General features: G+C 38.6%; 55 protein-coding genes, 2 tRNA genes, 1 riboswitch and 1 other annotated feature (1 of these 59 only partly in view). Of the genes, 34 read left to right on the top strand and 23 right to left on the bottom strand.

Annotated features, from left to right (window positions below; all coding sequences use genetic code 11):
• Positions 1 to 36 precede the first annotated feature (36 nt).
• The gene (locus OC457_RS09560) at positions 37 to 432 is read right to left on the bottom strand and encodes an H-NS family histone-like protein (protein ID WP_080173060.1); all 396 of its coding nucleotides are present in this window, start codon (positions 430 to 432) and stop codon (positions 37 to 39) included.
• 381 nt (positions 433 to 813) lie between these two features.
• Positions 814 to 984: riboswitch (Lysine riboswitch) on the top strand.
• Positions 985 to 1,093: 109 nt separating this feature from the next.
• Here OC457_RS09560 and OC457_RS09555 point away from each other — a divergent pair.
• Together OC457_RS09555 and OC457_RS09550 are read left to right on the top strand one after the other, a co-directional pair.
• Positions 1,094 to 2,689, top strand: coding sequence for a Na+/H+ antiporter NhaC family protein (locus OC457_RS09555; protein ID WP_080173061.1), 1,596 nt, complete (start codon positions 1,094 to 1,096; stop codon positions 2,687 to 2,689).
• A 173-nt stretch (positions 2,690 to 2,862) separates the two neighbouring features.
• Positions 2,863 to 3,441: a thymidine kinase gene (locus tag OC457_RS09550; RefSeq protein WP_080173062.1), complete on the top strand. Its 579-nt coding sequence runs from the start codon at positions 2,863 to 2,865 to the stop codon at positions 3,439 to 3,441.
• 103 nt (positions 3,442 to 3,544) lie between these two features.
• Here OC457_RS09550 and hisIE read toward each other — a convergent pair whose 3' ends face one another.
• The 9 genes from hisIE to OC457_RS09505 form a co-directional block, all read right to left on the bottom strand.
• On the bottom strand, positions 3,545 to 4,168 hold the full coding sequence (gene hisIE / locus OC457_RS09545; protein ID WP_080173063.1) for a bifunctional phosphoribosyl-AMP cyclohydrolase/phosphoribosyl-ATP diphosphatase HisIE: 624 nt from the start codon (positions 4,166 to 4,168) through the stop codon (positions 3,545 to 3,547).
• Positions 4,165 to 4,938 carry an imidazole glycerol phosphate synthase subunit HisF gene (gene hisF / locus OC457_RS09540; RefSeq protein WP_080173064.1) on the bottom strand — a complete coding sequence of 258 codons (774 nt, stop codon included), beginning with the start codon at positions 4,936 to 4,938 and terminating at the stop codon, positions 4,165 to 4,167. Before hisF ends, hisIE begins: the two co-directional genes overlap by 4 nt.
• A 10-nt stretch (positions 4,939 to 4,948) precedes the next feature.
• On the bottom strand, positions 4,949 to 5,683 hold the full coding sequence (gene hisA / locus OC457_RS09535) for a 1-(5-phosphoribosyl)-5-[(5-phosphoribosylamino)methylideneamino]imidazole-4-carboxamide isomerase (protein ID WP_080173065.1): 735 nt from the start codon (positions 5,681 to 5,683) through the stop codon (positions 4,949 to 4,951).
• Positions 5,684 to 5,703: 20 nt separating this feature from the next.
• Entirely contained in the window at positions 5,704 to 6,360 is a 657-nt protein-coding gene (gene hisH / locus OC457_RS09530) for an imidazole glycerol phosphate synthase subunit HisH (RefSeq protein ID WP_080173066.1), read from the bottom strand.
• Complete coding sequence (hisB, locus tag OC457_RS09525) at positions 6,360 to 7,430, bottom strand: bifunctional histidinol-phosphatase/imidazoleglycerol-phosphate dehydratase HisB (protein WP_080173067.1); 1,071 nt, start codon at positions 7,428 to 7,430, stop codon at positions 6,360 to 6,362. Before hisB ends, hisH begins: the two co-directional genes overlap by 1 nt.
• Positions 7,431 to 7,448: 18 nt before the next feature.
• Positions 7,449 to 8,492 (bottom strand): histidinol-phosphate transaminase, encoded by a 1,044-nt coding sequence (gene hisC / locus OC457_RS09520; protein WP_080173326.1) that lies wholly within the window; start codon positions 8,490 to 8,492, stop codon positions 7,449 to 7,451.
• A gap of 8 nt (positions 8,493 to 8,500) precedes the next feature.
• Complete coding sequence (hisD, locus tag OC457_RS09515) at positions 8,501 to 9,802, bottom strand: histidinol dehydrogenase (RefSeq protein WP_080173068.1); 1,302 nt, start codon at positions 9,800 to 9,802, stop codon at positions 8,501 to 8,503.
• A gap of 3 nt (positions 9,803 to 9,805) precedes the next feature.
• A complete protein-coding gene (hisG, locus tag OC457_RS09510; protein ID WP_080173069.1) occupies positions 9,806 to 10,702 on the bottom strand; it encodes an ATP phosphoribosyltransferase in 897 nt (298 codons plus the stop codon).
• A 59-nt stretch (positions 10,703 to 10,761) separates the two neighbouring features.
• Positions 10,762 to 10,898 (bottom strand) — a sequence feature (His leader region).
• 353 nt (positions 10,899 to 11,251) lie between these two features.
• Positions 11,252 to 11,776, bottom strand: a complete 525-nt coding sequence (locus OC457_RS09505) for a YchJ family metal-binding protein (protein ID WP_080173070.1) — start codon at positions 11,774 to 11,776, stop codon at positions 11,252 to 11,254.
• Between the two features lie 219 nt (positions 11,777 to 11,995).
• On the opposite strand from OC457_RS09505, the gene OC457_RS09500 reads away from it, so the two are divergent.
• A complete protein-coding gene (locus tag OC457_RS09500) occupies positions 11,996 to 12,892 on the top strand; it encodes a sulfite exporter TauE/SafE family protein (protein WP_080173071.1) in 897 nt (298 codons plus the stop codon).
• Positions 12,893 to 12,972: 80 nt separating this feature from the next.
• Here OC457_RS09500 and lpxH read toward each other — a convergent pair whose 3' ends face one another.
• Together lpxH and OC457_RS09490 are read right to left on the bottom strand one after the other, a co-directional pair.
• Complete coding sequence (gene lpxH / locus OC457_RS09495) at positions 12,973 to 13,713, bottom strand: UDP-2,3-diacylglucosamine diphosphatase (RefSeq protein ID WP_080173072.1); 741 nt, start codon at positions 13,711 to 13,713, stop codon at positions 12,973 to 12,975.
• Between the two features lie 44 nt (positions 13,714 to 13,757).
• On the bottom strand, positions 13,758 to 14,252 hold the full coding sequence (locus tag OC457_RS09490) for a peptidylprolyl isomerase (RefSeq protein ID WP_080173073.1): 495 nt from the start codon (positions 14,250 to 14,252) through the stop codon (positions 13,758 to 13,760).
• Between the two features lie 191 nt (positions 14,253 to 14,443).
• Between OC457_RS09490 and cysS the strand changes: the two genes are divergently transcribed.
• Positions 14,444 to 15,826, top strand: coding sequence for a cysteine--tRNA ligase (gene cysS, locus OC457_RS09485; protein ID WP_080173074.1), 1,383 nt, complete (start codon positions 14,444 to 14,446; stop codon positions 15,824 to 15,826).
• Between the two features lie 65 nt (positions 15,827 to 15,891).
• Here the strand turns inward: cysS and OC457_RS09480 are convergent, their stop codons facing one another.
• Positions 15,892 to 16,716: an ion transporter gene (locus OC457_RS09480; RefSeq protein ID WP_080173327.1), complete on the bottom strand. Its 825-nt coding sequence runs from the start codon at positions 16,714 to 16,716 to the stop codon at positions 15,892 to 15,894.
• Positions 16,717 to 16,897: 181 nt separating this feature from the next.
• The gene (locus tag OC457_RS09475) at positions 16,898 to 17,536 is read right to left on the bottom strand and encodes a YchE family NAAT transporter (protein ID WP_080173075.1); all 639 of its coding nucleotides are present in this window, start codon (positions 17,534 to 17,536) and stop codon (positions 16,898 to 16,900) included.
• Between the two features lie 716 nt (positions 17,537 to 18,252).
• On the opposite strand from OC457_RS09475, the gene adhE reads away from it, so the two are divergent.
• Positions 18,253 to 20,937: a bifunctional acetaldehyde-CoA/alcohol dehydrogenase gene (gene adhE, locus OC457_RS09470; protein ID WP_080173076.1), complete on the top strand. Its 2,685-nt coding sequence runs from the start codon at positions 18,253 to 18,255 to the stop codon at positions 20,935 to 20,937.
• 211 nt (positions 20,938 to 21,148) lie between these two features.
• Here the strand turns inward: adhE and OC457_RS09465 are convergent, their stop codons facing one another.
• From OC457_RS09465 to OC457_RS09430, 8 genes are all read right to left on the bottom strand, one after another.
• A complete protein-coding gene (locus OC457_RS09465) occupies positions 21,149 to 21,838 on the bottom strand; it encodes an SDR family oxidoreductase (protein WP_080173077.1) in 690 nt (229 codons plus the stop codon).
• A gap of 222 nt (positions 21,839 to 22,060) precedes the next feature.
• Complete coding sequence (locus OC457_RS09460) at positions 22,061 to 22,570, bottom strand: VC2046/SO_2500 family protein (RefSeq protein ID WP_080173078.1); 510 nt, start codon at positions 22,568 to 22,570, stop codon at positions 22,061 to 22,063.
• A 135-nt stretch (positions 22,571 to 22,705) separates the two neighbouring features.
• Positions 22,706 to 23,680, bottom strand: a complete 975-nt coding sequence (locus OC457_RS09455) for an alpha-L-glutamate ligase-like protein (protein ID WP_080173079.1) — start codon at positions 23,678 to 23,680, stop codon at positions 22,706 to 22,708.
• Positions 23,681 to 23,683: 3 nt separating this feature from the next.
• On the bottom strand, positions 23,684 to 25,198 hold the full coding sequence (locus OC457_RS09450) for an inactive transglutaminase family protein (RefSeq protein ID WP_080173080.1): 1,515 nt from the start codon (positions 25,196 to 25,198) through the stop codon (positions 23,684 to 23,686).
• A 15-nt stretch (positions 25,199 to 25,213) separates the two neighbouring features.
• Positions 25,214 to 26,020, bottom strand: a complete 807-nt coding sequence (locus OC457_RS09445; protein WP_080173081.1) for an ATP-dependent zinc protease family protein — start codon at positions 26,018 to 26,020, stop codon at positions 25,214 to 25,216.
• An 88-nt stretch (positions 26,021 to 26,108) separates the two neighbouring features.
• The gene (gene cmoB / locus OC457_RS09440) at positions 26,109 to 27,083 is read right to left on the bottom strand and encodes a tRNA 5-methoxyuridine(34)/uridine 5-oxyacetic acid(34) synthase CmoB (RefSeq protein WP_080173082.1); all 975 of its coding nucleotides are present in this window, start codon (positions 27,081 to 27,083) and stop codon (positions 26,109 to 26,111) included.
• Between the two features lie 16 nt (positions 27,084 to 27,099).
• Entirely contained in the window at positions 27,100 to 27,828 is a 729-nt protein-coding gene (cmoA, locus tag OC457_RS09435) for a carboxy-S-adenosyl-L-methionine synthase CmoA (RefSeq protein WP_080173083.1), read from the bottom strand.
• Between the two features lie 172 nt (positions 27,829 to 28,000).
• Complete coding sequence (locus OC457_RS09430) at positions 28,001 to 28,888, bottom strand: DUF72 domain-containing protein (RefSeq protein ID WP_080173084.1); 888 nt, start codon at positions 28,886 to 28,888, stop codon at positions 28,001 to 28,003.
• A gap of 324 nt (positions 28,889 to 29,212) precedes the next feature.
• On the opposite strand from OC457_RS09430, the gene aspS reads away from it, so the two are divergent.
• From aspS to nadA, 19 genes are all read left to right on the top strand, one after another.
• The gene (gene aspS / locus OC457_RS09425) at positions 29,213 to 30,994 is read left to right on the top strand and encodes an aspartate--tRNA ligase (RefSeq protein WP_080173085.1); all 1,782 of its coding nucleotides are present in this window, start codon (positions 29,213 to 29,215) and stop codon (positions 30,992 to 30,994) included.
• A gap of 198 nt (positions 30,995 to 31,192) precedes the next feature.
• Positions 31,193 to 31,714 carry a crossover junction endodeoxyribonuclease RuvC gene (gene ruvC, locus OC457_RS09420; RefSeq protein ID WP_080173086.1) on the top strand — a complete coding sequence of 174 codons (522 nt, stop codon included), beginning with the start codon at positions 31,193 to 31,195 and terminating at the stop codon, positions 31,712 to 31,714.
• A 147-nt stretch (positions 31,715 to 31,861) separates the two neighbouring features.
• On the top strand, positions 31,862 to 32,485 hold the full coding sequence (gene ruvA / locus OC457_RS09415) for a Holliday junction branch migration protein RuvA (protein WP_080173087.1): 624 nt from the start codon (positions 31,862 to 31,864) through the stop codon (positions 32,483 to 32,485).
• Positions 32,486 to 32,512: 27 nt separating this feature from the next.
• Positions 32,513 to 33,529 carry a Holliday junction branch migration DNA helicase RuvB gene (ruvB, locus tag OC457_RS09410; RefSeq protein ID WP_080173088.1) on the top strand — a complete coding sequence of 339 codons (1,017 nt, stop codon included), beginning with the start codon at positions 32,513 to 32,515 and terminating at the stop codon, positions 33,527 to 33,529.
• Positions 33,530 to 34,472: 943 nt separating this feature from the next.
• Positions 34,473 to 36,059, top strand: a complete 1,587-nt coding sequence (cydA, locus tag OC457_RS09405; protein ID WP_080173089.1) for a cytochrome ubiquinol oxidase subunit I — start codon at positions 34,473 to 34,475, stop codon at positions 36,057 to 36,059.
• Positions 36,060 to 36,077: 18 nt separating this feature from the next.
• On the top strand, positions 36,078 to 37,214 hold the full coding sequence (cydB, locus tag OC457_RS09400; protein WP_080173090.1) for a cytochrome d ubiquinol oxidase subunit II: 1,137 nt from the start codon (positions 36,078 to 36,080) through the stop codon (positions 37,212 to 37,214).
• Positions 37,215 to 37,228: 14 nt separating this feature from the next.
• Positions 37,229 to 37,336: a cytochrome bd-I oxidase subunit CydX gene (gene cydX, locus OC457_RS09395; RefSeq protein WP_036795409.1), complete on the top strand. Its 108-nt coding sequence runs from the start codon at positions 37,229 to 37,231 to the stop codon at positions 37,334 to 37,336.
• Positions 37,329 to 37,631, top strand: a complete 303-nt coding sequence (locus OC457_RS09390) for a cyd operon YbgE family protein (protein WP_235866888.1) — start codon at positions 37,329 to 37,331, stop codon at positions 37,629 to 37,631. The genes cydX and OC457_RS09390 overlap by 8 nt, the downstream gene beginning before the upstream one ends.
• 270 nt (positions 37,632 to 37,901) lie before the next feature.
• Entirely contained in the window at positions 37,902 to 38,306 is a 405-nt protein-coding gene (gene ybgC / locus OC457_RS09385; protein ID WP_080173092.1) for a tol-pal system-associated acyl-CoA thioesterase, read from the top strand.
• The gene (tolQ, locus tag OC457_RS09380; RefSeq protein ID WP_080173093.1) at positions 38,307 to 38,993 is read left to right on the top strand and encodes a protein TolQ; all 687 of its coding nucleotides are present in this window, start codon (positions 38,307 to 38,309) and stop codon (positions 38,991 to 38,993) included.
• A gap of 6 nt (positions 38,994 to 38,999) precedes the next feature.
• Positions 39,000 to 39,452, top strand: a complete 453-nt coding sequence (tolR, locus tag OC457_RS09375) for a protein TolR (RefSeq protein ID WP_080173094.1) — start codon at positions 39,000 to 39,002, stop codon at positions 39,450 to 39,452.
• A gap of 3 nt (positions 39,453 to 39,455) precedes the next feature.
• Positions 39,456 to 40,472 (top strand): cell envelope integrity protein TolA, encoded by a 1,017-nt coding sequence (gene tolA, locus OC457_RS09370; protein WP_080173095.1) that lies wholly within the window; start codon positions 39,456 to 39,458, stop codon positions 40,470 to 40,472.
• Positions 40,473 to 40,548: 76 nt separating this feature from the next.
• Positions 40,549 to 41,871, top strand: coding sequence for a Tol-Pal system beta propeller repeat protein TolB (tolB, locus tag OC457_RS09365; protein WP_080173096.1), 1,323 nt, complete (start codon positions 40,549 to 40,551; stop codon positions 41,869 to 41,871).
• A gap of 65 nt (positions 41,872 to 41,936) precedes the next feature.
• Positions 41,937 to 42,491 (top strand): peptidoglycan-associated lipoprotein Pal, encoded by a 555-nt coding sequence (pal, locus tag OC457_RS09360; protein WP_080173097.1) that lies wholly within the window; start codon positions 41,937 to 41,939, stop codon positions 42,489 to 42,491.
• A 21-nt stretch (positions 42,492 to 42,512) separates the two neighbouring features.
• Entirely contained in the window at positions 42,513 to 43,241 is a 729-nt protein-coding gene (gene ybgF / locus OC457_RS09355; protein WP_080173098.1) for a tol-pal system protein YbgF, read from the top strand.
• Positions 43,242 to 43,473: 232 nt separating this feature from the next.
• Positions 43,474 to 43,800 carry a hypothetical protein gene (locus OC457_RS09350; RefSeq protein WP_080173099.1) on the top strand — a complete coding sequence of 109 codons (327 nt, stop codon included), beginning with the start codon at positions 43,474 to 43,476 and terminating at the stop codon, positions 43,798 to 43,800.
• An 18-nt stretch (positions 43,801 to 43,818) separates the two neighbouring features.
• Positions 43,819 to 44,139, top strand: coding sequence for a hypothetical protein (locus tag OC457_RS09345; RefSeq protein ID WP_080173100.1), 321 nt, complete (start codon positions 43,819 to 43,821; stop codon positions 44,137 to 44,139).
• 19 nt (positions 44,140 to 44,158) lie between these two features.
• Positions 44,159 to 44,524 carry a hypothetical protein gene (locus OC457_RS09340; RefSeq protein WP_080173101.1) on the top strand — a complete coding sequence of 122 codons (366 nt, stop codon included), beginning with the start codon at positions 44,159 to 44,161 and terminating at the stop codon, positions 44,522 to 44,524.
• Between the two features lie 362 nt (positions 44,525 to 44,886).
• Positions 44,887 to 45,948, top strand: a complete 1,062-nt coding sequence (gene nadA, locus OC457_RS09335) for a quinolinate synthase NadA (protein ID WP_080173102.1) — start codon at positions 44,887 to 44,889, stop codon at positions 45,946 to 45,948.
• Positions 45,949 to 46,054: 106 nt separating this feature from the next.
• Here nadA and OC457_RS09330 read toward each other — a convergent pair whose 3' ends face one another.
• Positions 46,055 to 46,630 (bottom strand): UPF0149 family protein, encoded by a 576-nt coding sequence (locus OC457_RS09330; protein ID WP_080173103.1) that lies wholly within the window; start codon positions 46,628 to 46,630, stop codon positions 46,055 to 46,057.
• A gap of 301 nt (positions 46,631 to 46,931) precedes the next feature.
• On the opposite strand from OC457_RS09330, the gene OC457_RS09325 reads away from it, so the two are divergent.
• The 10 genes from OC457_RS09325 to yiaY all read left to right on the top strand — a co-directional run.
• Positions 46,932 to 48,584, top strand: a complete 1,653-nt coding sequence (locus tag OC457_RS09325) for a LytS/YhcK type 5TM receptor domain-containing protein (protein WP_235866889.1) — start codon at positions 46,932 to 46,934, stop codon at positions 48,582 to 48,584.
• 7 nt (positions 48,585 to 48,591) lie between these two features.
• A complete protein-coding gene (locus OC457_RS09320) occupies positions 48,592 to 49,320 on the top strand; it encodes a LytR/AlgR family response regulator transcription factor (protein ID WP_080173329.1) in 729 nt (242 codons plus the stop codon).
• A 190-nt stretch (positions 49,321 to 49,510) separates the two neighbouring features.
• Positions 49,511 to 50,710 carry an L-lactate MFS transporter gene (locus tag OC457_RS09315; RefSeq protein WP_080173104.1) on the top strand — a complete coding sequence of 400 codons (1,200 nt, stop codon included), beginning with the start codon at positions 49,511 to 49,513 and terminating at the stop codon, positions 50,708 to 50,710.
• Positions 50,711 to 50,932: 222 nt separating this feature from the next.
• On the top strand, positions 50,933 to 52,021 hold the full coding sequence (locus OC457_RS09310) for a glycerol dehydrogenase (RefSeq protein ID WP_080173105.1): 1,089 nt from the start codon (positions 50,933 to 50,935) through the stop codon (positions 52,019 to 52,021).
• Positions 52,022 to 52,201: 180 nt separating this feature from the next.
• Complete coding sequence (locus OC457_RS09305; RefSeq protein ID WP_080173106.1) at positions 52,202 to 53,005, top strand: MIP/aquaporin family protein; 804 nt, start codon at positions 52,202 to 52,204, stop codon at positions 53,003 to 53,005.
• Between the two features lie 269 nt (positions 53,006 to 53,274).
• A complete protein-coding gene (locus OC457_RS09300; RefSeq protein ID WP_080173107.1) occupies positions 53,275 to 53,730 on the top strand; it encodes an L-alanine exporter AlaE in 456 nt (151 codons plus the stop codon).
• A 214-nt stretch (positions 53,731 to 53,944) separates the two neighbouring features.
• Positions 53,945 to 54,032, top strand: a tRNA-Ser gene (locus tag OC457_RS09295).
• Positions 54,033 to 54,059: 27 nt separating this feature from the next.
• A tRNA-Ser gene (locus tag OC457_RS09290) sits at positions 54,060 to 54,150 on the top strand.
• A gap of 575 nt (positions 54,151 to 54,725) precedes the next feature.
• Positions 54,726 to 56,000, top strand: a complete 1,275-nt coding sequence (locus OC457_RS09285) for a DEAD/DEAH box helicase (protein WP_080173108.1) — start codon at positions 54,726 to 54,728, stop codon at positions 55,998 to 56,000.
• 624 nt (positions 56,001 to 56,624) lie between these two features.
• Positions 56,625 to 57,671, top strand: partial view of an L-threonine dehydrogenase gene (yiaY, locus tag OC457_RS09280; protein WP_080173109.1) — the 5' portion only. 102 nt of this gene lie beyond the right edge of the window; the window shows 1,047 of its 1,149 coding nt (coding positions 1-1,047); its start codon is at positions 56,625 to 56,627; its stop codon lies off the right edge, out of view.

The following is a 57,671-nucleotide window of genomic DNA, read 5'->3' as shown; positions in this document are numbered from 1 at the left end:
CTAAGTCATTTAGGCTTTTTTATTTAATCTAATGAATTAGATTTCAAATTCTTCAAGAGCTTGACCATCATCTAATGCTTTCTTTAGTGCACTAGGTGTACGGCCTTGGCCTGTCCATGTTTTTTCATCGCCATTTTCATCGATGAATTTATATTTAGCTGGACGAGTTGCACGCTTTGCTTTTGGTGCTTTTGCTAAACTTGCTAATAATTCTTCAGGGTCAATACCATCAGCTAATAGCATTTCACGATATTGAGCTAGTTTTTCATTACGTTCATTTTCTTTTGCTTGTTCTTCAGCTTCAACATTAGAACGTTCAGTAACAACTGTTGTTAGTTTATCTAACGCTTCTTCAAGTTGCTCTAGTGTATATTCACGCGAAAGTGCGCGTAGGCTTCGAAGATTTAAAAGCGCTTTCATTGCATCAGACATTTTATATTTCCTGTTATTTTTAATTAACTGTAAATAATAATAGCAGCATTAAAACATTTTTTGCAATAGTAATACTTTTATACATTATGTGTAAAACAATTTAATCATTTCTTTATTTAAAAAATAGTTTTATTTGAACAATAAGACTATTTATAAAATAATTTATCATTAAATGTATAAATACAAGCTAAATCATTTTAGATATTGTTACTGTATTTTATATGTTGAATGATAATAACATTTAAAATGTTATACCCTTTCATAATTATGGTTTATGCATTTGTTTTTGGTTTTTTGTGTTAGTAATTTGTGCGCTTTCGTTGCTTAATTGTTTCTTATTTGTTCTGTTTGGGTGGAATAATTTATTCTTTCCTTTATGATAGGGCTTGCGGTGCATTATTCATCAATAATTAATATGAAAGTGATATTAGTGATAATGAAGTAATATCGAAGTAAGAAATTGATATTAAATCAGTCTTACTGAGGTTACATTGAATAATGTGTAAAACTGCCATAGTCGATAAGATATAACTATGGATCGCTACGGTGGAGACAGGGAAGGCTAACCTTCTTTCTATATACTCAAAATAATATGCCACAATGGTAATATCAAGCAGTAGATCTCCTAACTGTCATTAGCTGGTTGCTATAGAGATTATAAATTTTGATAGATTACTCTCACTCTTTAATATCCATTTTCCCGCCATTAGTTGCGCTTGGCTTGGCGATTTTAACACGTAGAGTTTTATTGTCTTTAGGTACAGGTGTTGTGCTTGGGGCATTATTTCTTAATGATTTTTCTTTTACTAATACAGCATCCTATCTTGTTCTATCAATCAAAGGGTTATTCATTGCTGATGATGGTATAAATACTTGGAATATGAGTATTGTACTGTTTTTAATACTGCTCGGAATGACTACAGCGTTATTAACTTTGTCGGGGGGAACTCGTGCTTTCGCTGAATGGGCTCAGACAAAAATTAAAACCAAACGTGGGGCAAAATTTTTAGCTGCTTTTTTAGGGGTATTCATTTTTGTCGACGACTATTTTAATAGCCTTGCTGTTGGCTCTATTGCTCGACCAGTGACTGACCGTTTTCAAGTATCACGCTCAAAACTTGCTTATATTCTTGATTCAACAGCAGCGCCTATGTGTGTTTTAATGCCGGCATCAAGTTGGGGAGCGTATATTATTACTCTTATCGGCGGCATATTAGTGACTCATGGTGTTACTGAATATACGCCATTAAGTGCCTTTATGACGTTAGCACCCATGAATTTTTATGCCATTTTTGCATTAGCAATGGTGTTTGTTGTGGCATGGTTCCAGTGGGATATTGGACCAATGAGAAAACATGAAATTGCAGCTAATCATGGCCGTGGTACTGATGTCGGTGGTGATGTTGATGATCAGGCAAAAGACTTAACAGAAGAACTTGATATCAAAGAGAGCTTGCAAGGGCGTGTTGGTGATTTAATGTGGCCAATTATTATTCTTATTATTGCAACATTCTTTTTCATGGTGTTTACGGGTTATCAAGTTCTTATCGCTGAGGGTAAGCCGTTTTCATTATTAGGTGCTTTTGAAAATACCAATGTCGGTCAAGCATTATGCCTTGGTGGTGGCTTTGGTTTAATTGCCGCTATTATTCCTGTATTTCGTCAACGCATTGCAGCTAAAGAGATCAGCAGTACACTTTGGATTGGTGCAAAATCAATGTTTGGTGCGATTTTAATTTTATTATTTGCATGGAGTATTGGGAGCGTTATTGGTGATATGAAAACGGGGCAATATTTATCGACGCTTGTTCAGGGTAATATTAATCCAGCATTATTACCAATGATCCTGTTTTTATTATCAGGCATTATGGCATTCTCAACGGGAACTTCATGGGGAACATTTGGAATTATGTTACCTATCGCGGGTGATCTTGCTGGCGCAACCGAAATTAGTCTCATGTTACCTATGCTTGCAAGTGTGCTTGCGGGATCAGTATTTGGTGATCATTGTTCTCCAATTTCTGATACCACTATATTGTCATCGACAGGTGCTCGTTGTCATCATATAGATCATGTAGCGACCCAATTACCTTATGCATTATCTGTGGCCGTTATTTCTGCGATTGGATTCTTAACATTAGGGATTACAGATTCATTAGCATTAGCATTTTTAGTGGCAACCGTTGCATTTATATTAATGTGTTTCTTTTTATCATGGTTGTCGAGTCGACCACTAAAAGGGGCAGCATTGGGATAATATTAAACGTCATTAAAATAACCCAATGGACGTAAATTAAACCAGTTAATGAAGATTAGCTGGTTTTTTTATAGCAACAATAACAGTTGTTGACCTAGGTGCTTTTCATTAGTGCTAATTTTATGTAGCATCTGCGCGATTTTTAAATGTAATTCGTATGACTAGGAAAGCTAATGGCCCAAATGTATTTCTATTACTCAGCAATGAATGCTGGGAAATCGACCACATTATTACAATCATCATTTAACTACCGTGAGCGAGGCATGACGCCAATTATATTTACGGCGGCGATTGATGATCGTTTTGGTAAAGGTAAAGTTAGCTCTCGCATTGGTTTACAAGAAGATGCTGAATTATTTAATTCGACAGACGATTTGTATCAGACGTTAATCGGCTTTTCGAACGCAGGTAAAATTGACTGTGTATTAATTGATGAGTGCCAGTTTTTAACCAAAGAACAAGTTTATCAATTGACTGAAGTGGTCGATAAATTAGATATTCCCGTTTTATGCTATGGCTTACGTACGGACTTCTTAGGTGAACTGTTTGAAGGTAGCCGCTATCTCTTGTCGTGGGCAGATAAATTAGTTGAGCTAAAAACAATTTGTCATTGTGGTCGCAAAGCTAATATGGTTATTCGTCAAGATGAAACCGGTCGTGCGATTGCTGATGGTGAACAAGTTGAAATTGGTGGCAATGCTCGTTACGTATCGGTATGTCGATTACATTATAAAGAAGCATTAGGCCGTTAATTTGAAAGCTTAAGAGAAAGGTTTATCTTTTCGCTTTATACGTAGATATAGAAAGCCAGCTGAATTTTAGCTGGCTTTTGTTTTATTAGGACTAATAAAACTATTATTTTTTATTATGGCGTTCTTGTAGCTTGTCGATGACATCTGATAGTGATAAACCTTGATCTTGCAGTAGTACAAGTAGGTGATAGATCAAATCCGCTGACTCACACACTAATTCCGCCTTATCGCCCGACGTTGCCGCAAGCGCGACTTCAACGCCTTCTTCGCCCACTTTTTGCGATATACGCTTGGTGCCACGGGCGTAGAGGCTGGCTGTGTAGGAAGACTCGGGATCTGCACCTTTACGACTAGCCAAGAGTTGTTCAAGTTGATGAAGGAAAACCAGTGACGGTGGCTGGGCACTACTTTCATCAGAATCAAAACAGGTGGTCGTGTTTAAGTGGCACGTTGGGCCAATCGGATCTACTTGTACTAATAAGGTATCTTGGTCACAATCAAGCTGAATACTTTTAAGTTGCAGTACATTGCCTGATGTTTCACCTTTCGTCCACAGGCGCTCTTTAGTGCGAGACCAGAAGGTGACTTGTTTAGTATCAAGTGTCTTTTGAAGCGCATCTTCGTTCATGTAGCCAAGCATTAATACTTGACCACTGGCATAATCTTGAACAATAGCAGGGATCAGTCCGGCTACTTTTTCCCAATTGATGTTGGTTAATAAACTCATAGTCGAATCTCCACATTTTGCGTTTTCAGAAATTGCTTTAACTCACCAATATTGATGATTTGTTTATGGAAAACAGAGGCAGCTAAAGCGCCGTCTACATTAGTAAGCTTAAAGGCATCGCTAAAGTGCTGCATTTCACCTGCACCGCCAGAAGCTATTAAAGGTACATTACACACACTGCGTACCATGTTGAGTTGCTTCAAGTCGTAACCATTACGCACGCCATCTTGGTTCATCATATTGAGTACGATTTCACCGGCACCACGACGTTGAACTTCTTCAACCCAAGCACGTGTTTGCCATTGTGTTGCTTTGGTGCGGCTTTCATCACCAGTAAATTGGTATACCTGATATTGACCTGTTTCAGCGTCAAAATAGGAATCAATACCGACAACAATACATTGCACACCAAACTTATCCGCTAGGGTAGTAATTAATGTTGGATCAGCCAGTGCTGGCGAGTTAATAGAGACTTTATCAGCACCAAATTGAAGAATACGGCTCGCATCGTCGGCTGATTTAATACCACCGGCTACACAGAATGGAATATCAATCACTTCTGCAACGCGAGATACCCAGCTTTTATCAACAACACGACCGTCACTTGATGCGGTAATATCGTAAAAAACCAGTTCATCTGCACCTTCTTCAGCGTAACGTTTGGCTAGCGGTACAATGTCGCCAATGATTTCGTGGTTACGAAATTGGACGCCTTTTACCACTTGACCATCACGTACGTCTAAACAAGGAATAATACGTTTAGCTAACATAGTGGTCTCCTTAATTGTTCCAGCATGTAAAGGCTTGCTCGGCAGTAAACTTACCGTCAAGTAGGGCGCGACCTACAATAACGCTAGCCACGCCAGATCCTTTTAATACTGCAATATCATCTAGCGAGCCAATGCCACCAGATGATTGAAATTGTACTTGCGGGTATTGGCGACAAAGATCGACATACAGTTCGACATTAGAGCCAGCCAATGTGCCATCACGAGAAATGTCAGTACACAGCACGTGTTTTAAACCCACTTTTAAGAAATCTTCTAATAGCGCCTCAATAGTAACGCCTGAATCTTCTTGCCAACCAGAGACAGCAACAATGCGGTTACCGTTGTCATCAATATTGATATCCAATGCCAATACAATGTGTTCAGCACCGTATTTCTCCATCCAGCCTTTTACCATCTCTGGTTGTTTAACGGCGGTTGAACCTATTACTACGCGTTTAGCACCAGCGTTAAGCAGATCAGCGACATCTTGTTCGGTGCGTACGCCACCACCAATTTGTACATTCGCGGGCGTGCTTTTGAGTAGTTTTTCAATAAGGGATAACTGACGTGCTTGGGTATCTTTTGCGCCTGTTAAATCAACCAAGTGGAGCCAGTTAGCGCCAGCTTGGTGGTAAAGATTAAATTGCGCTGCGGGATCGACTTTATATTCTGTTACTTGACCATAGTCGCCTTGGAATAGACGTACTACTTGGCCTTCAATCAGATCTAATGCAGGAATGATCATAACAAGTCCTTTTGTTATCGTTATAGTTCGAGGAAGTTTTGAATGAGTTTCGCGCCAGCTTTACTTGAACGCTCTGGGTGAAATTGCACCCCGTAGTAATTGCCGCTTTGTACTGCAGCAGTAAAGCTTTGACCATATTGCGCACTGGCGATGGTTCTGCCACCTTGCTGCGCGGTATTATCAAATACAGGCATAGCGTAACTATGAACGAAATAAAAATAGCTTCCTGCAGCAATCCCATTAAATAGCGGATGATTATCTTCCGGTGTAATGGTGTTCCAGCCCATATGTGGCAGTGGTAAACCCTCTGCTTGGATCTTTTCAACGGATGCATCACACAAATCTAGACAAGGGATAATGTCATTGCCATTTTGACCGTGTTCTTGTGATTCTTTACCCAGCAGTTGCATACCTAAACAGATACCTAATAACGGTTTAGTCACTTGTTTAACTAAGCTGACTAAATCACGTTGTTGCAGGTTCTGCATCGCTTCACTAGCGGTGCCAACCCCAGGAAGAAACAGTTTATCGGCAGCAAGTACAACGACTGGATCTTTACTGACTTCGACTTGATAGCCAAGACGTTCAATAGCAAAGCGAACAGAGGATACATTGGCACAACCGGTATCAATAATAACCACGCGTTGTTCAGTGTTTACTGTTGATGGTGCTGTCATTACAACACTCCTTTACTGCTTGGTAGCTCGTTACCTTCCACTTTAATCGCTTGGCGCAGTGTGCGACCAAAGGCTTTAAATAGGCTTTCAACAATGTGGTGATCGTTATCACCTGTTGATGATAAGTGCAGGGTACACGCTAGGGTATCAGTTAATGAGCGGAAGAAGTGTGGCACCATTTCTGTTGATAAATCACCAACTTGATCACGACTAAATTGTGCATCAAATTTTAAATATGGACGACCAGACAAATCTAACGCGCATTGGGCTAAACATTCATCCATAGGTAAGCTAAAACCAAAACGACCAATACCGCGCTTATTACCGAGCGCTTGACGTAATGCTTCACCCAAGGCGAGAGCTGCATCTTCAACACTGTGGTGATCGTCGATGTGTAAATCACCATCGATGGTTAGTGTCATTTGAAAGCCACCGTGAGTCGCAATTTGATCAAGCATATGATCAAAAAAACCTAATCCGGTCGAGATAGTATTACCGCCCGTTTGATCTAAATTTACTTTAACGCGAATATCTGTTTCTTTGGTGGTACGAATTACTTCAGCGATCCGTGGTTGAGTGGTGAGATCAGTAACGATCCGTTGCCAGTTCATGGTTTGCGGGTGATACTGAATACCACGAATCGCCATGTTTTCTGCTAATTGAAGATCCGTTTGACGATCGCCGATCACTGCTGATGTTGCAAAATCAACTAGACCTTGCTGTAAGTAGTCTTTAACCAGCCCTAGTTTTGGCTTACGACAACTGCATTGCTGGTGGTCAAAGTGAGGGCAGATCAGCACATCGCTAAATACCACCCCTTGTGATACGAAGATGTCCATCATCATAGTATGTGGCGCATCGAAATTCGCTTGTGGGTAGCTATCTGTACCTAAACCGTCTTGGTTTGTTACCATCACCAGTTTGTAGCCTGCGTTTTGCAGCGCTAGCAGGGCTGGAATAACATTGGGTTCAAATTTAAGTTTATCTAACCGATCAACTTGAAAGTCTAATGGCGGCTCAACAATTAAAGTGCCGTCACGGTCGATAAATAGAATCTTTTCTTTGCTCATAATTAATGTCCTTATTAATTATTGTTGTAATTGTCTACGAATAAACGCGAGGGTTTTTTCACATTCGTCACGATTACCAACACTGATACGAATACAATTTTCAATCGGTGAACGACGTAAAATAATACCGTTATCCCATAGTGCATTGAATAACTTATCGGCATCAGAAAATTTAACTAACAGGTAGTTACCATAGCTATCAAATACCGTTACTCCCGCTAACATGCTTAACCCTGCTTGTAGATAGGCACGGTTAGCACACAGATCTAATACTTGAAATTTAGTGCGCGCGCGACCTGCAGCAGATAAAGCTTGCACTGCGATTTCAGTCACAGGGACAGGTACAGGGTAAGGCGCAATGATTTTAAGTAGAATTTCAATGATTTCTTCATTCGCTAAAGTGAATCCACAACGTAATCCTGCCAGTGCAAACGCTTTAGATAGAGTACGTAGAATGACTAAATGTGGATAATTGACGAGTAAATCTTTAACACTATCTTGCAGACTAAAATCAATATAAGCCTCATCAATCACTACTAATGCTTTATCTGTGGTCATCTCCAGTAAAGCGATAATATCGTTACGTGCTAATAAATTGCCAGTGGGATTATTAGGACTGCAAGCAAACACGATCTTGACGTTCTCAAGTTGCTCTGCAATAGCATTAAGATCGAGTTGCCATTCTGACGTTAGCGGTACAACTTTGGCGTTAATATCGTTGATCTCTGCACTAATAGCATACATACCGTAAGTCGGAGGACAGTAGAGAATGCTATCGCAATTTGGTTCACAGAAAGCTTTAATGATCAGCTCAATACCTTCATCGGCACCACGAGAGGTTAAAACCTGTCGTGGTTCAACGCCCGCATAGTCAGCATAAGCATTGATCAGCGCTGGAGGTTGGCATTCGCTGTAACGGTTTAACCCTGCCAGATTAATACTGTATTCATTGGCAAACGGTGACTCATTGGCATTAAGCCAAATATCACCAGTGCCGCCTAAACGACGGGCTGATTGATAAGGGGTTAATTCACGTACGGTTTTACGGGCTAGTTGGGCGATGGTCATGATCAATACTCTTGTTGTGCCGTTAATTTATTAACTCGAATAGTGACAGCGTGTTTGTGTGCGTCAAGGCCTTCAGCCTCTGCAATTGTGGTCACTGTTTTTGCAATACCGAGTAAACCTTCGGCGGATAATTCTTGTACTGTCATTCGTTTACTGAAATCAGCTAAGCCAAGGCTTGAATAAGTGCGGGTATAGCCATAAGTCGGTAATACATGGTTGGTTCCTGAAGCATAATCACCCACTGATTCTGGTGACCATTGACCTAAAAAAATCGAACCTGCATTATCGAGCAATGACACTAGATCTCTTGGTTCACAAGTTTGAACAATTAAGTGCTCAGGACCATATTGATTAGAAATAGCGACACATTGGGGTAGCGTTTCTGCGACGATCAGAAGGCTAGATGCTAAAGCTCGTTGAGCAATATCAGCCCGTGTTAGTTGTCGCAATTGACGCTCAATCGCTGCCGCAGTTTGATCGGCAATAGTTTGGCTTGATGTGACTAAGATAACTTGTGAATCAGGCCCGTGTTCGGCTTGGCTTAATAAATCAGCAGCAATAAATTCAGGATCGGCACTGTCATCGGCAATGACTAATACTTCAGAGGGGCCGGCTGGCATATCAATCGCAGCACCGTTGAAATCATTACTGACTTGACGCTTTGCTTCGGTGACAAATGCATTGCCAGGGCCAAAAATTTTATCGACGCTGGCGATAGTGTCAGTGCCATAAGCCATCGCGGCAATCGCTTGTGAGCCACCTACATTATAAATAGCGTTAATGCCACATAGTTTGGCAACATACAAAATTTCATCGGCAATCGGAGGGGGAGAACATAATATGATTTGACGGCAACCTGCAATTTGAGCGGGTACGCCTAACATTAATACTGTTGATGGTAATGGCGCACTACCACCTGGAATATATAATCCAACTGAATTAACCGGACGCGTAACTTGTTCACAAATTACACCTGCTTGTGTTTCAACGCGCAAGGTTGGCTGCTGTTGTGCAAGGTGAAAGGTAGTGATATTGCGATGCGCTTGCTCTAAGGCTGCTTTCATTTCATCACTTAATCGAGCACAAGCTGTATTAACGTCGGTTGCTGAGACTGCAAGTGTTGTTGGGCGAATGCCATCAAATTTTTCGGTAAGTGCGAATAATGCGTCATCCCCTTGTTGGCGAACTTGTTTAATAACATCACTGACAATGGCTGTGATATTGGTACTGTTAGTTACTGCAGGACGTGCCAGTAGTTGTTGTTGCTGGTCTTTAGTGAGTGATTGCCATACTACCGTTTTCATGACTTACTCCATCATTTTTTCAATTGGCAATACCAAAATAGAGCTAGCACCTAACTCTTTAAGTTGCTCCATGGTTTCCCAGAATAGATTTTCAGAGCTAACAAGGTGGATCGCAACGCGGCTTTTATCACCAGCAAGTGGTAATACGGTAGGATCTTCAGCACCAGGCAATAAACATTTAATTTGATCAAGACGATCAGTGGGAGCGTGTAACATGATGTATTTAGATTCTTTGGCTTGAATAACACCTTGCATACGGGTCAGAAGGCGTTCTATTAACGCTTGTTTTTCATCGCTAATGATTTCAGTTGATTGGATCAGTACAGCTTTAGAACGTAGGATAACTTCTGCTTCTTTAAGACCATTGGCTTCTAAGGTTGCACCTGTTGAGACTAAATCACAAATCGCATCAGCCAAACCTGCTCGAGGAGCAACTTCAACGGAACCGTTAAGCATACAAGTGGTAAATTTAACGTTGATAGTATCCATGTAACGTTTGACTAACTGCGGGTAAGTGGTAGCAATTCGTTTACCATTAAGATCTTGGGGCCCGTTGTAATCAGCATCTTTATCTATCGCGATAGAAAGACGGCAGCCACCAAAATCAAGTCGACGTAGTTTTATATAATCGCAGGCTTCGTTACGTGCGGCGCGTTCAAGACCCACTTCTTCAAGTTCGTTTTCACCAATAACACCTAAATCAACCACACCATCCATGATCAAACCTGGAATGTCATCGTCTCGAACCAATAATAAATCAATTGGCATATTTTCAGCGTGAACCACTAATCGCTCACCGACCATATTAAATTTAACACCGCAGCGTTTAAGTAAGTCTTGGCACTCTTTGCTAAGACGGCCTTTTTTTTGAATCGCAATGCGTAATCGTTGTGTTTGCATAGTTATATTCCTTGTCTAAATTCATTCAAATAATAAAAATTTCAAATTGAAAACTAGGTATTAAAAAACCCTCGAAAGAAGTTTCTTCCGAGGGTCTGAATGAGATATTCCGTTATGACCACTGGAAGAAAAAAAAGCGTCTTCCAGGGTGAGGCGTATCCTCCCGAAAGACTAATCAGGATGATGATGATGTTGAGATAGAATCATTTGGATACGCATAAATAGTTACTCAAGAAGGCTGAACATTATTTGTTGTTGTCATTCACACTAACGAAGGCTGTTGTTTTTTGCAACAATAATTTAAGTAAAAAGTTAAAATTATTGTTAATTTTTTGTGTAAATACGCTGAGGGGATGAAACGCAGAGCTTTATTTTGTAAGGTGATGAACTTTAATGAATTGTTTGTTTTTTAAAAGCAAATAAATTAGCGGTAAATAGTTTAATATGAAATTTTTAAGGTTTTTCTTTCCAATAACGCAACAAATATCACGTCAATAACACTGATTTTTTATACTCAGTGTTATTGATATGTGCTGTTAATATATTAATTTAGCCGCAGCATTTTTTATATTTTTTACCACTTCCGCATGGGCAAGGGTCATTACGACCAACTGTTTTAGTGACGGTTATTGGTTGGGGTGCTGGTGGTTGTTCACTGGGTGGTGGCTGAGGATATTCACCATCAATATAAAACCAATACTGTTGACCATTAATAGATTCTTGTACAAATCGAGAGCGTTCTTGCAGTATGTATTCTTCGCCTGCTTCTTTATAAGCGGCTTTAAATTCAACAAAACCCTGACCATCAGCAGCAATTTCACTGTTAATAACCTCTAGACCAAGCCATTTAAGATTAATCGATTCAGCAATAGCTTCACGGTGAAGTTCTGCCTCACAACTGGCATGATATGTTTGTACGACAAAATCAACTAAGCCCAACACATGAGCACTGTAACGCGCACGCATAAGCTGCTCGGGATGAGTAGCTAAAGCATGATTAGAATGAATAGGTTTACAGCATTCAGCAAGTAATTTGCGGCTGCCGCAAGGACATTCATTAGTGTGTTTTGACATCTTTATAAAGCCGAGTTTAGTAAAAATTACGGCTAGTTTACGTTTTCATTATCTCAATTGGCAATCAGTGTTTATATTTGCTGCAATATATTGGTTGAATGATTAAAATAATGGTAACTTATGATTTATGAGTACATAATATTTGCGGTAAGAATAATTACCATTTGCAATGCACCTTTTGTGCTCCTCGAATAACCCTCTTTGTGTTTAATAGTCCTTATGTCCATATTTACCTTGATACAAGCGGGATTGCTTGTTGGTAGTGGTGTTTTTTGTTTGATGCTATTCGTAGCATGGCGGAAAAACCATAAGCAGGAAGCTGATACACGTATTATCCCCATTGCTATTATTGGTGGTTTTGCTCACTTTTGCGATACCTTAGGCATTGGCAGTTTTGCCATCATGACCTCTGGTTATAAACAATTTAAGCTTATTGATGATCAGCAATTACCTGGAACTCTTAATGGTCAGTCAGTACTGCCAACAGTTTTTCAGGCATTTATTTTTATGACAGCGGTTGCAGTTGATTCTGTCACCTTATTAAGTTTAGTTGCTGCGGCTTGTATTGGTGCAACGATTGGCGCGCGATTAGTGTCTAGTTGGGATCGGCAGCATATTCGTATTGTAATGAGTGTCGCATTATTAATTGTGGCAGGTTTAATGCTTGCGGGACAATTAAAGCTATTTCCATTAGGCGGTAGCAGTCTTGGTTTAAGTGGCTGGAAATTAGTTATTGGTATCGTTGGTAACTTTATTTTTGGTGCATTAATGACCGTAGGAATTGGCTTGTATGCGCCATGTATGGTAATGATTTATCTACTTGGTATGAATCCATTAGCCGCTTTTCCGGTAATGATGTGTTCATGTGCATTTTTAAGTTTTTTCTCATCAGCAAGTTTTATTCGTCATAATCGCTTTAATAGTCGAGCGACAGTAACCGTTGCGATTGTTGGGCCGATAATGGTGATGATTGCAGCATATTTAGTGAAATCATTAAATATGCATGTATTATCATGGCTTGTGTGTGTTGTTGTTTTTTATACATCAATCACTATGTATCGCTCATGGCTTACGGATAGAAAAGTGATGCCTAATACAGCGGTAAAAGTACAATAAGTGCTACGTCAGTGAATAATAGATAATAGCTCTTTATAGCAATAAAAAAGGTACGCATGTCGTACCTTTTTTTATGCTTATCAACTTACGGTTGCAGTGCTGAATTTACGCGTTTCTAATTGATACCCATCGTGGTCATATATCAGTACTGAGCCATGATCATACCAATCACCAAGTACAATGCGTTGTGCTGGCATGCCATCAATATCAAAATCATGAATGTCTGGTCGATGAGTGTGGCCATGAATCATTTGAGTGACATTGGCATCGCGCATCACCCGTACCACTTCTGTTTGAGTAACATCCATAATCGATTGGCTTTTAGTTTGATTATTCTTACCACTGTTACTGCGGAATTTATCCCCGACTTTTACGCGATATGATAACGGTAATCGGGCAAACAGCCATTGAATAACAGGATTGTGAACTTTTTTACGGTAACGTTGGTAAGCTTGATCTTCAATACACAGCGTATCACCGTGTAAAATTAAGGTTGGTGTGCCATACAGATCAACCACGGTATGTTCAGGTAATAATGTAATACCTGTTTGACGGCTAAATCGTTTGCCAATTAAAAAGTCACGATTACCATGGATAAAATAACATGGTGTACCAGCATCAGTTAGCGTTTTGAATGCTTGTTTAACCTGGCGTAAGAAAGGGGAGTCTTCATCATCGCCGATCCACATTTCAAATAAATCCCCTAATACATACAAGGCATCGATATGGTGGGTTTCCTCGGCCATAAAGCGTAAGAAACAAGCGGTAATGTCAGGACGTTCAGCACTTAAGTGCAAATCTGAGATAAATAATGTGGTCATAAGTGATTAATAAAGGGCAGCAATTAACTGCCCTTTGCGAAGAATTAATCTTCGATTGTTACGTTTTCAATGATAACGTCTTCAACAGGCACGTCAGAGTGGTAACCGTTACGGCCTGTTTTTACTGCTTTGATTTTATTTACTACGTCCATGCCTTCAACAACAGCAGCGAATACACAGTAGCCCCAGCCACTCATGTTTTCGCCAGTGAAGTCTAGGAAGTTGTTATCTTTTACGTTAATGAAGAATTGTGAGCTAGCAGAGTGTGGTGCGTTAGTACGCGCCATTGCTAATGTGCCTGTTTTGTTGCTTAGGCCATTGTTTGCTTCATTGTTGATTGTCGCGCGAGTTTCTTTCTCTTCCATACCAGGAAGCATGCCGCCGCCTTGAACCATGAAACCATCAATAACGCGGTGGAAAATAGTGCCATTATAGAAACCGTCACGGCAGTATTGTAGGAAGTTAGCACATGTTACCGGTGCTTTATCTTCGAAAAGATTAATTTTGATGTCACCGAAATTTGTGTGAAGAGTGATCATGATTTTTTCCTTTAATGGAGTATTTTCTTTAAGCGTGGATATTAACTTACCTTAGCCGTGTCAGACAAACATTACCCGCTTAATCTGCACTAATTGCTAAAATAGCATCCATCCTTGAATTTTCCTTGCGATCAAATGCTATAAAAGGTGTAATTACCGACAAATTCGAAATTAATGAGTAATGCTGAGACATGTTAAAGATCTATAATTCGCTCACACGACAAAAAGAAGTATTTACACCCATCCATCCTGGCAAAGTCGGTATGTACGTTTGTGGCGTTACGATCTACGATTTATGTCACATTGGACACGGTCGTACATTTGTCTCTTTTGATGTGGTTTCGCGTTATTTGCGTTACTCAGGTTACGATCTTACTTTCGTTCGTAACATCACTGATATCGACGATAAAATCATTAAACGTGCGGCTGAAAATGGTGAAAGCTGCGAGTCATTAACTGAGCGTTTAATTGGTGAAATGCACGCTGACTTTGATGCTTTAGGCATGAAACGTCCAGATGTTGAACCACGCGCAACCCAATTTATTGCTGAAATCATTGCACTTTGTGAACGTTTAATTGAGCGTGGCTTTGCGTATGTTGCATCAAATGGTGATGTAATGTTTGAAGTAAGTAAGTATGACGATTACGGTCGTCTTTCTAAGCAAGATCTTGATCAGCTTCAAGCGGGTGCTCGCGTTGATATTGATATGGCAAAACGTAGTCCGTTAGATTTCGTGCTATGGAAAATGTCTAAACCTGGTGAACCAACATGGGAATCACCATGGGGGCCTGGTCGTCCTGGTTGGCATATTGAATGTTCAGCGATGAATTCATCTATTCTTGGTGATCACTTTGATATTCATGGTGGTGGTTCAGATCTACAATTCCCGCACCACGAAAATGAAATTGCACAATCATGCTGTGCTCACGATGGTCAATATGTGAATACATGGATGCACAGTGGCATGGTGATGATTGATCGTGAAAAGATGTCTAAATCATTAGGTAACTTCTTCACTATTCGTGATGTATTAAATCACTATGATTCTGAAACCGTACGTTACTTCTTAATGTCTGGTCATTACCGTAGCCAGCTTAACTACAGCGAAGATAATCTTAAACAAGCGCGTTCTGCACTTGAACGTTTGTACACTTCACTGCGTGGCTTAGATACTTCAGTCGCAGCCGTTGGTGGTGAAGAGTTTATTGCGCGCTTTAAAGAAGCAATGGATGATGATTTTAATACGCCTGAAGCATACTCTGTGCTGTTTGATATGGCGCGTGAAATCAATCGTCTAAAAACGGATGATATCGCAGCTGCCTCTTTATTGGGTGCTCGTATGCGTGAATTGGCTGATATTTTGGGTTTATTATCTCAAGATCCTGAAACTTTCTTACAAGGTGGTGCAGGTGAAGATGATGATATGGCTGAAATTGAAGGGTTAATTCAACAGCGTTTAGATGCTCGCGCAGCGAAAGATTGGGCTGCAGCTGATGATGCTCGTGATAAGTTACTTGCGATGGGTATTATTTTAGAAGATGGTGCGCAAGGTACCACTTGGCGCCGTAAATAATTTAGCTTATTGTTGAATAAAACCGAGGTTTATATGCCTCGGTTTTTTATGTCTTTTTTTTGGTGTTATAACGTCTCAGGTAATTTCGTACCACATTTCTTACAGTATTCGGCATCCATTTCATGACCGCTTGTTGCACAATTAGGACAGCGTATAAGACCTCGGCGGGTTTTTATCTCTTGATTTAACTCTGCTGTAATAATCCCCGTAGGCACTGCCAGAATAGAATAACCCAATAACATGGTTAATGACGCTAATGCTTTCCCCATAACGGTATGAGGTACTATATCGCCATAACCCACCGTAGTGATTGTCACAATCGCCCAATAAATACTTTTAGGAATACTGGTAAAGCCATTGGCTGGTCCTTCAATAATAAACATTAATGAGCCAAAGACTGTAACGAGAATTAAAACTGAGCTAAAAAAGACAAAAATTTTACGCTGAGCGTGACGAAGTGAGCGTAATAATATATTGGAATCTTGAAGAAATCTTGCCAGTTTGAGGACGCGGAAAATACGTAATACACGAATTAGGCGAATGATGAGTAAGTAGTTTGATCCTGGAATTAAAAAGGCAATATAAGCAGGTAAAATGGCCATTAAGTCAATAACACCATAGAAACTACGCATATAAGCAAAGGGACGTGGAGAGCAATATAAACGCAAAACATATTCAATAGTGAATAGAATCGTAAACGACCACTCAGCAATAATCAGCAGATGAGAGTATTGTGATTCGATGCTAGCAACAGATGAGATAATTAAAATTATTTCAGAACTTACAATGGCAACAATTAAAGCAATATCAAACCATTGACCGAAGCGGGTAGAGGTACCAAAAATAATTTGATAGAGGCGTTGTCTTGGGGTTAGTGGTAGTTTTGTCATAATTAAATTGTATTTATTAACAGATAAGACGCCAACATAATATTTTAAGGTTTGTGGTGCATAATTAATTGGCTTGAATATTACCAAGTATATCAAAACCTAGCAGTGACTTAAGTATTTATCAGTTGTAAAAAAGCCCCAGCGAATAAATTGGCTGAGGCTTAGGATGTTATAGCTGCTGTTAGCCTAATCCTGGCAACATCACACGCAGTCCATTGATGATAAATTCAATACCTAGAGCAGCAAGAATTAGACCCATAATACGTGTAATAACGTTAATACCAGTTTGACCTAAAAAGCGTACGATATAAGGGGCCGAACGGAATAATAACCAACAACAAAAAGCAAAGACGGCAATAGTGATCGCAATACCTATCGTTGATGTTAAGCCAGGGTAGCGAGCACCGTATACAATGGTTGAGCTAATGGCACCTGGTCCAGCCATTAATGGCATCGCTAACGGAACGACCCCCACTTGTTCACGGCTAATAGATTCCGATTTTTCTTCTTTGTTTTGTTTAACTTCGCCGATTTTACCGCTCATCATTGAAAATGCGATGCTTAGCAGCAATAAGCCGCCCGCAACGCGAAATGAATCGATTGAAATACTGAACAGATCCAATAAATGTTGCCCAGCTATTAATGCAACAATCAAAATAATAACAACAGCAATATTGGTTGTTAATGCGGTTTTATTTCGCTCTTCAGGGCTCATTGTGCCAGTAAGAGAAACGAAAACAGGCATAATTCCAACGGGATTAACCGTTGCAATAAGCCCTACAAAAAAGTGTAAAAATATAGCCATATCAAAAGCCTGCATAGTTATACCTACTAAGTTACCTTGATTTTTGATGGTTTGAATAAGAAAAGGGAATAGCTATTTAAATTTTTATAAGAGGGAATATAAATTAAATTATAAAAGCTAAATTAACCTTAATAAATAGTATCTAAGTTAGTGTTCTATAAGGATGTATGGTTAAAAGTACTATTGGAGCAATATTTTAATCTAAGCTTACTATTTCATCCACCAATAAAAGCTAATTTGTGCAAGTTAAGCGATAAAAATATTGATATACAATTTAGTATGCAAAGTGGATTTTTATGTATTAAGTTTAGTGAGGAACCAATGCATAAGATGAATATGCAACAAATATTGAGCAGTTGACGCAATAAATCGTGAGTTCTGTCACAATTAGATATCTTATGGGCTAGTAAATGTATTTTTATTACGTAATATTTCGGCTTGTGAAATAAATGATTTTAGTACATAGTAGATAAATCAACTGTAAGGCTCATAAAATTGCATGCAAAAGAATGAAAAACGAGCTGATTTTTACTATTTAATGGTTATTTGAGCGTTTTGGTTGGGCGGTGATCTAAATCAATTTCTTTTTTAGTGTGAAAAATTATAATCAAATTTGAAAGCAATTTACTAAGTGTATGGCTGTAGGTGTTAAGATACTTTAACGCTCTAGTATGAAAAATATCAGCATGTTCTTACTAAATGATTTTTAATTTTAAAGCTAGGAGTTATGTATGCCTGTAACAAATATGGCTGAACTAGATGCAATGGTTACACGTGTTAAAGCGGCTCAAAAAGAATTCGCTACTTTCTCTCAAGAAAAAGTAGATGCAATTTTCCGCGCAGCATCTCTTGCTGCAAACAATGCACGTATTCCTCTAGCGCAGCAAGCTGTTGCTGAATCTGGCATGGGTATTGTTGAAGATAAGGTTATCAAAAACCACTTCGCTTCAGAATTCATCTACAACAAATACAAAGATGAAAAGACTTGCGGTATCTTAGAAGAGAACGAAGAGTTCGGCACTATGACTATTGCAGAGCCTGTAGGTATCATTTGTGGTATCGTTCCAACAACGAACCCAACATCTACAGCGATCTTTAAATCACTTATCGCTCTTAAAACACGTAACGGTATTATCTTCTCGCCACACCCACGTGCTAAGAATTCTACTAATGATGCAGCTAAACTTGTTTTAGAAGCAGCAGTAGCAGCTGGCGCACCTAAAGACATCATCGGCTGGATCGACCAACCTTCAGTTGAGCTTTCAAATGCTCTTATGAAGCACGACGGTATCGCTCTTATCCTTGCTACTGGTGGTCCAGGCATGGTTAAAGCTGCATACTCTTCAGGTAAACCAGCTATCGGTGTTGGTGCAGGTAACGTTCCTGTCGTTATTGATGAAACTGCAGATATTAAGCGTGCAGTAGCATCAGTACTTATGTCTAAGACATTTGATAACGGTGTTGTTTGTGCTTCTGAGCAAGCAGTTATCGTTATGGATGAAGTATATGACGAAGTGAAAGCACGTTTTGCTTCTCACAACGGTTATGTTTTATCTAAAGATGAAGCAAACAAAGTACGTAAAATCTTATTGATTAATGGCAACCTAAACGCAGATATCGTGGGTCAGCCAGCAACTAAGATCGCTGAAATGGCGGGTGTTAAAGTTCCTGCTGATACTAAGATCCTGATCGGTGAAGGTGAGCAAGTTTCTTACGATGATGAGTTCGCTCACGAGAAACTATCCCCTACACTAGGTATGTTCCGCGCGTCTTCATTTGAAAACGCAGTAGACCAAGCAGTAACAATGGTTGAAATTGGTGGTATCGGTCATACATCTGGCTTATACACTAACCAAGATACTAACGCTGACCGTATTAAATACTTCGGCGACCGTATGAAAACTGCACGTATTCTTGTAAACATTCCGACTACTCACGGTGGTATCGGTGACCTTTACAACTTTAACGTTGCACCATCGCTAACACTAGGTTGTGGTTCATGGGGTGGTAACTCTATCTCTGAGAACGTAGGTCCTAAGCACCTAATCAACAAGAAAACAGTAGCGAAGCGAGCTGAAAATATGTTGTGGCATAAACTACCTAAATCAATTTACTTCCGTCGTGGTAGCCTTCCAATTGCACTAAGCGATTTAGAAGGTAAGAAGCGTGCGTTCCTAGTAACAGACCGTTTCTTATTCAACAACGGTTACACTGATGAAATCGTAGCTTTACTTAAAGCACAAGGTATTGAAGTTCAAACTTTCTTTGATGTAGAAGCGGATCCAACACTGTCTGTTGTTGAGAAAGGCGCTGAAGCAATGAAGAGCTTCCAACCTGATGTTATTCTAGCGCTTGGTGGTGGTTCACCAATGGATGCTGCGAAGATCATGTGGGTGATGTACGAGCACCCAGAAACGCATTTTGAAGAACTAGCAATGCGCTTTATGGACATTCGTAAGCGTATCTACAAGTTCCCTAAAATGGGTAAGAAAGCTGAACTAGTATGTATCACTACTACATCTGGTACAGGTTCTGAAGTTACACCATTTGCTGTTGTAACTGACGACAAAACTGGTGCTAAGTACCCACTAGCAGATTACGAACTAACACCTAACATGGCTATCGTTGATGCGAACCTTGTTATGAACATGCCTAAGTCACTAACAGCGTTTGGTGGTTACGATGCAGTAACTCACGCACTAGAAGCTTATGTATCAGTTCTTGCTAACGAATACTCAGATGGCCAAGCACTTCAAGCACTAAGAATGCTAAAAGAGTACTTACCATCAAGCTACGCGAATGGTGCGGCTGATCCAATCGCTCGTGAGAAAGTACACAATGCGGCAACTATCGCTGGTATCGCATTTGCGAACGCATTCCTAGGTGTTTGTCACTCAATGGCACACAAATTAGGTGCTGAGTTCCACGTGCCACACGGTCTTGCAAACGCATTATTGATTTCTAACGTTGTTCGTTACAACGCAAATGATAACCCAACTAAGCAAACTGCATTCTCACAGTACGCAAGCCCACAAGCTCGTCGTCGTTATGCTGAAGTTGCTGACCACTTGGGTCTATCACACGCTGGTGACCGTACTGCACAGAAAATTGAGCGTTTATTAACTTGGTTAGAAGAACTAAAAATCAATCTTCAAATTCCAACATCAATTCGTGATGCTGGTGTTGCGGAAGCTGATTTCCTAGCTAAAGTTGATGAGTTAGCGGTAGAAGCGTTTGATGACCAGTGTACTGGTGCAAACCCTCGTTACCCTCTAATCTCTGAGCTTAAAGAAGTATTACTTGCTTCTTACTACGGTAAGCCTTTCATTGAAGGTGAAGCGTTTGAAGGTACAACAGTAATCAAAAAATCAGAGCCAGTAGAAGTTGCTGTTAAAGGTAAAAAAGCAAAAGCTTAATACTTTTACTGACTAAAAAATAATAAAGCCCGTCTAGAAATAGACGGGCTTTTTGTTTTCTGAAATTCATAGTATCGGTATCATTTAAATGTTGTAGAGTTAAACTCTCAAACTCTCAAACTCTCAAACTCTCAAACTCTCAAACTCTCAAACGAAAAAGGCCAAGATTTAATACTTAGCCTACTTGATTTGGGTGCTGTTAGACGATGGTTTAAACTCCAATTTCTGACTCAATCATCCGCCCGCTAAATGAATCATTACGTACAATGTATTCGACATTTCGTGCAATTTCATCTTGCATAGGCACATTAATAATTGTGTGCTGATCATAAGGCTTATCTTGTAGATTTATCGGTACAATACCGCCGACACGAATATTTAAATTCGCCAGTTCGTTAGCCCAATTTTGAGTTAAACCACTAACAACCGTTTTACTGGTTGTTGATGTATAAGGGTGATGATTTTCATGGCTTAATGCTAGATTTACAATCACACTCTTGTTCGGGTGGTATTGCATAAACTCAGCCGCTACTTTTCCAAAAATAAAAAAACTTGTAGCAATGTTTTGCATTACATCATTAAAGTCAACGATTGATGTCGGTGATAATAAATTAGGTATTTCTGTACCTGTCCAAGTATTCAGTAAGATATTGATAGATCCAAATCTTTCATTTACTTGTTGGAATAGTGCTTGAATACTGGTCTCATCGTAACTTTTTATATAGAACGCCGCTGACGAATCATTAACCTTCTGGCAAGACTGTAAGGTTTTTTTTAATTCAACTTCGTTATTATCTACTAATGCTAAGGTAGCCCCTAATGATGCGAAATGAAGCGCGACAGCTTTACTAATAGGATTACCAGCTTCGGTGATAATAGCGACTGATTGTCCAATATGCATATATTCCTAGCCTTAATGTTTAAATGGTCTTATTTGGAGCCTTATTGGTATTAATTTTACTGTAGTTATATCTAAGGCAATTACTATCATCAATACTAGTTAATAATATCGCAAACTAATAATAATAAAGAAGAAATCATGAGCAGCGTCACGAACAAAAATAGTTATTATTTCTGCATCATAAATAAGATATTTTATCTTTGATAAATTGCCAAAATTGGTTTAAGCCGCCCAACTCATTTCACTTAAGCGTTTAGATTTAATTAATGCTAAGTAAAGATCTTGTGGGGTCGCTTGCAGGGGGTTTTGCTCGATAGGTGGTAATTTTCGGCGTTCGTGAAGTGATAAATTATGAAATAAATCTTCGGGTAAACCTTTTGTTTGTTGCGGTGGGTAGGAGAGGGCTGTTGGCTGTAATTGTGCCAATAGACGAGTGCTAGTTAAACTTGCTTGATGGAAGGCTTGTGCTTGTTCAGCTGCTCGTTGATAACATGATGGTGTTGATATGAGAGGCTGTGGTGCTGGGATTTCAAAATATGTTCGCAGCTGTTGGGATGATGGTGTTTCTTGTGGTGTTGTATCAACCGCAATATTTTCATGCAGATCTGACGATAATAATGCGAGCATTAATGCAAAATCAGCTCGACGTCCACCTTCAACTGCATGGTTGAGGTTAGTACCAAGCTGAATTTCATTAATAAGCGATAAATTATCAAGAGATTGAGTTTGCATGTAATCAATGGCTGGCTATGTTAAATATGATACTTAAGTTATCGACATTAATCATAGTAACTTTAATGATTTATTTTAAATCATAAAAAGCCCTGAATATATCAGGGCTAATCATATTATGGTGTTGATAGTGTATTAAAAATCAGGTTTTGCACCAAATTGATGAGCACAATAAGCAACGCGTTCTTCTGGTGTTGGTGTGTGTGCAGTGACCCCCATGGCTTCAATATGACGCAGACGTGGTAATAAGCCCGTACCATTCGCAATTTGAATAGCGAGACCAGGGCGAGCATTAAGCTCTAGTACCATTGGGCCTTTGTCTTTATCCAATACCATATCGGTACCTATATAGCCTAAGCCTGTCATTTCCCATGCACTGGCTGCAAGCACCAGTAGCTTGTTCCAGTCGGGAACTCTAAGCTCACTTAATAAGCGTTCAGTATCAGGATGACGTTCGACGGGTAAGTTAAACTGTACCGCTCGAATTGCTTTTCCTGAGGCAATATCAATACCTACGCCGACCGCACCTTGGTGAAGGTTAGCTTTGCCATCAGATGCAGCCGTTGAGCAACGCATCATTGCCATAACCGGGTAGCCTTTAAATACGATCACACGTACATCAGGCACACCTTCATAGCTAAAGCCATCAAAGACATTATCAAATTGAATCAGGTTTTCGACCATTGCAACATCATTTTTACCACCAAGGGAAAATAATCCTGCAAGGGTATTGGTAATATGACGTTCAACATCTTGTTGATTAATTTCAGCACCTGATGGCTTAACATAAATGCCATCTTTGTGCTTCACTATCACCAAAATACCCTTACCACCTGAACCTTGGGCTGGTTTTATTACAAATCCCGGCCAGTTTTTAACCATATGATGAATATGTTTAACGGTGGCTTGGCTATCGATAACACCAATAAGATCCGGTACCGTTGCGCCCGCTTGCTGAGCAATAAACTTGGTTTTTAGTTTGTCGTCGACAAGAGGGAAACGGCTACGATCATTATATCGACCAATATAGCTATGGTTACGTTTGTTCATTCCCATGATGCCACGATCACGCAGTTTTTTCGGTGAAGTAAACTGTGAAAAGAATGACATAGATTAATCCTCGACTAATGGCTTAAAGCGACGTAACTCACTTAAGCGATAACCGGTGTAGTTACCTAGAATTAAGATAACAGCAAGGATAATAAATTGAACGCCGATAAAGTTAAACGTTAGGTGACGTATGATTGGTGTTGTCATTGCAAGGTAAATTAACACAGATGTTAATAGTGAACCGCCACCTTGAATAAACACTTCTTTCGCCCCTTCTTCTTCCCATAGAATCGACATTCGTTCGATAGTCCATGAAAGAATAATCATTGGGAAGAAAGTAATCGTTAGACCTTCAATTAAGCCAATCTTAAACGCTACTACAGTGAATATCGAAATGATCAATATTACGGTAATTATCACCGCAGATATTCGAGCGACCAGAAGTAGGTTGAGTTTCGAGAGATAACTTCGAATGATCAAGCCTGTGCCAACAATCAATAAGAAACCAATAATACCGGTTAATAACTGGGTTTGTACAAAGGCAACCGCAATTAACACTGGCATGAATGTGCCTGATGTTTTTAGTCCTACGATGATCCGTAAAAAAACGACAATTAACGCGCCAATAGGCACAAGCATGATGGTTTTAAACATTGCTTGTTCTTCAAGCGGCAAACTATGTATCGAGAAGTTTAGTAGATCTTCAACTTTGATTTTTTCTTGGGTTGCACGTTGTGGGGTTATGTCTTGAGCAATAATTGAGAAACTGATATTTGAGTTACGACCACCAACAACGTCAAGTAATGCATTACCTTGTTGGTTCCAAATCATCACATTTTCAGGTTTGCCTTGTTCACCTGTAGTGAGGTTAAACAGTTGCCAGTTTTTCTGCTGCTTATCCCATACTTCAACCATTGGCGATACGCTTTGACGACGACGACCATCTTCAAGTGTTAGACCACTGACAATACGAGAGTGAATACCTTCAAGTGACAATAAGCTCGTAACAACATCGGCAGGTGACATTGTATCAAGTAATACCGCGGCATTTTGATTTTGCTTATCACGTAATTCACGAATTAATTCACGGGCTAATGTTACATCATCGGCTGATAAATTACGTGCTTGCGTTAACAGTGCAGTTGCTGCTGTTTGTTGTGGATTACTTAAACTAACTTCAGCAGGTTCACCTGTTGGCGGCACAGGTTTATAGCGTGCGTGTTCATCCACCAATAGCTGAGTTTTGTAATACAACACTTGTTTGCCAATTGCTGTACGTGTTGCCCAATCAGCTTCTCGGCCGTCTTTAGTATTATGGATCACAACAGAATAATTTGGGGGTGATGAAGTACTTTCATCAATAAGAGTGAAGCCTTGTTGTGTTCCTGGTGCTGACATTTTTACTTGTACGGGATCGCCAATTGCATCAAATTGCACTCGAGCTTCAACTTCCCAGACCGCACGTTCTTTTCCGGGGGTCCATGGCACACCATAAACATCATGGCGATACACGCTTAATCCAATACCGGAAATTATCAGCAGGGATATAAGTATATAAAAAGGTATTCTAGACGTCATGATAGCCTCTTGATTTTATTCATTAACTTGGACTGGCTTTGGCTCAGTCTTTCCTTGTACAAATTGTTTACCTACATCGACTAACGCAATATCTTTAAAGAATTCACGGCCAAGTAGAACAGGGAAATCCATTTTCGTTCTATCTGCGAGAGTGAACTGTGCTTTTTCGTGTAAAGAGCCTAATGTGATCCATGCTTCGATCACTGGACGGCGAACAGCTTCTTCAGAGGTTGACTGACGAATACGTACCCAGCGATAAATTGGTGCTTCAATCGTTTCAGGTTTTGTTTTGTTATTTGCTGCAATTTCTGCTGGAGTATCAATGGCAGAATTATGACTTAAATTAAAACGAACCCATTCTTTACCATCACGTTCAAATGTTTGAACATCAACGGCATTGAGTGATGATGTTGTCGCACCAGTATCAACACGGGCTTTAAAATGGCTCTTAACAGAATCAATCCAGACCCATTCCTCTTGCCCTAAGATGACTTTGCCATTAGCAATTTTAGAATCAACGGCGGGTTGTTCTGCGGGAATGCGAATTATCTGTTTTTCAACAATGACTTTAGGTTGAGTTAGGCTCTTGTGCTTAAGAAATTTTATATCTTTTGAGATAGATGCTAATTTTCTTTCAAGTTGACCTATATATTGTTGTTGTTTTTCAACATGTGCAGAAACATTATTGATTTTAGTGTCAATGTGTGTAGAAACATTATTAATGGCCGCTAAAGTTTGTTGGTGGTTTTTCTCTAGCGTTGCGTTTGAGGTGCATCCTGAAAGTATCGCTAGTGCAATTACTGATATGCTAAGACGAAGCATCATATCTCCTATGTGCGTCTGTTTTATATAATAACTACATCAGTTTACATTAAAAAAGGGATGCGCACAGCATCCCTTTTGTCAGTCGTTAGTCAGGATTCCTACCGACTAAGATTGCACGTCTTGGTGCTGGATAACCTTCTATAGTTTTTGAACTATCTTCTTGGTTTAAATATTCCGGTAGCGAATTATTTGTCATCCAGTTGGTTGATCTTTGTTCGTCTGTAGTTGTGATATTCTCATCAACAATACGTACATCAACAAAGCCACATTTTTCCATCCACACTTTTAATGCCTTGGCTGAAGGGAAAAAATAGACATTATGCATTTGTGCATAACGATGAGTAGGTACAAGGACAGTATTTTCATCGCCATCAATAACTAATGTTTCTAAAATTACTTCACCACCTGCACGCAATTGATTTTTCAGTTGTAGAATATGATCTAGGGGTGAACGACGGTGATATAGCACCCCCATGCTGAATACAGTATCAAAGGCTTTTAGTTCAGGTAATTGTTCGATGCCAAGGGGTAATAAATAGGCGCGATCGTCTTGACCCATTAAGCGTTTAATGGCTTCAAATTGGATCAAAAATAAGCTTGAAGGATCAATACCAACAGTTAATTTTGCCCCTTCACCCAGCATGCGCCACATGTGATAGCCATTACCACAACCGACGTCTAATACACTACGGCCTTTTAATGGGGTGATATGTGGTAATACACGATCCCATTTCCAGTCTGAACGCCATTCGGTGTCGATATGGATATCATGAACAGTGAATGGCCCTTTACGCCAAGGATGAAGTAAACGTAATAGACTTTCTAAACGTTTTTTCTCACCGTCAGCAATAGGGGTTGCATTGCGCAGACTAACATCATTTTTGAGATCAATAATATCTGGCTTATCGGTTGGGAATTTTTGCAGTGCGCGTGCCCAACGAGCCATGTCACCATGCTCTTGTTGTTCCCAATCAGTTAATTGTTGTGGCAGAGTATTTAACCATGGACGCAGAGTCTCATGTTGAGCAAGAAGCTGATAAAAAGCAGAAAAACTAAACATATTGGAACTATAAACCTTATTTAATCGCAAACATTGAGCCAAAATTGAAGCATTGGAACCATACTTCAGAGCTAGAAAAACCGATATTATTGAAACGTTGTTTGTGGGTTTCAATACTATCTGGACGCATTACATTTTCAATAGCACTGCGTTTTTGACTAATTTCTAATTCGCTATAACCATTGGCTCGTTTAAAATCGTGATGAAGATCGATAAGCAACTCATTTGCCCGCTCATCATCAAAAATATATTTTTCCGATAAGATCAATATGCCACCAGGACGTAGACCTGCATAGATTTTCTCTAATAATGCGAGACGATCATCGGGAGATAGAAATTGGAGAGTAAAGTTGAGTACGACAACCGAAGCATCTTGAATATCAACTTGACGAATATCGGCTTCTATTACTTGTACGGGGGTTTCAGAACGGTAGGCATTCACCAATAAACGGCAACGCTCAACCATTGCGGCTGAATTATCAATCGCGATAATTTCACAGCCTTCTTGATCAATATGACGACGCATCGATAAAGTGGCAGCGCCAAGTGAACAACCAAGATCGTATACTTTCGAATGCGGTTTAGCAAAGCGTTCCGCGAGCATACCAATCGCAGAGATGATATTGCTATAACCCGGCACCGAGCGTTGAATCATATCTGGAAAAACTTCAGCAACACGTTCATCAAACGTAAAATCGCCCAGCTTTGCAATTGGCGTAGCAAAAATATTATCGTGGCTTGCCATTCTCACGAACCTCATCATATATAAAGAACAAGTATCCTACAGGGACTACGATAGAGACTGGATTAAAGCACTGCTATCAGGCGATCCATCACCTTTGAAAGGTCGCGTATTGTAGAGAAAATAGCACCATTTGTCTTTAATAATTGTTATTGCACTTTTTTTTGAATATTGCTTATAACAGAGCGATTTGTTGATTTTGCTGTTGGTGTTGTGGTTTAGCTAAATCAGGTAGTTCCATCGTTGTCGCTACATGTTGTTGTAAGCGTTGATATAAACGGATGGCTGATTCTGGTGCATGATTATTATCTGGTGAATGGATAAAGAGGTAAGGCTGTTTACCTGCGGCTAACCATAATGGTATTCGCTGTAACCAATTATTAAAGAAAGGATCGTTATAGCTATCATCAGGATGACCAATAAAGCGAATAACGGGGTTATTAGCGGTGGCAATAGCATGAACAGGAAGACGCGGTTTTTTACGTTGTGCCTCTATGGTTGCAGGGGTTGTTGGTGGTGCTGAGAAGAGGGGACGACTATCCATAATTATTCGATTACTGCCTTTTTCAATGAGTAATCGATTAAGTGTTTGTTCCGCGATACCTTTAGTAAAAAACTCAGGATGACGAACTTCAACACCGGTTGTGAGATGTGACGGCAGCGTGTCAAGAAATTTGGCTAAGATGGGCAATGAATCTGGTCCAAATTGTGCGGGTAATTGAATTTTCCAAATCGCGGTTTTAGGTATTATTACTTGCATCGTATTTAAAAAATCAGCCACGGTTTGATTGCAATGACGCAGTTGCTGCTGGTGAGTAATAGTTTGTGGCAGTTTAAACGTAAAACGAAAAGGGTCAGGGGTAGCATCATGCCATTTTTGTACTGTTGCCATACTTGGCGTAGCATAAAATGTGGTATTACCTTCTACCGTTGTAAATACTTCAGCATAGCGCGCAAGACGCTCACCACTTTTACAACCTTTATCATATAGGCTGTTAACCCAATGGTTGTGTGACCACTGGGTTAAGCCTATTCGAAGTGGTAGATTTTGGGTTGATATCATTTAAAGTTCAAGCCGTTGATATAATATCTTAGAATTTTATCGTAACTCACCTTGAAAAGCTTAAATAACCATGACAGAAAACGATTAATTACGATTCCATTTTTGATTGGTGGTAGATCGTGCGAATAAACGTGCGGTTAACTTCGCAAACTGAGGCCGTTTGGGTATAATAGCTTGTTATTTTTGCCTCTTGGTCGGCTTGCTATCCAATTTTATGCGTAAATTAGACAGCAAGCGGTCGGGATTGAACCAGTTGTACTTGGGTTAGCAGTGAGCTGTGACTCGAGTACGAACATGCTAATATAGACAGATTGGGAATTTCTTATGCGCACCCATTATTGTGGACACCTAAATAAGTCCCTAGCAGGACAAACAGTAGATTTATGTGGTTGGGTTAACCGTCGCCGTGATTTGGGCGGTCTTATCTTTATTGATATGCGTGATCGCGAAGGTGTGGTTCAGGTTGTTATTGACCCTGATATGACAGAAATCTTCGGACTAGCAAACCAATTACGTAACGAGTTTTGTATTCGTCTAACGGGTGAAGTGCGTGAGCGTCCTGAAAGCCAATGTAATAAAGACATGGCAACAGGTGAAGTTGAAATTTATGCAACTGGCCTTGAGATCATCAACCGTTCAGAAGCGTTACCGCTTGACTTCAACCAAAAGAACTCAGAAGAACAACGTCTAAAATACCGTTATTTAGATCTTCGTCGTCCAGAAATGAGCGACCGCATTAAGCTACGTGCTAAAGCATCAAGCTTTGTTCGTCGTTTCCTTGATGATAATGCTTTCTTAGATATCGAAACTCCAGTACTAACGAAAGCAACACCAGAAGGTGCGCGTGATTACTTAGTACCAAGTCGTGTACATAAAGGTAAATTCTACGCATTACCGCAATCACCACAGTTATTTAAGCAATTGTTGATGATGTCTGGTTTTGATCGTTACTATCAAATCGTTAAATGTTTCCGTGATGAAGATTTACGTGCTGATCGTCAGCCTGAATTTACTCAAATCGATATCGAAACATCGTTCATGTCTGCAGATCAAGTACGTGCAACAACTGAAAAAATGATCACAGAAATGTGGAAAGAGCTATTAAATGTAGATCTTGGCGCATTCCCTGTTATGTCATTTGAAGAAGCGGCACGTCGTTTTGGTTCTGATAAGCCAGATCTACGTAACCCACTAGAGTTAGTTGATGTTGCTGACATTGTTAAAGATGTTGAGTTCCAAGTATTCTCTGCTCCAGCAAATGATCCTAAAGGTCGCGTTGCTGTTATCCGTGTTCCGGGTGGCGCATCTCTAAGCCGTAAGCAAATTGATGAATACACTAAGTTTGTAGGCATTTATGGTGCGAAAGGCTTAGCATGGATGAAGGTTAACGATCGCGCTGCAGGTATTGAGGGTGTTCAATCTCCAGTGGCTAAGTTCCTAAACGCAGAAATTGTTGAGAACTTACTTGAGCGTACTCAAGCAGAATCTGGCGATATCATTCTATTTGGTGCTGATAGCAAGCGTGTTGTTACAGAAGCGATGGGTGCACTTCGTCTGAAACTAGGTGAAGATCTAGAATTAACTGATAAGTCAGCTTGGAAACCACTTTGGGTTGTTGATTTCCCAATGTTTGAAGAAAATGAAGATGGCTCATTGTCTGCAATGCACCACCCATTTACTTCTCCATTAAACCTAACTCCAGAAGAGCTAGCAGCTAACCCTGCTGATGCATTATCCAATGCATACGATATGGTTATCAATGGCTACGAAGTGGGCGGTGGTTCTGTACGTATTCACAACTCAGCAATGCAATCAACAGTGTTTGATATTCTAGGTATCTCAACTGAAGAGCAACGTCTGAAGTTTGGTTTCTTACTAGATGCATTGCAGTTTGGTACACCACCACACGCAGGTCTTGCATTTGGTCTCGACCGTTTGGTAATGCTACTTTGTGGTACTGATAACATTCGTGACGTTATTGCATTCCCTAAAACAACCGCAGCAGCATGTCTACTTACAGATGCGCCAAGCTTAGCAAATCCAGCAGCATTGGAAGAACTTTCAATTGCCGTTAAGATTGCAAAGAAGAAAGTAGATCAAGAATAAGTTAGATTATTAAATCAACTGACTTGACGATATTCACTATGATTAATCTTTATTAACAATAGCGAATAACAGGCCGACCCTTAGTAATAAGAGGTCGGCTTATTTTTATGTTTATATCAATGTTAATGTGGAGTGTGGTTAGACTATAGTTAGCTGCAATCGAAAATTGATATATTAACCAAGTGGTATATTGGATTCATGTCTATCATTTTAGGTATTGACCCCGGTTCGCGTATTACGGGATACGGTGTTATTCGACAAGTTGGTCGTAAGCTAGAATATTTAGGCAGTGGATGTATTCGTACATCATGCCCTGATATTCCCGGTCGATTAAAACAGATTTATGCAGGGGTTTCTGAGGTTATTACTCAATTTCAACCCGACTGTTTTGCGATTGAGGAAGTGTTTATGGGTAAAAATGCCAGTTCTGCGATCAAGCTTGGGCAGGCGCGTGGTTGTGCTATTGTCGCGGCCGTTAATGCAGATTTACCTGTGAGTGAATATGCAGCGCGACTAATTAAGCAAGCCGTAGTGGGCAATGGTGGAGCAGATAAAGTTCAGGTACAGCATATGGTGTGTTCAGTACTCAAGCTGGAAGGGAAACCACAAGCTGATGCTGCCGATGCTTTAGCGATTGCTATTTGTCATGCTCATACTCATAAAACTTTAATTGCAATGGCAGGTAAAGTAACCAGTGCTCGTCGTGGTCGTTACCGTTAGTTTATCGAGTAATAAGCCTTATTGTTATTATATAGAAGCAGCGATGGCTGCTTTTTTTATTGAAGGTAGTATGCATAAAGGGCTGGATATTGATCCAGTAGTTTACTATTCTAGTGCCAGTTTACTTCCTATTATAGAGATGATGTTGTGATTGGCCGACTACGCGGAATTGTGATTGAAAAACAGCCACCAGAAGTACTCCTTGAAGTGGGCGGGATTGGCTATGAAGTTGCTATGCCGATGAGCTGTTTCTATGAGTTACCTGAGTTAGGTCAAGAAGCGATTATTTTTACTCACTTTGTTGTGCGTGAAGATGCCCAGTTATTGTATGGCTTTAATAAAAAAAGCGAGCGTGAATTATTTCGTGAAGTCATTAAAGCAAATGGTGTTGGACCTAAATTGGGTCTAGCTATCTTATCTGCAATGACGGCAAGTCAATTTGTACGTAGTGTAGAGCTAGAGGATGTTACTACGCTGGTTAAAATTCCGGGTGTGGGTAAGAAAACTGCAGAACGATTAGTGGTTGAGATGAAAGATCGTCTAAAAGGTTGGGGTGAAGGCGATTTATTCACCGCAGCACTTGATACCGCAGCATCTAATGCTGAAATTCAATATCCAGCAAATCAAGCGCGAGCTGAAGATGAAGCCGTTAGCGCATTAGTTGCTTTAGGTTATAAACCACAAATTGCCGCTAAAGTTGTAGCACAAGTTGCTCAGCCAGACATGACCAGTGAAGCGATGATTCGTGATGCACTACGTTCAATGGTGTGATCACACATCCTGTAATAGGTATTTATTATGATTGAAGCCGATAGACTGGTTTCTAGTAATTTTGAGACACCTCGCGAAGATGAAATTATAGATCGCGCTATTCGTCCGAAGTTACTCAACGATTATCAAGGTCAAGATCACGTTCGTGATCAAATGGAAATATTTATTCAAGCAGCAAGATTGCGCAATGAGGCTCTTGACCACTTATTGATCTTTGGTCCTCCTGGTTTAGGTAAAACCACCTTGGCCAATATTGTGGCTAATGAAATGGGTGTGAGTATTCGTACTACATCAGGACCAGTGCTTGAAAAGGCAGGAGATCTGGCTGCGTTATTAACTAATCTTGAAGAAAACGATGTGCTTTTTATTGATGAAATTCATCGTTTAAGCCCGCAAGTTGAAGAGATTCTTTATCCAGCAATGGAAGACTATCAATTAGATATTATGATTGGTGAAGGTCCTGCAGCGCGTTCAATTAAAATTGATTTACCACCATTTACCTTAATTGGTGCGACGACACGTGCGGGATCGTTAACCTCGCCATTACGTGATCGATTTGGTATTACGCAACGCTTAGAATATTACAAAGTGGATGATCTTAAAGATATCGTCTCTCGTAGTGCCAGTTATCTTGGTTTATCCCTTGAAGAGGGAGGGGCGATGGAAATGGCAATGCGTGCTCGCGGTACGCCACGTATTGCGAATCGATTATTACGTCGTGTTCGTGATTATGCTGAAGTGAAAAGTAATGGCCATATTTGCTCTGAAGTCGCAAATAAAGCACTTGATATGCTCGATGTTGATAGTAGCGGCTTTGACTATATGGACCGTAAATTATTGATGGCTATTATTGATAAGTTCATGGGGGGACCCGTTGGACTTGATAATTTAGCTGCTGCAATTGGTGAAGAGAGAGACACTATTGAAGATGTACTTGAGCCATATTTGATTCAGCAAGGTTTTTTACAACGTACACCACGTGGTCGAATTGCAACTCAACGTGCTTATTTACATTTTGGACTTGATATACCAAAAACAAAATAATAACGGAAAGTAAAAAGTAAAAAGTAAAAAGTAAAAAACGAGACAATAATAGTCTCGTTTTTTTTATACCTCTATTTCAGAAATATAAAAAAAAGCTAATATTTAACAATAATAATGTTATTGAAAATAATATTGATTACCATTTAATAACGAGTTGGTACTTTTAATTAAACACAAAAGTATAGAATTTTATCTGAACTTATTAAGTATTGTTTTTTTGTATAATATTTATCCTTTAAATATTTAATCATAATTAAAATCTATTTAATACAAAATGATCGTTTGAGGCCTTTTAGTTCAATGAATATTATAATCATACAAATAAGACATTGTTATATAATGAATTTTTTGCTGTTTAGTTGGTTTTTTATTTAAGTGAAATATTTATTAGTACCACTTGTGGATTCTTTATTGGCATACAATTATTTGCAAATGGAATTGTGTAACCTGTTGTTTAATATTGATTTATAGAGAGCTTTTTGCAAAAGCGGTAATGATTTTATATTGATTGATTGTGAATAAATAAGAATGGATTATGATCTAATGCATCATTATTAAAAGTAAATATTAAAAATACAGGTGGTATAAAGTTTAAAAAATACGAAAGAAAGGTAATATTTTTTGATGTAAATCATGTTTAGTGGCGTCGTTGGCTTGTGGCGGTGTTTTATTTGATAAATATCAAAGCAAAACTATTAATAAATACTTTGAAGATTATTGCTGATATCTGTAATATTAGCCTTGAATTTATTAGCTGTAGAATAACAGTAAAACAATATTTTTGGTACAAAACTGCAACAATAGAATGGACGCCATTATCATCATGATTAATGCGATCAGGAAGATCATTAATATTGCGGTTTGTTATCTACGATTGGCTAAAACCAATAACCAGTACACTGTGTAGTACTTCACCCGTCAGCAGGTGAAAAAGGAGTTATCAATGTTAACTGATGTCGTCGAACTATCGCGGTTACAGTTCGCTTTAACAGCGATGTATCACTTTTTGTTCGTTCCCCTGACTCTAGGTATGGCGTTTTTACTTGCCATCATGGAATCAGTTTATGTTATGACAGGCAAGCAAATCTATAAGGACATGACAAAGTTCTGGGGTAAGCTTTTCGCGATTAACTTTGCATTGGGTGTGGCTACTGGCCTATCCATGGAATTCCAGTTTGGTACAAACTGGGCTTATTATTCTCATTATGTTGGTGATATCTTCGGTGCGCCGTTAGCGATTGAAGCACTGATGGCGTTTTTCCTTGAATCCACTCTAGTCGGTATGTTCTTTTTTGGCTGGGATCGTCTATCAAAACGTCAACACCTTACAGTGACATGGTTAGTAGCGTTAGCGTCTAATTTCTCTGCATTGTGGATCCTAATTGCTAATGGTTGGATGCAAAACCCGGTGGGGGCTGATTTCAACTACGAAACCATGCGTATGGAAATGGTGAGCTTTGCTGAAGTCGTCTTTAACCCTGTTGCTCAGGTTAAATTCGTACATACAGTGGCATCAGGTTACGTATGTGGTGCAATGTTTATTCTTGGCGTAAGTTCATACTACATGCTAAGAGGACGTGATATTGCCTTTGCTCGTCGTTCATTTGCGATTGCTGCTGCTTTTGGTCTTGCATCAATTGTATCGGTAATGATTTTAGGCGATGAATCAGGTTATGAATTAGGTGACGTTCAGAAAACTAAGCTAGCAGCAATTGAAGCTGAGTGGCATACCGAACCTGCTCCAGCGGCGTTCACGGCTTTTGGTTTCCCTAATCAAGAAACGATGGAAACAGATTACGCAATTAAGATCCCATATTTAATGGGTATTATTGCAACACGTTCACTGGATACTCAAGTATTAGGTATTCGTGATTTGAAAAAGCAGCATGCAGTACGTATTCGTAATGGTATGGTTGCTTACGGTTTACTTGAGAAATTGCGTGCAGGTGATAAGACGCCAGCCAATGTTGCAGCATTTAATGAAGTAAAAGGCGATTTAGGTTATGGCCTATTATTGAAGCCTTATACTGATAAAGTTGTTGATGCAACCCCTGAGCAAATTCAAAAAGCTGTTGATGACTCTATTCCTCGTGTATGGCCGCTATTCTTTAGCTTCCGTATCATGGTGGGTGCTGGTTTCCTAATGTTTGCTATTATTGGCGCTGCATTTGTACAGTCTTGCCGTCATAAAATCACAGGTAACAAGTGGGTACTTAAAGCTGCATTATTTGGTATTCCATTACCTTGGATTGCAATTGAAGCGGGTTGGTTTGTTGCTGAATATGGTCGTCAACCATGGGCTGTTGGTGAAATATTGCCAGTACATATGGCCGCATCCAATCTTGAACCATCACAATTATGGTTCTCGTTAGCTGCAATTATCGGACTTTACACTCTGTTCTTGATTGCTGAAGTGTACTTGATGCTTAAGTTTGCACGTTTAGGTCCAAGTAGCTTGAAGACAGGCCGTTATCATTTTGAGCAAAAAGATACTGCACAAGATGTCGTTTCACGTCAGGTTGAAGTGTAAGCAGGGAGAAACAGAATAATGTTTGATTATGAAAGCTTGCGAATCATTTGGTGGGTGCTAATTGGTGTATTGTGCATCGGTTTTGCAATTACAGATGGTTTTGATATGGGCGTAGGTATGCTGTCTCCAATTATTGGTAAGACAGATAACGAACGCCGTGTAATGATTAACTCAATTGCACCACACTGGGATGGTAACCAAGTTTGGTTGATCACCGCTGGTGGTGCATTATTTGCAGCATGGCCATTAGTTTACGCAACGGTATTCTCTGGTTTTTATGTGGCAATGATTTTGACGTTAGCTGCTCTTTGGTTGCGTCCATTAGGTTTTGACTACCGTTCTAAGCTGACCGATTCAAAATGGCGTGATTTATGGGATAAAGCAATCTTTGTCGGTAGCTTTGTTCCTCCTGTTATTTTCGGTGTTGCTTTTGGTAACCTGATGCAAGGTGTGCCGTTTGAAATAAACGAATTTATGATGACAACCTATAAAGGTTCATTCTTTGGTTTATTAAACCCGTTTGCATTACTTTGTGGTGTGGTTAGCTTATTAATGGTTATTACCCAAGGTGCAACATTCCTACAAATGAAAACGACCGATGCTATTCATGCTCGTGCCCGTAATGTTGCAGCAATTTCTGCAATATTAATGGCGGTGGTATTTATTATTGCAGGGTTTGTTTCTCAAGGTATTAATGGCTATGTGATTACCTCTCAAGTATTGCCAAATGTAGCATCAGATCCACTAACGAAAGAAGTTGTTCGTCAAGTGGGGGCATTGTTCATTAACTACCAAAACTACCCTGTATTGTGGATAGCACCAATACTGGCGGTTGTTATGCCATTACTAACAGCATTATGTTCACGTGCTGAGCGTGCAGGTTTTGCATTCTTGTTCTCAAGCTTAACGGTTGTTGGTGTTGTATTAACATTTGGTTTCGCAACGTTCCCATTTATTATGCCATCAAGCTTAGCGCCTAATGTAAGTTTGACCATTTGGGATGCAACGTCATCTGAATATACATTACACATCATGACAATTGTTGCGTTTGTAATGGTACCTGTGATCTTGGCGTACACTGCATGGTGTTACTACAAAATGTTTGGTCGTCTTGATACTAAATATATCGAAGACAACAAGACTTCACTGTATTAAGGGGTAGACGAACTATGTGGTATTTTGCTTGGATTTTAGGTGTTTTACTGGCTTGTTCATTCGGTATTGTCAATGCGTTATGGCTTGAAACGACTGAAAATATGGATAAAGACAGTGAGTAAAATAGATCGTGCGGTAAAGCTAATTCATGCACCATTGACTGTATTACCTCTTAAATTATTAGCAATAGTAATGGCATTGACGATTACTGGGCTATTAATGTGGGAGCCTCGACAATTTGCTGAAGATATTGGTGGATTTAGTGCGGGGTTAGCACCATTGATGATTTGGGCAACCTGTAGTGCCATGATCTTTGGTATGGGATTTGTTCCTCATCGATGGTATTTTCAGGTGTTTTTCACACCGTATATCGCACTGCCTATATTGCTGTATATTTTGGGATTACGTTTTTTATAAGATGTAATCTGTAGAACTAAAAAGCCTGTTACCGTAATGGAAACAGGCTTTTTTTATAGGTATAAAATGACAGCCATTATTAATGTTTTTTGTTGCATGATAACTGAACAGAATTGTAATTTGATTGTCAGAAACTACTGGCAAATTTCATTTTTCAGTTAAATACACTTATCTATTGGTGCCACGGTAACTATCTGTAGATGACTTAGGGTATAGTGGTAGCAAGTGTGATTATTAGCACCGTGTAGGTATGGTGGTTATGGATATCAAATGAAAGAACAAGATATTTTTAAATGGCCGATTACCATTTATTATGAAGATACAGATGTAGGCGGGGTAGTATATCACGCTAATTATTTAAAGTTTTTTGAACGAGCTCGAACCGAATTATTGCGTTATATTGGCTTAAATCAGCAACAATTGTTTGCGGATAATATGAGTTTTGTCGTACGCAGTATGAATATTGATTTTATGCGTGGTGCAAAGTTAGATGATCAACTTATAGTGAACACAACTATTCAAAACATACGCAGAGCATCAATCGAATTTAACCAAGAATTAGTTAATGATCATAATGTAGTATTTTGCCGCGCTATAGTGAAAATTGCCTGCGTTAATCCAACCATTATGAAACCCATCGCGTTACCAGCACAATTAAAGCCGGAGATAAATTAGGTGAATTCAGAACTAACCATTTTAGACCTTTTTTTACAAGCAAGTTTGTTAGTAAAACTGGTTATGCTTATTTTACTTGGAATGTCGATTGCTTCTTGGGCAATGATCATTAAGCGCTCACAAGTTTTAAATAGTGCTGAACGTAATGCGAGTCAATTTGAAGATAGATTTTGGTCAGGTATTGATCTTTCACAACTTTATCAAGAAGTTCAAGAGCGTAAAGATGAATTATCAGGTTCTGAACGTATCTTTTATTCAGGTTTTAAAGAGTTTGCACGCCTACATAGCAACAATGGTCGTGTACCTGAAGCCGTAATGGAAGGTACTAGCCGTGCAATGCGTGTTTCATTATCTAAAGAGGTCGATGAGTTAGAAACTAACTTACCTTTTCTTGCAACCGTTGGTTCAATCAGTCCTTATATCGGTCTTTTTGGTACAGTATGGGGCATTATGACGGCATTTATTGCACTAGGAGCAGTAAAACAAGCAACATTGGCTATGGTTGCCCCTGGTATTGCTGAGGCATTAGTGGCAACTGCAATGGGCCTTTTTGCTGCGATCCCTGCGGTGATGTTTTATAACCGTCTTACTAATAAAGTAACTAAACTTGAACATACTTATGTAACGTTTATGGAAGAGTTTTCAAGTATTTTACACCGTCAGGCATTTGCAGCGAATCAGGAGTAATAAGCAATGGCTTATCAACCGAAGAAACGCAAAATGACGGCTGAAATTAATGTCGTTCCTTATATTGACGTTATGCTGGTGTTATTAATTATCTTTATGGTGACGGCACCGTTTGTTAGTCAAGGTGTTGATGTCGATCTGCCTAAGACACAAACGGCTGAGACGGTTGCAGATATGAATCCTAATTCTAATACACCACCGATTATTGTCGAAGTTGATAAAGATGGGCACTTAGGGGTGAGTATTGATAATGCTAATATGGTACATGGTCTCAGTCTTGATGAATTAGTTGCTCGAGTAAAAGCAGAGTTAGCCACTAATCCTAAAACATTGGTTATGGTGGGAGGTGATGGACGCACACCTTATGCCAATATTGTAGAGACCTTAGATGCATTAAGCCATGCCGGTGTTGGTTCTGTAGGTTTAATGACTGACCCACTCGATAAGCCTGGAAATTAAGGCATGAAAAAAAGTAATTACTCGATATCAGTTATTATATCTGTACTCGTGCATGCATTATTTATTGTGCTGTTATTGTGGGGAGCTGATTTTACCTTCGATAAAAAGCAATCTGTGGGTAATACTATTCAAGCTACCATGATTGATCCTGCTCTATTGAATCAACAGGCTCAACAAATTCGACAGCAACGCCAAGCAGCCAAAGATGCGGAACAAGCTCGTCAAGCCCGTTTAGAACAACAAACAGCAGTGCTTGAAGCACAACGTAAAGCTGATGCAGAGAGGCTTCGTCAGTTAAAAGAAGATAAGTTAGCAGCAGAAAAAGCAACTCGTGAAGCCGAAAAGCAGCGTCAATTGCAACAACAAGCTGCAGAAGCTCAAGCAAAGGTAGAAGCTAAAGCAAAGGCAAAAGCTCAAGCAAAGGCAGAAGCTCAAGCAAAGGCAGAAGCTAAAGCAAAGGTAGAAGCTAAAGCAAAGGCAGAAGCTCAAGCAAAGGCAGAAGCCAAAGCGAAGGCAGAAGCCAAAGCGAAGGCAGACGCTAAAGCGAAGGCAGACGCTAAAGCGAAGGCAGACGCTAAAGTGAAGGCAGACGCTAAAGTGAAGGCTAAAGCGAAGGCAGACGCTAAAGCCAAGGCAGATGCTAAAGCGAAAGCAGAAGCTCAAGCTAAACAAGATGCTGCACTCAATGATATGTTTTCAGGATTAGAAGCTGAAAATGAACAACGTAGTGGTGCGAAAGGTCAGCATATTGCTGATGAAGTGGCACGTTATGGCACTATTTATAAGCAAATGATTCAACAGCATTTATTAGTTGATCAAAGCCTTAAAGGTCAAAAATGTCAGCTAACCTTACGCTTGTCAGCGAATGGTTTAGTGTTGGATGTTTCACAGTTAGCGGGTAATGAAACTCTTTGTCGAGCGGCTAAATCAGCAGTACTGCAAGTGAGTGAGTTTCCTATGCCGGATAACCCAGATATCGTTAAACAATTACGGGTTATTAACTTAACGGTTAGTCCGTAGATTCTTCATTTGAATACTGACTTTATTTTTTTGTCGTAACAGTGGTTACGGCTTTTGTAACTATAAGGAGCTATTGATGAAACGTTGGATGATAGGTGTATGTTTTGCCTTACTAAGCGTTAGCCAATTTGCACATGCTGCACTTGATTTAGTCATCACTGATGGTGTTGATTCGGCCCGTCCAATAGGAATAGTACCTTTTGAGTGGCAAGGTCAAAATAAATTACCTACCGATATTTCAGCTGTCATTGCTTCTGATTTACAACGAAGCGGTAAGTTTAGCCCAATAGCCAATAATAAGTTACCGCAACGGCCTTATAATGAAAGCCAAATTAATTACAGTGCGTGGACGAAATTAGGCGTTGATGCCGTGGTGACAGGCAGTATTAGTCAAAACGCAGAAGGTAATTATGTTATTAATTATCAATTGGTTGATATTGTTAAAGGTAAACTACACAGTGATGAGCAAGGTGCTGCGAGTGATTATTTACTATTAAATAACCGTGCCGTTGTAAAACCGAATCGAATGCGTCAGTATGCTCATCGAATCTCCGATATGATTTATCAAAAACTAACGGGTGAACGTGGTGCCTTTTTAACCCGTATTGCTTATATTGATGATAATCAAGGAACACAATTTCCATACCAATTACGTGTTGCTGACTATGATGGTTATAACGAGCGTGTCGTTTTAAAATCAAAGCAACCACTAATGTCACCGGCTTGGTCTCCTGATGGTAGCAAGTTAGCATATGTAAGTTTTGAAAATGGTAAAGCAGAAATTTTTGTACTGGATATTTATAAAGGTACGCGTGAATTGATTGCTAATTATCCTCGTCATAATGGCTCACCACAATTTTCACCAGATGGTACAAAATTGGCAATGGTATTATCAAAAACGGGCAGTTTACAGATTTATATTAAAGATCTTAAAACGAAGCAATTACGTCAGATAACGCATGGTCGAGCTAATAATACTGAAGAAGTTTGGACTCCTGATGGGAAATCAATGTATTTCACTTCAGATCGTGGCGGTCGTCCACAAATTTATCATCTTGATTTAGCCACGGGTGATACTCAACGTGTAACATGGCAAGGCAGTCAAAATATGGGGGCGCAAATTACCCCTGATGGTCGTTTTTTAGTGATGGTTAATCGTTCAGATAGTGGTTACAACATTGCTAAACAAGATTTAAAAAGTGGTGCGGTTCAGATTTTGACCAAAGCAAAGTTAGCGGAATCACCAAGTATTGCACCTAATGGCAGTATGATTATTTATAGTTCAGCACAAAATAATAGCTATGAATTGTCGTTGGTATCTATTGATGGTCGATTCCAAGCGCGTTTACCGTCAACAAGTAAGCGTGTACGTGCGCCAGCTTGGGGTCCATTCCTATAATAGGATTATAGAACAATAACATATCCAGATAATGGGTATTACTGAATGATGAAGGATAAAAATAGATGCAACTTAACCGAATTTTGAAAGGCTTAGCCATTGCGTTACCAATGATGACATTAGCTGCATGTAGCTCGACCGATACGACAGGTAGTTCCGCTGCGTCTCAAAACCAAAATGGTAATGTTGGTATTAATAGTGGTATTGGTCAAACAACGATCTCTACTCCGATCGATCAAAGTGGGGCAATGACTGAACAACAATTGCATGAGCAACAAATGCAAAAGTTACGTCAACAAGAACAAACTGTATTTTTTAAGTTTGATAATGCTGAAATTCAACCAGCATATCAAAATATGTTAGAAGCTCACGCTGAATATTTACGTAATCATCCAAATATCAAGGTTGTTGTTCAAGGCCATGCTGATGAACGAGGTACACCTGAATATAATATTGCATTAGGTGAACGCCGTGCTACTGCGGTATCTCAATATTTACAAGCATTAGGTGTATCAGCTAACCAAATGTCGATTGTAAGTTATGGTGAAGAAAAACCATTATTGTTTGGTCATACAGATGCTGACTATGCAAAAAATCGTCGTGCAGTGATCGTATATTAATTAAGAGTTAGGTTGATAATTATGAACAGTAACAAAATAATGCGTCAATTTGCATTAGTGTTGCTGGTTGGTGCGGCGACCCAAGTGGTCGCCGCGCCTGCTTCAGCTGCTAATTTACAAACGTTAGAACGTATGCTTGAAGCACAGGGGCAATCACAATTGCAAGTGCAACGTCAGCTCGATCAAATGTCGGCTGATATTGATAATATTCGTGGCAAAGTAGAACGTAATAGCTACGATATTAAGCAAATGAAAGAGCGTCAACGACAATTGTATAACGATGTTGATCAGTTAAGCCGCCAGCCAGTAAAAGTTACTCCAGAGGTTAAAGACGTTAGTTCAGTATCAGTAGCAACATATTCTAAAAATATGAATGAGAATGACGCTTATCAAAATGCGGTGAATTTAATCTTGAAGAAGAAAGATTATCAAGGGGCGACCCAAGCATTTGAGGCTTTCTTAACTACTTATCCTGAGTCAGTATACAAACCTAATGCAAGCTATTGGTTAGGGCAGCTTCATTTTGCTCAAAATGATTTAGTACAAGCAGCAAAGAATTTTGAAGTTGTTGCAAACACTAAAGACTCAAGTAAGCGCGCAGATGCACTATTAAAACTTGGTGTTATTGCAGAGCGGAGTAATGATACCGTTAAAGCGATGGCATATTACACGCAAGTTGAGAAAGAATATCCTAACTCTACAAGTGCTAAACAAGCACAGTCTGCGTTATTGAAATTATCAAAGCATTAGGCTGATTGCTATAAATGTATGTAAACCCACATTTATGTGGGTTTTTTTATTATTTATTTGTTATTAGCTAAGAGTTATTCTTTTTTAGCCTATTTAAAATAAGTGTATTAAAAATTATATTTACCTATGTAAACGATCATGAAAATTATTTTTCTTTTTGGTATTATTTGTTTTTATTAAATAATTGCTGTTACTTAATGTAATACTATTACTATGGATAGTTGGAGTTATTTTGTTAAGTCAAAAAAAAATATTATGTTTTTCATTAATTTCTATTTTAGGGTGGTTATTTGCCTCTTATTTAATGATTATCCATTTAAGTAATGATCGTGATTTCATCAATGATAAAATTACAGTAAATGCTTATAATATTGTCTCTCAATCTCTGCAAGATAAAGAATCAGATCACGAAATTATTAAACAAATACAATTTTGGTTTGCAAATGATTGGACAGCTCAAACCGGATCTGTGACAACTATTTGTAATAATGATCGTGATAAATTGAAGCAAATACTTTCTGATTCTGCCATCGTAACAATTTGCCGTTTACGTATATAATTATAGAGGCTATTTATTATGAATAAACTAATGACAGTCTTATTAATATTATTAGCGTTATCTGGTTGGATTAGTAGTGGGGTGTTTATTTATCTATCTAAAATCAATCATGATTATGCTATTAAAATGGCAGGCGAAAATGCATTTAATATTATTGAACAATCATTAAAAAAAAGCCATTCAGAAGATGTAATTTTAACTAAAATAAAATTATGGAAGCAGGATGGTTGGACTGCACAAATAGGCTCAATTATCACGTTATGCCAGACTGATCGTCAACGTTTTCGGCAGTGGGTTAGTGCGGATAATCTTCTTAAAATTTGTGAAGGGACGAAATAGGTTATATATGGATCTCTTTATGATAGTGATGTTTATCTTCTTCTGTTTTATGACCGTTATATCATATATTTATTTATTAATTTCTTTGAAAGATAAAGAAAAACATCTTTCTTTTGATGATAAGACTAAAACTGTTTTTTGTGATGGAAAAAAAGTAATTTCGGTGCGTGATGGTAGTGGTAATCATCGATTTATAAAGTATATATTTGAAAATACAGATAGACAAATTTCAGTTACTGAACTTGAAACTGATGTTTTTTTTGGTCAAAACGTGAATATAGTAAAGGTATTAAGTAATACCCATTTACCCAAAGAGATTATAAACATGTTTTTCAGTGTTTCAAAAAATAGTCTAATATTTAAAAATAAAGCCTTTCTTAAGTAAGTAAGAAAGGCTTTCCGGCCTAATTTATAATAATGTGCCGCAAGGGTTAATTTGATGATAGTTATAGACCTTCATCAATGTCTCACCTCTTCTACAGGTAGTTTAAATAGTGCTTTAAAGCGAAGGTATATTATTTAAGATAGTAAGTTTTAAAACTGTGATCTATATCAATAAGTTTTTTTCTGAGATGTTCTCAGAGAATTCTGAGAATAAAATTAATATAAATTCACTTTTATATATACCCTTGTAGTATATATAACTATCTTTGAGTATATGTTGTGTATTTTTTACTAATGATGATATTTCAAAAATCATGCGTATAATGTTTTTAAATGTAAGGAATACTGACGAGCAAATGAATAATGAATATTGCATTTGATCCATCGGAAATGGTCTATCCGTTTCCACCTAAACCTGCTGTTTTATCGGAGAATGAAAAACAGGTTTATATTACTCAAATCAAACAACGTCTACAGGATAATAATGCAGTATTAATTGCCCATTATTATACGGATCCAGAGATTCAAGCTTTAGCTGAAGCAACGGGAGGATTTGTTGGGGATTCACTTGAGATGGCACGTTTTGGTAATCAACATTCCGCAACAACGTTGATTATTTGCGGAGTGCGGTTTATGGGTGAATCGGCAAAAATATTAACCCCAGAAAAAAAAGTATTAATGCCAACCCTTGAAGCTGAATGCTCGCTAGATCTTGGTTGCCCTGTTGATGCTTTTACTGATTTTTGTGATCAGCATTCAGATCATACGGTGGTCGTTTATGCAAATACATCTGCTGCGGTGAAAGCAAGGGCTGATTGGGTAGTAACATCAAGTATCGCTTTAGAAATTATTGATCATCTAGATAGCGAAGGTCACAAAATAATTTGGGGGCCAGATCGTCACCTCGGTGGGTATATTCAAAAGCAAACGGGTGCTGAAATGTTATTATGGCAAGGGGAGTGTATTGTGCATGATGAGTTTTCAGCACAAGCACTCAAGCAGATGAAATCTCTTCATCCTGATGCTGCTATTTTAGTTCATCCAGAGTCGCCCGCCAGTGTGGTTGCCTTAGCTGATGCAGTTGGTTCAACAAGCCAATTAATTAAAGCGGCAACGACGTTACCTCAACAAAAATTAATTGTGGCAACAGATAAAGGCATTTTCTTTAAGATGCAGCAAATGGTGCCAAATAAAGAATTAATTGAAGCGCCGACAGCGGGAGCTGGAGCGACATGTCGTAGCTGTGCACATTGTCCGTGGATGGCAATGAATGGTTTGAAAGCCATTTATACAGCTTTAGCTGAAGGGGGTCAGCAACATGAAATTTTTGTTGATGAAGCAGTGCGCGTAAAATCACTTATTCCACTTAATCGTATGTTGGATTTTGCTGCAGAATTACAATTAAAAGTGAAAGGTAATGCGTAAGTAACTGCTTGCTTAAGTAAAAAGAAAAAGAAAGGCGGCTCGATCTGCTACTCATTATCGTTAGCAGAATCGATTCGCCTTTTTTATTGTGTTTTTTAATCACAGATTATTGGGCGGCAACTAATTGCGCGCCGCGTTGTGTTAGGCCACATAGCATAACGGGAATTGCATTAAAGATTTCTTCAAACTGCGCCAATGCATCAGCGTTTTGTTCTTTAAGTGCTTCTAATGCAGTTTCAGGATCAAATAACAAGCTAAAAGAAAGTAATACGCCACCAAGTAGGGCATTATCTTCACTTTCTGGTGGCATGATTGTTTCCCAGTCATCACGAGCTAATTGCCAACCTTGTAGCATACCTTCGCAGAAACTGCTGGTTACATCAGTAACAATTTGGCTATCGTCTAATGCACAGCCATCAGGCCATTGCCAAGTGCTTTCAAATAATGCTGCACGAGCTTCGTTCCAGATTTCAATAATTGCTTTTGCGTAAGTTTCTAATTCTTCATGGCTATCAAAAGGTGATGTTTCTTCACCACCCCACATAAATGCTAACCATTCTGTTGGATCAATAAGGTGTGGTGCCGCAGCCATTGCAGTAACAAAGCCGCGTGTTTGTGATTCAGATAGCAATTGATCTGCTAATTGAGCATTTTTTAAGATAGTGCTTAGTTGTGAAGGCATAAAACAGTCTCGGGTTAATTATGATTAAGTGTTCAGATGCATTAACTATACATGCATAGATGAACTTTAGATCACTATTGTAACAGCCTCTTGATAACAACCTAGTAATGCTCAAAGATATTTATCATCTGGCACTAAAAAAATGAACAAAGGACGCTGATTGACATTAAATTACGTATTGTTGATTTTAATTAAAACATGAAGCCATAACTAATAACATAATCTTTAAATACGTAACGAATTTATGTTACGAAAATAGATTAAAGAGTTACATCATTTTATTTACAGTTAGGATCTAGCAATGTACAGCGAACAATTTATGATGTTATTGGCCGTATTTGAACGCGCGGCATTAATGTTAATGACATTATTTTTATTAACGCGTACCCAATTGTTTCAATCAATAGTAAAGAAAACCCATCGCCGACCTGTTGAAACAGCAATGATTTCAGCATTATTTATTTTATTTGCAGTCTTTAGTACTTATACCGGATTATATGTTGATGGTTCATTAGTGAATGTTCGCATTATAGCTGTACTATCTGGTGGTATTATTTTTGGACCATGGATTGGTATTCCTGCCGGTATTATTGCTGGTATCCATCGTTATTTAATTGATGTTGATGGTCCGACATCTGTTGCATGTTTAATAACAAGTATTTTTGCTGGTTTATTAGCCACATGGATTCATTGTAAGTGTGCAAAAAAAAATTATGCCCAGCTCGGTATTCTGGCTGGAATATGTTGTGAAATACTGACAATGGTATTGATTGTGGCGTTATCACATAATAAAGAGCAAGCTTATAATATTGTTGCTCATATTAGTTTTCCAATGATTCTTGGAACATTATCGATTGGGTTAATTATTAAATTAGTACAAGATTTAGATGAAGAACAAGAGCTTATTGCGGCCCAGCAAGCTAAGCTAGCTCTTGAAATAGCAAATAAAACGCTACCTTATTTTCGTATTAATACGCGACATGCTTTACAAAAAGTATGCAGTATTATTCGTTTTTATACCGGTGCTGATGCTGTCGCTATTACTAATACTCAAGATGTACGAGCTTATGTTGGTCGTGGAGAAGAACACTTTTTAGATGCCCACCATAAAATTAGCCAAATGACCCGTCAAGCAGTAGAAAGTGGAGAGCAAATAATAAGTAATAATCTTAATGTACATAATTTTCATTCATTACTCATTATTCCATTATGGGAAAACGGTGAGGTTAGCGGCACGCTGAAAATATTTTATTGTCAACCTGATCATATTCGAATGTCATTACGTGAAATGGCGATTGGGTTATCGCAAATAATATCGACTCAAATGGAAGTCTCACGGATTGAACAATTAAAACAAATGGCAACGAAAGCTGAATTTTCAGCATTACAAAGTAAAATTAATCCCCATTTTTTATTTAATGCACTTAATGCCATTTCTACTTTAATTCGTATTCGCCCTGATGATGCTCGACAGCTTATTGCTAATTTGGCTGATTTTTTACGCTACAATTTAGAGCGTGATGTTGAATTAATTGATATTCAAGATGAAATTCAGCAGGTACGGGATTATGTTGCCATTGAAAAAGCGCGTTTCGGTGCAAAACTGGAGGTGGTCTTTGATATTGATGATGTTCACTCTCAAATACCGTGTCTATTGATTCAACCATTAGTAGAGAATGCTATTTTGCATGGTATTCAGCCATCAAGAGTCGCAGGGAAAGTGTTTATTTCGGTGAAAAAAAAGGTTGATGATGTGGTTGTTACTATTACAGATACTGGTGTTGGTATCGATCAGCAAACGATTGATAAATTATATCAAGGTAAAATAGAGTCACATCATATTGGACTTAACAATGTTCATCAGCGGTTATTGTTATTGTATAGTGATGGGTTACATATTTGTCGACTTGAACAAGGAACAAGTATGCAGTTTTTTATAAAAAATCAGGATTAAGATCATGATATTAAATGCTTTGATTGTAGAAGATGAATATTTAGCCCGCGAAGAATTAACATATTTAATCGAAAAGCATAGCACTATTAATATTGTGGCTGCATTTGATGATGGTTTAGATGCTTTTAAATTTTTACAATCTAATAAGGTCGATCTTGTCTTTTTAGATATTAATGTTCCGTCAATTGATGGCATGTTATTAGCGCGTAATATCGCTCAATTTTCCCATAAGCCTCAAATTATATTTACTACTGCTTACAAAGAATATGCAGTAGATGCATTTGAATTAGAAGCGGTTGATTATTTATTGAAACCACTTAATGAGCAACGGATCATGGGGTTATTAGCTAAGTTGCAGTTACGTGCTCAAGAAAAAGAATTACCGCACTCAATGACTAATACACGTAGTCAGAGTATTAATTTAATGCTCAATAATCATATTCATGTGACAGCGATTAGTGATATTTGTTGTGCGATTGCCAATGAAAAAGTAACACAGGTTTATACTGCGAAAGGGTGCTTTATTGCATCAATGACGATCAGTGAGTTAATGTTACGTTTACCTGTTGATGATTTTTTTCGTTGTCACCGTTCTTATTGTATTAATATTAATGACGTTAAAGAAATCATTCCATGGGTTAATAGTACTTATATGATAAAAATGGACCATGTTGAGCAGCATATTCCGGTTAGCCGCAGTAATTTAAAAGCTTTCCGGCGTTTAATGCAGTTGTAAATTACAGTCTATGATTAGCGGCTAAATGTATTTCATGCCGCTATATTGCATTTGATTCCCCATAAGTTACCACTGATTTTATTGTTTTATTACCCTCTTGTTATCTATGGTTATTGTCGTATTTTGGTGAGCAGCAACAAGGCAATTTGCAGTATGCCTTAAGTATTTTACCGAAACAAAGGACGTCACTATGGTCACTCAAATTACTAATCGCAGCCGTTATTTTACGTTATTGGGCACCGTTATAACTCAGTTTGCTTTAGGTTCAGTTTATACCTGGAGTTTATTTAACGCTCAGCTTGCAGGTAAGTTATCAGAGCCCGTCAGCCGTGTGGCTTTTTCTTTTGGTATTATGAGTCTCGCTTTGGCGGTTGCTTCATCAATGGCAGGTAAAATGCAGGAGCGTTTTGGCGTGCGTAACGTTACGCTAGGAGCGGGTATTTTATTGGGGGCAAGTTTATTACTTACCGCTCATGCTACTAATATTTGGTTGTTATATATCTTTGCTGGTCTGTTAATTGGTTTTGCTGATGGTACTGGGTATTTAATGACCTTGTCTAACTGCGTTAAGTTTTTTCCTGAGCGTAAAGGGTTAATTTCTGCCTGTGCGATTGGTGCGTATGGCTTAGGTAGTTTAGGTTTTAAATTCATTAATATGTATTTTCTTGAGCACAATGGCTTAGAAAGTACGTTTGATTACTGGGGCGTTCTTGCAATGGTCATGGTCATCATCGGTGGTTTAATGATGAAAGATGCACCTAAACAACACGTTTCTGCTACAGAATCTGCTGCTGAAGTACGTGATTTTAGTCTTTCACAATCAATGAAATGTCCTCAATTTTGGATGTTAGCTTTAGTTTTCTTAACTGTTTGTATGAGTGGTTTATACGTTATTGGTGTTGCTAAGGATATCGGTCAAGGCTATGTACACTTATCTTTAGATGTTGCGGCATCAAGTGTTGCAATTATTGCTGTTGCCAATTTAGGTGGTCGTTTAGTGCTGGGTATTTTATCGGATAAAATGGCACGTACTAAAGTGGTTGCGATTTCCTTAGCGGTATGTCTAATCGGTGTGTGTTCTTTATTGTTTGCTCATCAAAGTCAGATGAGTTTTTATGTTGCTGTTGCCTGTATTGCCTTTAGTTTTGGTGGCACAATTACGGTATTCCCTTCATTAGTAAGTGATTTCTTTGGCTTAAATAATCTTACTAAAAATTACGGTATTATTTACTTAGGTTTTGGTATTGGTAGTTTTATTGGTTCAATTGTCGCTTCTATCTTTGGTGGTTTTATTGCAACTTTCTATTTAATGTTTGTACTATTAATTGTTTCATTAATTATCGCATTAACGATTAAATTACCGATTTTACCCAAGCAAAAAATAGCATAAATTCTTTTAAGAATAGATTAATTATAAGAACCCAAGCATTTGAAGCTTGGGTTTTTTTATACCGTTAAAGTAACATATTACGATTATATCGTGTGATTGTTACATGTCAGTAATAATCAATTGTCAACTAATGGGCTAGTGTCAATTGTGAAAATAATTAAAAATACCCTATAGATTTTTTAAGAATATAAAAAATAATTAACAGAATAAGGTGTTATATTTATGGATAAGATTATTATTAGCCCAAGTAAGTATGTTCAAGGTGAAAATGCGATTGCAGCGATTGCTGGCTATGTAAAACCGTATGGTCAAAATCCAATGGTTATTGCTGATGACTTTGTAACAGGATTAGTGGGTGAAACCACGGCTCATAGTTTTATTGAAGCGAATATGCAGTTTTCAATGGAATTATTTGGTGGTGAATGTTCACGACAAGAAATTGACCGCTTACAAGTTAAGATTGATGATGATCATAATGATGTCATTATTGGTATTGGTGGCGGTAAAACATTAGATACAGCCAAAGCGATTGGTTTCTATAAAAAAATCCCAGTTGTTGTTGTTCCAACAATTGCCTCGACTGATGCACCAACAAGTGCATTAGCGGTTCTTTATACTCCAACTGGTCAATTTGATCAGTACTTAATGATCCCAACTAACCCTACGATGGTTATTATGGATACTACGATCATTGCAAAAGCCCCTGTACGATTATTAGTTGCTGGAATGGGTGATGCGTTATCGACGTATTTTGAAGCTCGTGCAAATGCAGCTTCAGGTAAACCAACAATGGCTGGCGGCGCACCAACATTATCAGCACAAGCATTAGCTAAATTATGTTATGAAACATTATTAGCTGATGGTTTAAAAGCAAAAATTGCAGTAGAAAATAATTTACCATCTAAAGCTGTAATGAATATTATTGAAGCAAATACTTATTTAAGTGGTATTGGTTTTGAGAGTAGTGGTTTAGCGGCTGCACATGCTATTCATAATGGTTTGACTCAGCTAGAAGAAGCGCATCATCTATTTCATGGTGAAAAAGTCGCTTTTGGTACATTAGTTCAATTAGCATTAGAAAATGCACCATTAGAAGAGATTAATACGGTTCTAAATTTCTGTCATCAAGTAGGTTTACCGACTAACTTATTTGATTTAGGTGTAAAAGAAATTGACCTTAATAAGCTGATGGATGTCGCTGTTGCATCTTGTGCTGACGGTGAGACTATTCACAACATGCCGTTTACAGTAACACCTGAAGCTGTCGTTTCAGCAATACTTACTGCACACACTTTAGGTTTGAAGAAATAATAGTATGCCTCTGCTTATATTTACTTAATAAGTAGGGGCGTTATTTGATACATCAATACCAACTTTTAAATATAACCTTAGTTGTATTTTCCTTTTATTTATTTAATCGTTTTTATCTATGTAATTATTGGAGTAATAGAATAGTTCACATAAATAAAAATAATTAAGTTTAGGTGTAATATGTCAATAAATATTAAAAATAGAATTGTAAAAGAAAGTATGGCTGAGTTTATCGGTACAGCCTTATTAGTTTTCTTTGGTGTTGGTAGTGTTGCAGCATTGAAACTTGCTGGAGCCTCATTTAGCCAGTGGGAAATCAGTATTATATGGGGACTAGGTGTGGCTATAGCGATTTATTGTACCGCTGGTATATCTGGCGCTCATTTAAATCCAGCTGTTACTATCGCACTTGCAACATTTAATAATTTTGAGAAAAAGAAAATTCTGCCTTATATATTGGCACAATTAGGCGGTGCGTTTTTTGCTGCTGCTGTTATTTACGGTATTTACGGTAGTTTGCTCGATAATTATGAAATAACTCATCATATTATACGAGGTGATTTATCCGGTCTCGATTCTGCATCTGTCTTTTCAACATATGCTCAACCATTATTATCCGTACAATGTGCATTTATTATTGAATTAGTTATTACCGCAATATTAATGTTCTCTATTTTAGCAATAACCGATGATAGTAATGGTGTTGTTAATGGAGCAATGTCGCCATTGTTGATCGGATTAGTTGTTGCGATTATTGGTGGTTCTGTTGGACCATTAACAGGGTTTGCAATGAACCCCGCTAGAGACTTTGGACCTAAACTGTTTACATTTTTTGCTGGTTGGGATTGGGTAACGTTTACTGGCGGTAGAGATATTCCTTATTTTCTAGTGCCATTAATTGCTCCTATCATTGGTGCTTTGTGTGGTGCATGGTTATATTCACGGATTGCAACGTCTTACTTATCAGAAATAAAAGCGGCATAAAAATGACATTTAAGCTGTAAACTATACGCAATGCACATACTCATAACTAGATAATATTTAAAGCTATTTTAGTTAAAAGCAGTGTGGTTGAAATAACTATTAATATCAGCATTTTTAGTTAATAAATCTAAACTGAATTCAAAAATAGTGCCTTATTTTACAAAAAAGCTGTTCTAATCCGCATATACACTGCATGGTTTAAATTTACTGGTTTTAAGTAACGCTTACCATGCTTATGCTGGTTGATTTCGCTAGAGTAAGGGATGTGAATGTCTGTTATTAAAGTGCCATTTAAGGTAAGAAATGCTGCTGCAGATATATTTGCAATGGTGGTATTTAGCTTTGTTACGGGAATGATGATTGAAGTTTTTATTTCAGGCATGTCTTTTGAGCAGTCATTAGCATCTCGTACGCTATCGATCCCGATCAATATTGCCATAGCGTGGCCTTACGGTATGTTTCGTGACTATGTTATTGGTTTAGGGCGTAAACTGTCTCCAGCACGATGGATGAAAGGATTATCAGATATGGTGGCATATGTTGTATTCCAGTCACCTATCTATGCTTGTATTCTTTTTGCTGTGGGTGCGAACAAAGAACAAATTATCGCAGCGGTAATGAGTAACATCTTAGTGTCAGGTGCACTAGGCGTGGTTTATGGTCAATTTCTTGAGTTATGCCGCAGAATATTCCGTGTTACTGCGTGTGCTCAACCAACAATTTAAACCGTTTTACTTTTATTTATATTTATCAAAAGCACCCACTGAGGTGCTTTTGCTGTTTTTAAATGATGGTAAATAATAGTTTTGGTACAATAATAGTGCAAATTGCAGCTTAAGGCGGCAGATGGAAAAAACTTGCACAAAAACCCTTGACGCAGATCCCATAAATCAATATATTACACGCCGTCGACAAGCAAAGCGTTGTTGGCAACAATGTGGTGAGGTGTCCGAGTGGCTGAAGGAGCACGCCTGGAAAGTGTGTATACGGCAACGTATCGAGGGTTCGAATCCCTCCCTCACCGCCATATCTCTTTTAGAGAGATATAAAAATTGGAGAGATGGCTGAGCGGTTGAAAGCACTGGTCTTGAAAACCAGCATACGTTTATAGCGTATCTAGGGTTCAAATCCCTATCTCTCCGCCACATTCAAGAAAGCCGTTAACGAAAGTTAACGGCTTTTTTACATCTGCATGAAAGTGGTGTGTAGACCGAGCAAGTAAAGTAGGGTTCAAATCCACTAATCCTCGAAGCTACTCCGCCACATTCAAGAAAGCCGTTAACGAAAGTTAACGGCTTTTTTACATCTGCATGAAAGTGGGTGTGTAGACCGAGCAAGTAAAATTGGGTTCAAATCCACTAATCCTTGAAGCTGCTCCGCCACATTCAAGAAAGCCGTTAACGAAAGTTAATGTTTTTTTTACGTCAAACACTCCGTCATTCCCTACAGTGAGGTTACGCACGAGATAGATAATCTACGATTAGCGTGTTGTAGCATTATTGTTTTGGCTGATACTTTAGTCTCTCTTTACCGGCGTCTTTATATACTCACTGGCATGATAGTTTAGCTTTCGACATGACGTCGAATAACCCACCCGTAATAGCGTCATAAACTTCCCACAAATACATCAGTTACCCTTTATAAAGGAATATCACTAACTGAGTACTGCTTAAATAAGCTAAAATAACAGGAATTATTTTAGTTTTGAGCCTGCATATTAATGACGACGACAACAACACCTGCCAACTTTGCTGAACTTGGCCTAATTTCACCTTTGTTAGCACGATTAACGGAGCTGGAATACCAACAGCCAACGCCTATTCAAGCACAAGCTATTCCAAGTGTCTTAGCGGGACGTGACTTAATTGCGGGTGCAAATACAGGTTCAGGTAAAACAGCAACATTTGCTTTGCCGTTATTACAACAGCTGTATCAAGCTAAAGCTACTGAGAATAAAAACGCTAAGGGTAACTATGTTACTGGGTTGGTGTTAGTACCAACGCGTGAATTAGCAAAACAAGTTGCAGATAGCATTAAATCTTATGCGACACATTTTAACGGTGCAATTAAAACTGTTGCTGTATTTGGTGGCGTATCAGTAAATACTCAAATGCTAGCCTTACGTGGCGGTACTGATATCTTAGTGGCAACACCGGGTCGATTATTGGATTTGATTTCAAGTAATGCTATTAAGCTTGATCGCGTTAAAACCTTAGTACTTGATGAAGCTGACCGTATGCTAAGTCTTGGTTTTACAGAAGAACTGTCTGCATTATTGGCATTGTTACCTAACAAAAAGCAAACATTATTATTCTCAGCAACGTTCCCTGAACAAGTTAAGATGCTAACTCAAGCGTTACTTAACGATCCAGTTGAGCTTCAATTACAAAGTGTTGATGCAAGTACGTTAGTTCAACGTGTTTTTACCGTAAATAAAGGTGAAAAAACAGCAGTATTAGCGCATTTAATTAAAGAAAATCAGTGGCGTCAAACGCTTATATTTGTGAATGCTAAAAATAGTTGTGAACACCTAGCGGATAAGCTTTCTCGACGTGGTATTTGTGCAGAAGTATTCCATGGTGATAAAGGCCAAGGTGCGCGAACACGTGTATTAGAAGCATTTAAATTAGGTGACATAGAAGTACTAATTGCAACAGACATTGCAGCACGCGGTCTTGATATTGAAAAGTTACCAGTAGTGATTAACTTTGATTTACCGCGTAGCCCAGCAGATTATATGCACCGTATTGGTCGTAGTGGTCGTGCGGGTGAGGTGGGTTTAGCATTATCATTGATTGATTATGAAGATAGCCATCACTTTAAAGTTATCGAGAAGAAGAATAAAGTTCGACTCGAACGTGAACAAGTGGCGGGTTTTGAAGTCGATGAATCTGAAATGTTGTTAGCGGCAGAAAAGCCAATGGCAAAACCTGAAGGTACAGGTAAAAAGAAACGTAAAAACAAACCAGCCCCTGTTGATGATTTTTGGTCATAAGACAGATTATTATACTGGTCGCTTTTTTTATCAGTACATGAACTAAAAAAATCCCTCGTTAGTAGTAACGAGGGATTTTTTTATAATTGATTATTATTGTCATTGTTACACCCAAATAAACCTAGTGACAATACCAGCGAAATAGCAATCGGAGTCAATTTAAACGTCATAATGTTCCACCTAACAAATATGTAGTGTAGGAATGCTCACGTCGGTCAAGAGTGAATATTCTCAAGCGGTAAGAGTAATAAGATGCTGCATTAATCGCATAGTAGGGGGAAATTGCTATGGTGGTAAGATGATAAAACAATCATTTACTGGATTTTTGTACCGATTAAATTGAAACGTGATACTGCTTCATCGGCTATTTAAGCGTTTTATGTTTCCTTGATGAATAGTATTGTTTCTATTGAGAAACAATTTCTGTGAATTTTTGGGATCTAGTTCATAGTCTGATAGATAATTTACAGTGTTTTTTCAATACTTGTTTTAGATCAAATAGATTTTAAAATCAAAGGCGTAAAAATACCTAATACGTATTCAAGCTGAATGTCATTATTTAAAGCTGTTTTATAGAATGAGACATATTTAATAATGAGTATTTGAAAAATAAGGTAAGTTATTATGAGCAGTGCATTTTACATTCCAAGTGTTAACTTTATGGGCGCAGGTTGTTTAACAGAAGCGGCTGATGCAATTAAGGCTCACGGTTTTAAGAAAGCATTAATTGTAACGGATAAAGTCTTAAACGAAATTGGTGTTGTTACGCAAGTTGCAGTGCTATTAACTGAGCGTGGTATCGATTCAGTTGTTTACGCTGGTACTCAACCAAATCCAACCATTACGAATGTTGATCAAGGCTTAACACTGTTAAAAGACAACGGTTGTGACTTTGTTATTTCATTAGGTGGGGGTTCACCTCATGATTGTGCAAAAGGTATTGCATTACTAGCTGCGAATGGTGGTCAAATTGGTGATTACGAAGGTGTTGATCGTTCTGCAAAACCACAATTACCTGTTGTAGCAATTAATACAACCGCTGGTACTGCTTCTGAAATGACACGTTTCTGTATTATTACTGATGAAGCGCGTCACATTAAAATGGCGATTGTGGATAAAAATACCACGCCATTAATGTCAGTTAATGATCCTAAATTAATGCTAGCTAAACCTGCGTCACTAACGGCTGCAACAGGTATGGATGCATTAACTCATGCTATTGAGGCTTATGTTTCTATTGCTGCAACACCAATTACAGATGCTGTTGCTATTAAAGCGATTGAATTGATTGAAGCTAACTTACGTACAGCAGTTAAAGATGGTCAAAACTTAAATGCACGTGAGCAAATGGCTTATGCGCAATTTATGGCGGGTATGGCATTTAACAATGCGTCGCTAGGTTATGTTCATGCAATGGCGCACCAGTTGGGTGGTTTTTATAATCTACCACACGGCGTATGTAACGCTGTATTGTTGCCACATGTTCAACGTTATAACGCACAAGTTTGTCCTGAGCGTTTACGTGATGTTGCTGCAGCGATGGGTGTGAATGTAAGTGAGATGACACCACAGCAAGGCGCAGACGCTGCAATTGATGCAATTATGGCGTTATCACAAGATGTTGGTATTCCTGCTGGCTTAAAAGATCTTAATGTGAAGGCTGAAGATATT

This window comes from Photobacterium toruni (assembly GCF_024529955.1).
In the GTDB taxonomy this organism is placed as follows: Bacteria; Pseudomonadota; Gammaproteobacteria; order Enterobacterales; family Vibrionaceae; genus Photobacterium; species Photobacterium toruni.
The sequence above is the reverse complement of the archived record's forward strand: the minus strand, read 5'-3'. Positions and strand labels throughout refer to the sequence as shown.

Bases quoted from the DNA above. Each gene is read 5' to 3' on its own strand.
- OC457_RS09560 (WP_080173060.1), bottom strand. From the start codon at position 432: ATGTCTGATGCAATGAAAGCGCTTTTAAATCTTCGAAGCCTACGCGCA.
- OC457_RS09550 (WP_080173062.1), top strand. From the start codon at position 2,863: ATGGCCCAAATGTATTTCTATTACTCAGCAATGAATGCTGGGAAATCG.
- hisIE (WP_080173063.1), bottom strand. From the start codon at position 4,168: ATGAGTTTATTAACCAACATCAATTGGGAAAAAGTAGCCGGACTGATC.
- hisF (WP_080173064.1), bottom strand. From the start codon at position 4,938: ATGTTAGCTAAACGTATTATTCCTTGTTTAGACGTACGTGATGGTCAA.
- hisA (WP_080173065.1), bottom strand. From the start codon at position 5,683: ATGATCATTCCTGCATTAGATCTGATTGAAGGCCAAGTAGTACGTCTA.
- hisH (WP_080173066.1), bottom strand. From the start codon at position 6,360: ATGACAGCACCATCAACAGTAAACACTGAACAACGCGTGGTTATTATT.
- hisB (WP_080173067.1), bottom strand. From the start codon at position 7,430: ATGAGCAAAGAAAAGATTCTATTTATCGACCGTGACGGCACTTTAATT.
- hisD (WP_080173068.1), bottom strand. From the start codon at position 9,802: ATGAAAACGGTAGTATGGCAATCACTCACTAAAGACCAGCAACAACAA.
- hisG (WP_080173069.1), bottom strand. From the start codon at position 10,702: ATGCAAACACAACGATTACGCATTGCGATTCAAAAAAAAGGCCGTCTT.
- OC457_RS09505 (WP_080173070.1), bottom strand. From the start codon at position 11,776: ATGTCAAAACACACTAATGAATGTCCTTGCGGCAGCCGCAAATTACTT.
- OC457_RS09500 (WP_080173071.1), top strand. From the start codon at position 11,996: ATGTCCATATTTACCTTGATACAAGCGGGATTGCTTGTTGGTAGTGGT.
- lpxH (WP_080173072.1), bottom strand. From the start codon at position 13,713: ATGACCACATTATTTATCTCAGATTTGCACTTAAGTGCTGAACGTCCT.
- OC457_RS09490 (WP_080173073.1), bottom strand. From the start codon at position 14,252: ATGATCACTCTTCACACAAATTTCGGTGACATCAAAATTAATCTTTTC.
- cysS (WP_080173074.1), top strand. From the start codon at position 14,444: ATGTTAAAGATCTATAATTCGCTCACACGACAAAAAGAAGTATTTACA.
- OC457_RS09480 (WP_080173327.1), bottom strand. From the start codon at position 16,716: ATGACAAAACTACCACTAACCCCAAGACAACGCCTCTATCAAATTATT.
- OC457_RS09475 (WP_080173075.1), bottom strand. From the start codon at position 17,536: ATGCAGGCTTTTGATATGGCTATATTTTTACACTTTTTTGTAGGGCTT.
- adhE (WP_080173076.1), top strand. From the start codon at position 18,253: ATGCCTGTAACAAATATGGCTGAACTAGATGCAATGGTTACACGTGTT.
- OC457_RS09465 (WP_080173077.1), bottom strand. From the start codon at position 21,838: ATGCATATTGGACAATCAGTCGCTATTATCACCGAAGCTGGTAATCCT.
- OC457_RS09460 (WP_080173078.1), bottom strand. From the start codon at position 22,570: ATGCAAACTCAATCTCTTGATAATTTATCGCTTATTAATGAAATTCAG.
- OC457_RS09455 (WP_080173079.1), bottom strand. From the start codon at position 23,680: ATGTCATTCTTTTCACAGTTTACTTCACCGAAAAAACTGCGTGATCGT.
- OC457_RS09450 (WP_080173080.1), bottom strand. From the start codon at position 25,198: ATGACGTCTAGAATACCTTTTTATATACTTATATCCCTGCTGATAATT.
- OC457_RS09445 (WP_080173081.1), bottom strand. From the start codon at position 26,020: ATGCTTCGTCTTAGCATATCAGTAATTGCACTAGCGATACTTTCAGGA.
- cmoB (WP_080173082.1), bottom strand. From the start codon at position 27,083: ATGTTTAGTTTTTCTGCTTTTTATCAGCTTCTTGCTCAACATGAGACT.
- cmoA (WP_080173083.1), bottom strand. From the start codon at position 27,828: ATGGCAAGCCACGATAATATTTTTGCTACGCCAATTGCAAAGCTGGGC.
- OC457_RS09430 (WP_080173084.1), bottom strand. From the start codon at position 28,888: ATGATATCAACCCAAAATCTACCACTTCGAATAGGCTTAACCCAGTGG.
- aspS (WP_080173085.1), top strand. From the start codon at position 29,213: ATGCGCACCCATTATTGTGGACACCTAAATAAGTCCCTAGCAGGACAA.
- ruvC (WP_080173086.1), top strand. From the start codon at position 31,193: ATGTCTATCATTTTAGGTATTGACCCCGGTTCGCGTATTACGGGATAC.
- ruvB (WP_080173088.1), top strand. From the start codon at position 32,513: ATGATTGAAGCCGATAGACTGGTTTCTAGTAATTTTGAGACACCTCGC.
- cydA (WP_080173089.1), top strand. From the start codon at position 34,473: ATGTTAACTGATGTCGTCGAACTATCGCGGTTACAGTTCGCTTTAACA.
- cydB (WP_080173090.1), top strand. From the start codon at position 36,078: ATGTTTGATTATGAAAGCTTGCGAATCATTTGGTGGGTGCTAATTGGT.
- cydX (WP_036795409.1), top strand. From the start codon at position 37,229: ATGTGGTATTTTGCTTGGATTTTAGGTGTTTTACTGGCTTGTTCATTC.
- ybgC (WP_080173092.1), top strand. From the start codon at position 37,902: ATGAAAGAACAAGATATTTTTAAATGGCCGATTACCATTTATTATGAA.
- tolR (WP_080173094.1), top strand. From the start codon at position 39,000: ATGGCTTATCAACCGAAGAAACGCAAAATGACGGCTGAAATTAATGTC.
- tolA (WP_080173095.1), top strand. From the start codon at position 39,456: ATGAAAAAAAGTAATTACTCGATATCAGTTATTATATCTGTACTCGTG.
- tolB (WP_080173096.1), top strand. From the start codon at position 40,549: ATGAAACGTTGGATGATAGGTGTATGTTTTGCCTTACTAAGCGTTAGC.
- pal (WP_080173097.1), top strand. From the start codon at position 41,937: ATGCAACTTAACCGAATTTTGAAAGGCTTAGCCATTGCGTTACCAATG.
- ybgF (WP_080173098.1), top strand. From the start codon at position 42,513: ATGAACAGTAACAAAATAATGCGTCAATTTGCATTAGTGTTGCTGGTT.
- OC457_RS09345 (WP_080173100.1), top strand. From the start codon at position 43,819: ATGAATAAACTAATGACAGTCTTATTAATATTATTAGCGTTATCTGGT.
- OC457_RS09340 (WP_080173101.1), top strand. From the start codon at position 44,159: ATGATAGTGATGTTTATCTTCTTCTGTTTTATGACCGTTATATCATAT.
- nadA (WP_080173102.1), top strand. From the start codon at position 44,887: ATGAATATTGCATTTGATCCATCGGAAATGGTCTATCCGTTTCCACCT.
- OC457_RS09330 (WP_080173103.1), bottom strand. From the start codon at position 46,630: ATGCCTTCACAACTAAGCACTATCTTAAAAAATGCTCAATTAGCAGAT.
- OC457_RS09325 (WP_235866889.1), top strand. From the start codon at position 46,932: ATGTACAGCGAACAATTTATGATGTTATTGGCCGTATTTGAACGCGCG.
- OC457_RS09315 (WP_080173104.1), top strand. From the start codon at position 49,511: ATGGTCACTCAAATTACTAATCGCAGCCGTTATTTTACGTTATTGGGC.
- OC457_RS09310 (WP_080173105.1), top strand. From the start codon at position 50,933: ATGGATAAGATTATTATTAGCCCAAGTAAGTATGTTCAAGGTGAAAAT.
- OC457_RS09305 (WP_080173106.1), top strand. From the start codon at position 52,202: ATGTCAATAAATATTAAAAATAGAATTGTAAAAGAAAGTATGGCTGAG.
- OC457_RS09300 (WP_080173107.1), top strand. From the start codon at position 53,275: ATGTCTGTTATTAAAGTGCCATTTAAGGTAAGAAATGCTGCTGCAGAT.
- OC457_RS09285 (WP_080173108.1), top strand. From the start codon at position 54,726: ATGACGACGACAACAACACCTGCCAACTTTGCTGAACTTGGCCTAATT.